The organism is Thiothrix caldifontis (assembly GCF_900107695.1).
Taxonomy (GTDB): domain Bacteria; phylum Pseudomonadota; class Gammaproteobacteria; order Thiotrichales; family Thiotrichaceae; genus Thiothrix; species Thiothrix caldifontis.
Genome location: NZ_FNQP01000024.1, coordinates 1 through 47,170, shown reverse-complemented (window position 1 = coordinate 47,170; position 47,170 = coordinate 1). Strand labels below are relative to the sequence as shown.

At 52.2% G+C, this 47,170-nt stretch carries 36 protein-coding genes and 1 pseudogene; 15 read left to right on the top strand and 22 right to left on the bottom strand.

Features of this window, described 5'->3' with window-relative positions; translation table 11 throughout:
• From BLV87_RS15540 to BLV87_RS15530, 3 genes are all read left to right on the top strand, one after another.
• Nucleotides 1-314: transposase (locus tag BLV87_RS15540; RefSeq protein ID WP_217630012.1), on the top strand; the 314-nt coding region annotated here is incomplete at its 5' end.
• A gap of 8 nt (nt 315-322) precedes the next feature.
• Nucleotides 323-511, top strand: a complete 189-nt coding sequence (locus BLV87_RS15535) for a hypothetical protein (protein WP_139282202.1) — start codon at nt 323-325, stop codon at nt 509-511.
• Nucleotides 512-527: 16 nt separating this feature from the next.
• Nucleotides 528-1,355 carry a hypothetical protein gene (locus tag BLV87_RS15530; RefSeq protein WP_093070128.1) on the top strand — a complete coding sequence of 276 codons (828 nt, stop codon included), beginning with the start codon at nt 528-530 and terminating at the stop codon, nt 1,353-1,355.
• A gap of 275 nt (nt 1,356-1,630) precedes the next feature.
• On the opposite strand, the gene BLV87_RS15525 is transcribed toward BLV87_RS15530, so the two are convergent.
• Entirely contained in the window at nt 1,631-2,041 is a 411-nt protein-coding gene (locus tag BLV87_RS15525) for a type II toxin-antitoxin system VapC family toxin (RefSeq protein ID WP_093070126.1), read from the bottom strand.
• A 3-nt stretch (nt 2,042-2,044) separates the two neighbouring features.
• Nucleotides 2,045-2,302, bottom strand: coding sequence for a type II toxin-antitoxin system Phd/YefM family antitoxin (locus BLV87_RS15520; RefSeq protein WP_093070125.1), 258 nt, complete (start codon nt 2,300-2,302; stop codon nt 2,045-2,047).
• A 172-nt stretch (nt 2,303-2,474) separates the two neighbouring features.
• On the opposite strand from BLV87_RS15520, the gene BLV87_RS15515 reads away from it, so the two are divergent.
• Complete coding sequence (locus BLV87_RS15515; RefSeq protein ID WP_093070123.1) at nt 2,475-3,563, top strand: 6-carboxytetrahydropterin synthase; 1,089 nt, start codon at nt 2,475-2,477, stop codon at nt 3,561-3,563.
• Entirely contained in the window at nt 3,560-4,201 is a 642-nt protein-coding gene (gene queE / locus BLV87_RS15510) for a 7-carboxy-7-deazaguanine synthase (RefSeq protein WP_093070122.1), read from the top strand. Before BLV87_RS15515 ends, queE begins: the two co-directional genes overlap by 4 nt.
• Nucleotides 4,202-4,318: 117 nt before the next feature.
• Here the strand turns inward: queE and fghA are convergent, their stop codons facing one another.
• Nucleotides 4,319-5,155, bottom strand: a complete 837-nt coding sequence (gene fghA / locus BLV87_RS15505; protein ID WP_093070120.1) for an S-formylglutathione hydrolase — start codon at nt 5,153-5,155, stop codon at nt 4,319-4,321.
• A gap of 9 nt (nt 5,156-5,164) precedes the next feature.
• A complete protein-coding gene (locus BLV87_RS15500; protein WP_093070119.1) occupies nt 5,165-6,274 on the bottom strand; it encodes an S-(hydroxymethyl)glutathione dehydrogenase/class III alcohol dehydrogenase in 1,110 nt (369 codons plus the stop codon).
• A 128-nt stretch (nt 6,275-6,402) separates the two neighbouring features.
• On the opposite strand from BLV87_RS15500, the gene uvrB reads away from it, so the two are divergent.
• Nucleotides 6,403-8,424: an excinuclease ABC subunit UvrB gene (gene uvrB / locus BLV87_RS15495; RefSeq protein WP_093070117.1), complete on the top strand. Its 2,022-nt coding sequence runs from the start codon at nt 6,403-6,405 to the stop codon at nt 8,422-8,424.
• A 21-nt stretch (nt 8,425-8,445) separates the two neighbouring features.
• On the opposite strand, the gene BLV87_RS15490 is transcribed toward uvrB, so the two are convergent.
• From BLV87_RS15490 to serS, 7 genes are all read right to left on the bottom strand, one after another.
• Entirely contained in the window at nt 8,446-8,838 is a 393-nt protein-coding gene (locus BLV87_RS15490; RefSeq protein WP_093070116.1) for a hypothetical protein, read from the bottom strand.
• 64 nt (nt 8,839-8,902) lie between these two features.
• Nucleotides 8,903-9,811 (bottom strand): selenium metabolism-associated LysR family transcriptional regulator, encoded by a 909-nt coding sequence (locus tag BLV87_RS15485; RefSeq protein ID WP_093070114.1) that lies wholly within the window; start codon nt 9,809-9,811, stop codon nt 8,903-8,905.
• 280 nt (nt 9,812-10,091) lie between these two features.
• A complete protein-coding gene (gene ccoS / locus BLV87_RS15480; protein WP_093070113.1) occupies nt 10,092-10,304 on the bottom strand; it encodes a cbb3-type cytochrome oxidase assembly protein CcoS in 213 nt (70 codons plus the stop codon).
• Nucleotides 10,305-10,344: 40 nt separating this feature from the next.
• Nucleotides 10,345-12,777, bottom strand: a complete 2,433-nt coding sequence (locus BLV87_RS15475; RefSeq protein WP_175517966.1) for a heavy metal translocating P-type ATPase — start codon at nt 12,775-12,777, stop codon at nt 10,345-10,347.
• 6 nt (nt 12,778-12,783) lie between these two features.
• Nucleotides 12,784-13,605 (bottom strand): FixH family protein, encoded by an 822-nt coding sequence (locus BLV87_RS15470; protein WP_093070111.1) that lies wholly within the window; start codon nt 13,603-13,605, stop codon nt 12,784-12,786.
• Nucleotides 13,606-13,611: 6 nt separating this feature from the next.
• A complete protein-coding gene (ccoG, locus tag BLV87_RS15465; RefSeq protein WP_093070110.1) occupies nt 13,612-15,012 on the bottom strand; it encodes a cytochrome c oxidase accessory protein CcoG in 1,401 nt (466 codons plus the stop codon).
• Nucleotides 15,013-15,126: 114 nt separating this feature from the next.
• The gene (gene serS, locus BLV87_RS15460; RefSeq protein ID WP_093070108.1) at nt 15,127-16,398 is read right to left on the bottom strand and encodes a serine--tRNA ligase; all 1,272 of its coding nucleotides are present in this window, start codon (nt 16,396-16,398) and stop codon (nt 15,127-15,129) included.
• A gap of 189 nt (nt 16,399-16,587) precedes the next feature.
• On the opposite strand from serS, the gene BLV87_RS15455 reads away from it, so the two are divergent.
• Nucleotides 16,588-16,845 (top strand): hypothetical protein, encoded by a 258-nt coding sequence (locus BLV87_RS15455; protein ID WP_175517965.1) that lies wholly within the window; start codon nt 16,588-16,590, stop codon nt 16,843-16,845.
• Between the two features lie 74 nt (nt 16,846-16,919).
• Here the strand turns inward: BLV87_RS15455 and BLV87_RS15450 are convergent, their stop codons facing one another.
• Nucleotides 16,920-18,173, bottom strand: coding sequence for an MFS transporter (locus BLV87_RS15450; protein ID WP_093070106.1), 1,254 nt, complete (start codon nt 18,171-18,173; stop codon nt 16,920-16,922).
• A gap of 80 nt (nt 18,174-18,253) precedes the next feature.
• Between BLV87_RS15450 and BLV87_RS15445 the strand changes: the two genes are divergently transcribed.
• Complete coding sequence (locus BLV87_RS15445; protein ID WP_093070105.1) at nt 18,254-18,664, top strand: hypothetical protein; 411 nt, start codon at nt 18,254-18,256, stop codon at nt 18,662-18,664.
• Here BLV87_RS15445 and BLV87_RS15440 read toward each other — a convergent pair.
• From BLV87_RS15440 to trxC, 4 genes are read right to left on the bottom strand one after another with little or no spacing between them, the layout of a single operon-like run.
• Nucleotides 18,661-18,999, bottom strand: coding sequence for a hypothetical protein (locus BLV87_RS15440; RefSeq protein WP_093070103.1), 339 nt, complete (start codon nt 18,997-18,999; stop codon nt 18,661-18,663). The genes BLV87_RS15445 and BLV87_RS15440 overlap by 4 nt on opposite strands.
• Before the next feature lie 7 nt (nt 19,000-19,006).
• Nucleotides 19,007-19,732, bottom strand: a complete 726-nt coding sequence (locus tag BLV87_RS15435; protein ID WP_217630011.1) for an LrgB family protein — start codon at nt 19,730-19,732, stop codon at nt 19,007-19,009.
• Nucleotides 19,722-20,096, bottom strand: coding sequence for a CidA/LrgA family protein (locus tag BLV87_RS15430; protein WP_093070102.1), 375 nt, complete (start codon nt 20,094-20,096; stop codon nt 19,722-19,724). The genes BLV87_RS15435 and BLV87_RS15430 overlap by 11 nt, the downstream gene beginning before the upstream one ends.
• Nucleotides 20,097-20,143: 47 nt before the next feature.
• Nucleotides 20,144-20,578, bottom strand: a complete 435-nt coding sequence (gene trxC / locus BLV87_RS15425) for a thioredoxin TrxC (RefSeq protein WP_093070100.1) — start codon at nt 20,576-20,578, stop codon at nt 20,144-20,146.
• Nucleotides 20,579-21,022: 444 nt separating this feature from the next.
• Here trxC and BLV87_RS15415 point away from each other — a divergent pair, with 444 nt between their 5' ends.
• The 4 genes from BLV87_RS15415 (at nt 21,023) to BLV87_RS15400 (ending at nt 36,412) form a co-directional block, all read left to right on the top strand.
• On the top strand, nt 21,023-22,606 hold the full coding sequence (locus tag BLV87_RS15415) for a tetratricopeptide repeat protein (protein ID WP_139282201.1): 1,584 nt from the start codon (nt 21,023-21,025) through the stop codon (nt 22,604-22,606).
• Nucleotides 22,607-22,806: 200 nt separating this feature from the next.
• Nucleotides 22,807-24,225 (top strand): tetratricopeptide repeat protein, encoded by a 1,419-nt coding sequence (locus BLV87_RS15410; protein WP_093070095.1) that lies wholly within the window; start codon nt 22,807-22,809, stop codon nt 24,223-24,225.
• A 150-nt stretch (nt 24,226-24,375) separates the two neighbouring features.
• Nucleotides 24,376-34,545, top strand: a complete 10,170-nt coding sequence (locus BLV87_RS15405) for a DUF8202 domain-containing protein (protein ID WP_093070093.1) — start codon at nt 24,376-24,378, stop codon at nt 34,543-34,545.
• Nucleotides 34,546-34,849: 304 nt separating this feature from the next.
• Entirely contained in the window at nt 34,850-36,412 is a 1,563-nt protein-coding gene (locus BLV87_RS15400) for a tetratricopeptide repeat protein (RefSeq protein WP_093070091.1), read from the top strand.
• 155 nt (nt 36,413-36,567) lie between these two features.
• Here the strand turns inward: BLV87_RS15400 and BLV87_RS15395 are convergent, their stop codons facing one another.
• From BLV87_RS15395 to BLV87_RS15370, 6 genes and pseudogenes are all read right to left on the bottom strand, one after another.
• Complete coding sequence (locus BLV87_RS15395) at nt 36,568-38,160, bottom strand: peptide chain release factor 3 (RefSeq protein WP_093070131.1); 1,593 nt, start codon at nt 38,158-38,160, stop codon at nt 36,568-36,570.
• An 83-nt stretch (nt 38,161-38,243) separates the two neighbouring features.
• The gene (locus tag BLV87_RS15390) at nt 38,244-38,660 is read right to left on the bottom strand and encodes a type II toxin-antitoxin system VapC family toxin (RefSeq protein WP_093070090.1); all 417 of its coding nucleotides are present in this window, start codon (nt 38,658-38,660) and stop codon (nt 38,244-38,246) included.
• Nucleotides 38,657-38,914: a FitA-like ribbon-helix-helix domain-containing protein gene (locus BLV87_RS15385; protein ID WP_093070088.1), complete on the bottom strand. Its 258-nt coding sequence runs from the start codon at nt 38,912-38,914 to the stop codon at nt 38,657-38,659. The genes BLV87_RS15390 and BLV87_RS15385 overlap by 4 nt, the downstream gene beginning before the upstream one ends.
• Nucleotides 38,915-38,924: 10 nt before the next feature.
• Complete coding sequence (locus BLV87_RS15380) at nt 38,925-41,210, bottom strand: acyl-CoA dehydrogenase (protein ID WP_093070086.1); 2,286 nt, start codon at nt 41,208-41,210, stop codon at nt 38,925-38,927.
• A 349-nt stretch (nt 41,211-41,559) separates the two neighbouring features.
• Nucleotides 41,560-42,000 (bottom strand): annotated as a pseudogene (locus tag BLV87_RS19880) (YiiX/YebB-like N1pC/P60 family cysteine hydrolase); the annotation flags it as partial.
• Between the two features lie 142 nt (nt 42,001-42,142).
• Entirely contained in the window at nt 42,143-42,487 is a 345-nt protein-coding gene (locus BLV87_RS15370) for a YkgJ family cysteine cluster protein (protein WP_093070084.1), read from the bottom strand.
• A gap of 101 nt (nt 42,488-42,588) precedes the next feature.
• Here BLV87_RS15370 and BLV87_RS15365 point away from each other — a divergent pair, with 101 nt between their 5' ends.
• The 3 genes from BLV87_RS15365 (at nt 42,589) to BLV87_RS19485 (ending at nt 47,091) form a co-directional block, all read left to right on the top strand.
• Nucleotides 42,589-43,710: an efflux RND transporter periplasmic adaptor subunit gene (locus BLV87_RS15365; RefSeq protein ID WP_093070082.1), complete on the top strand. Its 1,122-nt coding sequence runs from the start codon at nt 42,589-42,591 to the stop codon at nt 43,708-43,710.
• Complete coding sequence (locus tag BLV87_RS15360) at nt 43,707-46,787, top strand: efflux RND transporter permease subunit (protein WP_093070081.1); 3,081 nt, start codon at nt 43,707-43,709, stop codon at nt 46,785-46,787. Before BLV87_RS15365 ends, BLV87_RS15360 begins: the two co-directional genes overlap by 4 nt.
• Nucleotides 46,788-46,917: 130 nt before the next feature.
• Entirely contained in the window at nt 46,918-47,091 is a 174-nt protein-coding gene (locus BLV87_RS19485) for a hypothetical protein (RefSeq protein WP_175517799.1), read from the top strand.
• The last annotated feature ends 79 nt before the right edge of the window (nt 47,092-47,170 follow it).

Below are 47,170 nucleotides of genomic sequence, written 5' to 3'. Positions count from 1 at the left end.
CCTGTACACAGCGTCCCCAATGCCTGAAAGACCCGGCAAAAACCCGCGCCCGGCAAGTGACGTTCCTGCAAGGCAAACGCGATGACACCCCCAGCCACACCGATTTGATGAAGCCAAAAATCGACTCTGACCTCGGCAAACGCATGATCACCCAACGCTTCGCCACCGTCGAACCGGTGTTTGGGAACTTGCGCGGCAACAAACGCCTGCACCGCTTCACCTTGCGCAGCAAAGCCAAAGTGGACGGGCAATGGAAGCTGTTTTGCCTGATGCACAACCTCGAAAAGCTGGCTCATTACGGGTATGCCGCATGAAGGGGGAAATGATGCAGCCAAACACGCAAAAATGCACCGTATTGCCCGTCTCAGACGGTATTCAGGGCGTTACGGGGAAGCCGGAGTCCGGCAATGGTGAGAGTGCCTCCCAGCCGTTCGGGGTGTTCAAAAAAATGACTGACCGGTCTGGATGGGATGATCAGATTCGGGTTTTTCTACACCCTCGTTATAAATAAAAACCAGGAAAATATAATGACTCCAGAAGAAAAAGCTCGAATAGAGGCAGAAACTGAGAAACTTATAGCTGAAACCTCCTCAATTAAAAAAGGAGGTTGGGGAAAACCATCAGCATGGATTCCCATGTTAGCAGCAATTACTGCCATAGCCACATCTATCGGTCAGTTTCAATATTCTTCATTAAAGGAAAGAGAAGATGCTTTGGAAGCACGAGAGAAAGTTTTTGAAGCCAAAGTTGAAGAGGGTCGTTTAATTGAAAAAAATAATAAATTAGAAGTAAAATCTCAAGAACTTATTCAAGATATTCAAAAATCAACATCTGAAATACTCTTGTTAAAAGAAGAAATAACGAAAGCAAATGAACAACTCTTAAAAATAGCAAAAGAAAAGGATACTGATGGAACTCTTGTGGCAAGTGTAGAAAAAGAAATATCAAAGCGCACAGAGCAAGTAACAAATATTGTTACATCGGCAGAAAGCCGCAATTTAGAAGTACAAATTCAAAATTTAGTTTGGAAAATGAATAGTGATGTTAAAGAAAAAAGATTGGCTGCTGTTGCTGAATTAATTGAGGATCATAAAGAAAATCAGATAGCTATATCCTCTGCAATAAGTTTGATTACAATGCCTCAACTTGAAACCCTTTCTTCAAGTGGACGTATAAATGTTTTTGTTTATTTAAGAAATACAGAACAATCATCTTGGAATGAAGATTTAAGAAAAAGAGCACAAGATGCCATTCATACAATTAAAAAAATGACGAATGAAAGAAAATTAAATATTGGCCCTCAAATGGAGGGGGAAATACATAAATTAGAAGAAATATTGAAGAAAAACTCATAGGTATTAATTGATTTTGTTATAACGATAATATCGACGACGGACGCGGTGACAATGCCCATTCGACTCCCCGCCGCGCCCGTCATGTTGGACGTTAAGGCTGTAGAAAAACCTCCAAACCACTTTTTCGATTTTTAAAAAATTGAACAAAAAACAAACAAATGTGCAATTTTACGTAAATCTTTGAGGAGTTTTTAGTGAAAAATGTTCAAATATTTACGTACATCACGCCACTTTTGAGATTTTGTGAGAGAGACTTAGGTTTTCCTACAGCCTCGTTAGATCTTATACTCAAATGGATTCAACAACTTCACATCAAAAGATTCAAAATCAGTGACATTCCTAGTGACGACAATCAGCTTATTTACTTGAGCGATGGCGGCGATCATTCCGTCTTCGTATAAGGTGTCAGATTTTTTATGCATTAGCTTTGCCCAAGCACGAAAAGCATTACTGTCCAAATCCAATATGTTATAGGTGGCTGCTACTTCATCAAGCCATGCTTCCAGTTCGGCTACACGTTCGGTATCTTGATCCCGTGTTATTTCTATACCAGCTTGAATTTCAGCTAATGTTACCGAAGAAAGATATAAATCCTTGTCATCGACTGACTGAACCCATGCGACAACCGCTCCATGAGGTTTCTTCCGTCTCAATTCAGAGACGACATTAGTATCCAATAAATACATGATTTATATAACCTCTTGTACACGCCTTCTCCGGGCTTGCCCACGCTCCGGCAACACAAGATCACCACGTCCAGAATCAGACAACAATAAATCTTTCAGGGATGGTTTTGCCGCTGCTTGGAGCCTCTTCCAAACATCAACAGGAACCAGCACTGCTGCTTCAGCACCACGCCGGGTGACTACTTGCGGCCCGTTTGCCAGACAAGCATCCAAAAATTCACTAAACCGAGACTTAGCGTCTTGAACAGCCCAGGTTTGCATAAAAACACTTCCTACATGACTAGTTAGATAACCAGTCTATTGCTTCTGTTTTCAAAGAACAAGAAAAATAAAATAGCAGTGCGTCAAAGGCTAATGCCCTCCGAAAACATAGCGCAACGCCCCCGCCTACGCCATAATTCCCGCTTGATTCCCAGCAAGCCCGCGCTATCCCATGAACGAAACCCTGTTTTACGTCGCCGCAGCCCCCTTTGAAGCCGCCTGCCGCGTCGAAAATGCCCTAGGGCAATCACCACTTTCCGCCGCACACCCCGCCCGTCGCCTGCACGGACACAGCTTCCTCGCCAAAGTCCGCGCCATCGGTGCAAGCTCCGTCGAAGCCCTGCGCCAACAACTCGCCCACAGCGTTGCGCCGCTAGACTACAACGACCTCAACCAATTCCTGCCGATGCCCACGGATGAAAACCTCGCCCGTTGGATACGCGCCCGCCTCGCCCTGCCCAGCGTCGCCTCGGTCGGCGTACAAAGCACCCAGCACCAGGGCGCAGACCTCGACCTTGCCGACAACGCCCACATCTGGCGACGTTTCCGCTTTGAAGCCGCGCACCGCCTGCCCAACGTCGCCCCCGGACACCAATGCGGACGGATGCACGGCCACGGTTTCGAGGTCATCCTACACGCCAACCAAAACCTGCAAGCGCAAGACATGGGCGTAGACTTCGACCGCCTCGCCGCCGTCTGGCAACCGCTGCACGACCAATTACACCACCACTGCCTTAACGACATCCAAGGCTTAGACAACCCCACCAGCGAAACCCTCGCCGCATGGCTGTGGGAACGCCTCAAGCCCGAACTCGACGCGCTCTCATGGGTCAGCGTCTACGAAACCGTCACCGCAGGCTGCCACTACGACGGGCAACATTACCGCATCTGGAAAGACCAACGCTTTGAAAGCGCCCTAACCCTCAGCCGTGCCGACCCCGCCGACAGCGTGCGCCGCCTGCACGGACACAGCTACTTGCTACGCCTGCACCTCACCGCCCCGCTCGATACCGTAATGGGCTGGACAGTCGATTACGGCGACGTAAAAGCCCAATTCAAACCGATCTACCAACAGCTCGACCACCACAACCTCAACGACTTAACCGGGCTAGACGAACCCGACCCCGCCAGCGTGGCGCGTTGGATACGCACCCAAGCCACCGCAGGCTTGCCACAACTCGACCGCATCGACCTCTACGAAACACCGGGCTGCGGCGTAGTACTCTCATGGGGTGAACACGAACCGGGGTTACCTGTATGACCTATTCCGTCAAAGAAATTTTCTACACCCTGCAAGGCGAAGGCTTCCACGCCGGACGCCCCGCGATCTTTTGCCGCTTTGCTGGCTGCAATCTGTGGTCAGGGCTAGAAGCCGACCGCGCCCAAGCCGTCTGCAACTTCTGCGACACCGACTTTGTAGGCGTGGATGGGGTCAACGGCGGCAAATTCCGCGATGCCAAGGCACTGGTCGCGGCGATCATTCAAGAATGGTGGATCGGCGTAAAACAAGACATGAACCGCTTCATCGTCTTCACCGGCGGCGAACCGCTGTTGCAATTGGATAAAGCCCTCATCGACGCTTTACACCGAGAAAACTTCGAGATTGCCGTAGAAACCAACGGCACAAAGCCCGCCCCCGCAGGTATCGACTGGCTCTGCGTCAGCCCCAAAGCCGACAGCAAGATTGTGCTAACGGCGGGTAATGAATTGAAATTGGTGTACCCGCAACCGCTTGCCATGCCGGAACGCTTTGCAGGGCTGGACTTCCAACATTTCTACCTGCAAGCAATGGATGGGGCGGCACAAGCGCAAAACACCAAAGCGGCGATTGCGTATTGTATGCAACACCCGCAGTGGAAACTGAGTGTGCAAACGCATAAGTTGTTGGGAATTCCGTAAGACCCTCACCCCAACCCCTCTCCCAGAGGTAGAGGGGCTAAGAGAAGAGCACCATTTTTATCTTGTCTTGCTCCCCCTCTACCTCTGGGAGAGGGGGCTGGGGGGGTGAGGGTCTTTCTACCCTAACGCCCTAGCGTGCCAAGCCATATGCTCACCAATAAACGTAGCAATGAAATGGTAGCTATGGTCATACCCCTCCTGCATCCGCAATGACAACGGCTGCTCAGCCTGCAAACAAGCCGCTTGGAACACCTCCGGCAGCAATTGTCCCTCGCTAAGAAACTCATCCGCCGTGCCTTGATCAATCAAGATCTCCGGCACACGCGCCCCCGCCTGCACTAAACACGTCGCATCATACGCTTCCCACAACGTGGTATTCTCACCCAAATACGCCGCGAAACAGCCCTTGCCCCACGCCCCATTCACCGGATGGCAAATCGGCGCAAAGGCAGACACCGAACGGTAAACACCCGGATTTTTCAGCGCGGCAATCAATGCTCCATGCCCACCCATTGAATGCCCGCTGATGGATTTCACCCCCGCAATCAGCGGCAAATTTGCCTCCACCAAATGCGGCAATTCCTCCACCACATAATCATACATGCGGAAATGCTTATCCCACGGCGGCTGAACCGCGTTAACGTAGAATCCCGCACCCTGCCCCAAATCATAACGTTCCGGCACATCCGGCACGTCATCACCACGCGGACTGGTGTCGGGAATGATCAACGCAATGCCCTGCTCGGCAGCGTAACGTTGCGCACCCGCCTTCACCCGAAAATTATCATCGGTACAGGTCAACCCCGACAGCCAATACAGCGCAGGCACATTGCCGTGCGCAGCCTGTGGCGGTAAGTACACCGAAAACGTCATTTCACAATGGCACGCCACCGAATAATGGGTGTAACGGTTGAGGTATCCGCCAAATTCTTTAACACTTTCAATCAGCTTCATAGGCATTCCTTAGAAAATAATCACGGAACGGATGCTTTCGCCGCTGTGCATCAAATCAAACGCACGGTTGATGTCGTCCAGCGGCATGGTGTGCGTGACCATGCTATCCAGCACGATTTCGCCGCTCAGGTAACGCTCCACGTAACCCGGCAATTCAGTGCGCCCTTTCACGCCACCAAAGGCTGAGCCTTTCCAAGTACGCCCGACCACGAGGTTGAACGGACGGGTGGAAATCTCCTGCCCAGCCCCCGCCACCCCGATCACCGTAGAAACGCCCCAACCCATGTGGGTGCATTCCAACGCATCGCGCATCACGTGGACATTGCCAATGCACTCGAAGGAATAATCCACGCCACCGTTGGTGATTTCCTTGATGTATTCGCTGATCGAACCGTTCACGTCTTTGGGGTTAACAAAATCGGTAGCACCCAGTGCTTGCGCCATTGCCCACTTGCCGGAGTTAATGTCGATGGCAATAATGCGCCCCGCTTTCGCCATCACCGCACCTTGAATACACGACAAACCAATCCCACCCAAGCCAAACACCGCCACGGTAGAACCCGGCTCAACTTTCGCCGTATTCAGCACCGCACCAATCCCCGTGGTCACGCCACAGCCCAGCAAGCACACTTTATCCAATGGTGCGGCAGGGTTGATTTTCGCCAACGCAATTTCCGGCACAACGGTATATTCCGAGAACGTGGAACAGCCCATGTAGTGATAAATAGGCTGCCCTTTGCAGGTAAAGCGGCGCGTATGGTCTGGCATATAGCCCGTCCACACCGTCGAAGCGATGGATTGGCACAAGTTGGATTTGGTGGAATGGCAATATTCGCATTCACCGCATTCAGGGATGTACAGCGGGATAACATGATCGCCCGGTTTGAGGTTTTTCACGCTGGGGCCACATTCCTCCACAATACAGCCACCTTCGTGACCGAGGATACATGGAAACGCGCCTTCGGGGTCATCACCCGACAACGTGAACGCATCCGTATGGCACACGCCCGAAGCCACCACCCGTAACAGGACTTCGCCTTCACGTGGCTTTTCAACTTCAATCTCTTCAATCACCAGTGGTTTTTTTGGCTCCCACGCGACGGCTGCACGGCATTTCATACGCTCTACTCCTCATTATTTTGCTTAGAGTCACTCGAAAGTAGAGGGTATTGGTATAGGTGTCAATTGCCATTTCTCAATGTATTGACTAGGCTTGATGATCAGTCACGATTGTGCAGGCATCCTCCATGACGGAACAAACCTTTCAACTCCATACCAGCTACCAACCCGCTGGCGACCAGCCGGAAGCGATTCGCTCGCTGGTCAACGGCTTAAACGACGGCTTGCTGCACCAAACCTTGCTGGGTGTGACGGGTTCGGGCAAAACCTTCACGATGGCGAACATCATCCAGCAAACCCAGCGCCCCGCCATTATTCTGGTACACAATAAAACGCTGGCGGCCCAACTGTACGGCGAAATGAAGGAATTCTTCCCCAACAATGCGGTGGAATATTTCGTTTCGTACTTCGACTATTACCAGCCAGAAGCCTATGTGCCGTCCAAAGATGTGTACATAGAGAAAGATTCCGCCATCAATGACCACATCGAACAAATGCGCCTCTCCGCCACCCGCAACCTGTTCGAGCGCAAAGATGTCATTATTATCGCCACCGTTTCGTCGATTTACGGCTTGGGCGACCCCGAATCGTATTTGAAAATGCTGCTGATTTTGGTACGCGGCGACCGCATCGACCAACGTACTATCCTGCGTCGCCTTGCGGAAATGCAATACACCCGCAACGATCTCGACCTGCAACGCGGCACGTTTCGGGTACGCGGCGAAGTCATCGACGTGCACCCTGCCGAATCCGACAAAGAAGCGATTCGCATCGAACTCTTCGACGATGAAATCGAGAATTTAAGCTATTTCGACCCGCTGACTGGCGAAGTGCTACGCCGTGTGCCACGCCTCACGGTTTACCCGAAAACGCACTACGTCACCCCACGCGAAGTGTTGCTGGCAGCCATCGACTACATCAAAGCCGAACTCAAAGAGCGCCTCAAAGTCTTGCGCGAAAACGACCGCTTAGTCGAAGCGCAACGCCTCGAACAACGCACCCAATACGACATCGAAATGATCGTCGAAACCGGCTACTGCTCCGGCATCGAAAACTATTCGCGCTACCTCTCGAAACGCCCTGCGGGTGAGCCGCCGCCGTGCCTATTCGATTACTTGCCACGCAATGCCATCGTATTCATCGACGAAGCCCACGTCACCATCCCGCAATTCGGCGGCATGTACAAAGGTGATTATTCGCGCAAAAGCACACTGGTCGATTACGGCTTTCGCCTGCCCTCGGCACTCGACAACCGCCCACTGCGCTTTGATGAATTCGAGAAACTGATTCCGCAAGCCATCCACGTTTCCGCCACCCCCGGCACGTATGAGCTGGAACATTCCGACAATATAGCCGAACAAGTGGTACGCCCCACCGGACTCGTCGATCCCGAAGTGGAAGTTCGCCCGATCCTCTCGCAAGTCGATAACGTCATGTCCGAAATCAGCGAACACGCCCTCCGCAACGAGCGCGTACTGGTCACGACCCTGACCAAGCGCATGGCGGAAGACTTCACCGATTACCTGATGGAACACAATATCAAGGTGCGTTACCTGCACTCCGACATCGACACAGTGGAGCGCGTCGAAATCATCCGCGACTTGCGCAAGGGCGAATTCGATGCATTAGTGGGGATTAACTTGCTGCGGGAAGGTTTGGATATACCGGAAGTATCACTGGTGGCGATTTTGGATGCGGATAAGGAGGGCTTCCTGCGTTCCGAACGCTCTCTCATTCAAACCATCGGACGCGCCGCTCGCAATGCCGAAGGCAAAGCCATTCTCTACGCCGACAAAATCACCGATTCGATGCGCAAAGCGATGGACGAAACCAGCCGCCGCCGCGCCAAACAACTCGCCCACAATGAAAAACTTGGTATTACCCCACAAACCATCCGCAAGCGCATTGCGGATGTGATGGAAGGCGCTTACGCCAATGCCACCAAGGGCAAAGGCAAAACACGCGGAGAAAAGAAAGTCGCCGAAGACATGGCTGAATACCGTAGCCTAACGCCTGATCAGGCACTCAAGCAGATCAAAAAGCTGGAAGAAAAAATGTTTCAGCACGCCAAGAATCTGGAATTCGAGCAAGCTGCCTCAGTCCGCGATCAGATTGGACATATCAGAGCGCGAGTGTTCGGGCTGGAGTAGGTCGGACAGCTCAAACCCGACCTATGCATTTTGATCGAATTCAGTTTTCAACGTGATGTAATGTTGTTCAAACATCACTTCCAATTCGTCAATAACGACCGTCGCTGATTTGCCGTGGATAACATGTGCGGTCATAAGGCTGGAGGTTTCATTCAATAAACGCTCACGCGGAACCATCGGGTAAGTAGCCGTCAGGCGCTTAATTGCCTTGACCACGCTTTCTTGTTCGGGGCGTGGAATGTTTTCGGGGGTAGGGAATTCGGTCATGGGTTCAGCGTCAGGCGCAGGTGAACCTGCAAGAAACTCGGCAAACCGCAGCAGGGTTGCCTGATCTTGTGAACTCATGTCACGGTACAGCTTGCGAAGACGCTTTTCTTCGGCAGAGCCGGTTGATTGTGGCATACCGGGTAACATGGGATTTCCTGTGTAATGCTGAGAATCCGGGGTACAGCGTATCTTGCTGTACCCACCACGGATTTTATTTCTGCTTTTTGAGGTTTTCGCAATAACCGCGTGCAAATTCCAGCAACTCTTCCATTGCACGGACTTTGAACTTTTGACGCTGGCGTACAAACGAGAAGTCACGAGTCAATGGCGGATCAAGCGGAATAGCAACCAGTGAACCAAGGCGCAATTCTTTACCGATGCTAGCACTAGAGACGATGGAAACACCCATACCGGCTTCCACTGCACCTTTCACGGCTTCTGGGCTACCCAGTTCCAAACAAGCGTTCATTGCGTGTTTATCCATGCCTAGCGCATACAGGTAGTCGAGCACCACTTCACGTGTGCCTGAGCCTTCTTCACGGCAAATAAACGGGTATTCCAGCACATCTTTCAGTTTCACGGCAGTTTTGCTCGCCAAGGCGTGAGTCGGCGGAACGATCAATACCAAATCATCTTGACGGCAGACTTCTACCAGCAAGTTTTTGTTATTGACCACACCTTCCACAACACCGAGATCAATCACATTGTTTTCCACCATTGACACAATGCCTTCGGTGTTAGAAACACGCAAACGCAATCTGACATCAGGATTCTTAGAATTGAACTCACCCAATAACGATGGCAACATATATTCAGAAATGGTGGTGCTCGCCCCAATGGTCAACGAACCACTAATGTCATTCGTCATTTCACGAATAGCATTTTCCATCTCGCTGTATTGCTCGAAAATACGCTCAGAGTACTCAAACACTATCTTGCCAGCTTCTGTGAGGGATACACGGTTATGTGTTCGGTCAAACAGACGGGTATCAAACTGATCTTCCAACTGACGAATCTGAAACGTTACCGCCGGTTGGGTCATGTGCAACACTTCTGCTGCCTTAGTAAAACTCAACAACCGCGCTACTGCATGAAAGACCTGTAATCTTCTATCAGCCATATGATTACCTATTCTCCTATTACCAGTCCTAGCAAACCCCTCAGGGAATTCATCCTTACTATCCCTGTCCGGTCTTCCTTTTCCGGATATTTACTACTGATCACTGTTTAAAAAAATCTATCGAAAAAACCTGCCAGTTGCTACCAGAGGATTTTGTTATAGATAGCATAGAACAATTTTCGCATTATGGTTAATGATATGTTCAGCTTTATGAATAAAATGATGTAGAGGTGATAAGTGGCGACAAGCGGCGCACCTATATTTCTTGTACTCAAAAGCCCTAAGGATTTTTTTCCTTGATCTTATCGTCAGCCTTCACTGGGGTAGCAGACTGATTACCCGGAATCCGGGGGTCATCATCATCCATTAAAATACGATGCGCAGGCCCTTCAAGATCGTCATACTGCCCACTTTTAACGGTGTAAATGAAGGCGACAACGACTACAACCATTACGCCGAGTGCAATCGGAATCAGTAGGTATAAAGCTTCCATCGTATTGCATCCTAACCAAACATGACATTATAGACTGAAATTACTCATTTTTCAGGCGTAATGAATTAAGCACCACCACTAAAGAACTCGCTGACATGCCAATTGCTGCCATCCATGGCGCGATCATACCGGTCGCCGCCAAGGGAATCGCCACCAGATTATAGGCAATCGTCCATAAAAAGTTCTGTTTTATGATGGTTTGCATCCGCCGCGCAGTACGCACCGCAAACGGTAGCTGCCGCAAATTTTCTGACAATAACACCATATCCGCACTGGCTTGCGCCAATTGTGAGCCGCTACCCATCGCAATCGACACGGGTGCACCCGCCAACACAGGGGCATCATTCACCCCATCGCCGACCATTGCCACTACCGCGCCTTGAGCTTGCAAATCACGCAAATACGCTAACTTGGCATCTGGCAATTGACCACCGTGTGCATGAGCAATACCCAATTGCTGCGCAACCGCTGCCACAACGTTCGGCGAATCACCACTGAGTAAGGTCACTGTGACCCCCATGGCTTGCAACTCTGCCACCATTTGTGCCGCTTCAGCGCGTAACTGATCCGCAAGGCTAAACACCGCTAACCAGCCATCCGCTGAGCCGAGGAAAACTTGTGAGCGCTCACCAACGGCTGACACCTTCTCAGGCAACTCACAGCCCGTCAATTCTTCGACAAATGCGTGCGTACCAATGCGGTAATGCTTGCCTGCATACACGCCTTTCACGCCTCGTCCAGATTCTGCTGTCAGATCAACGACAGTGGCGGGGCTATCACTCAGGCGTACAATCGCGTGAGCAACCGGGTGTTCCGAAGCCATTTCTAGCCCCGCAGCAATTTGCTGACAAACCGATGCAGAATCAGTACCCAAGGTTTGCACTTCAACCACTTCCAAATGCCCGTGGGAAAGCGTGCCGGTTTTATCAAAAATAATGTGATTGATCCGCGCTAAGGTTTCCAAAGCATGACCACGGGTCGTCAACACCCCCTTAGAAGTGAGCAAACCCGTGGCAGCGGTCAATGCTGCTGGAGTCGCCAACGAGAAAGCACACGGGCAAGTAATCACCAAAACGGACAGCGCAATCCAGAACGCCTCCGAAGGCTGGTGTTGATACCACCAAGCAAACACTGCCACCGCCGTCACTAAAATCAGCGGCACAAAACGTGATGCCACTTTTTCTGCTAAACGTGCCAATTCCGGTTTTTCGGCTTGCGCCCGCTCCAGTAAACGGATGATAGCCGCCAGCACGGTGCTGTCACCGACTTTATCGACGCGCATTGTCAATGGACTTTCCATATTCACCGTGCCGCCGACCAACGCATCGCCACATTGTTTGTGGCAAGGCAAACTTTCACCCGTCAGTAACGATTCATTGGTGCTACTCGTACCATCGGTAACGACACCATCCGCTGGTACGACCTCGCCCGGTTTGATCAACACCTGATCACCCAGTTCAAGCTGACTGACCGGAATCACTTCCTGTTCGCCATCGCGCAAACGCGTTGCCGTGGCAGGCATTAAGCGTACCAATTCCTCCGCCACCTGACCGGATTTATGCCGTGCCGCCATTTCCAAATAGCGACCGGTTAGCAGAAAAAACGTGAACATCGTCACCGAGTCAAAATAGACCTCGCCGCCCCCCGTGAATGTTGCCCAAACACTGGCAGTAAACGCAATCGCGATTGCCAATGATACTGGCACATCCATGCCAAAACGCCCGCGCCGCAAATCACGCCAAGCCGAGCTGAAAAACACTCTCGCAGAATAAAACACCACAGGTGTGGTCATCACCAAACTAATCCAGCGCAAAAAATCGCGCATTCCAGTATCCATATCCGATACCGCACCGATATACATGGCCACCGCAATCATCATCACCTGCATCATGCCCAAACCCGCAATCGCAATGCGGCGCAACGCAGCGGATTTTTCCTTTTTTTGCAGGGATTCAAGCCGACCGGGATCAAAGGGGTGTGCGTGATAACCGATTTCAGAAATAGCTTGCAACACTTGGCTCAAATGCAAGCGTTCATTATCCCATTTCAAGGTAGCGCGGTGGGTGGAATAATTGATGCGGAAATCCAGCACCCCATCGAGTTGCTTGACGTGATGCTCATTGAGCCAAACACAAGCAGCACAGACAATGCCTTCCAGAATTAGCGAGGCTTCGCGGATATTTGTACCCGTCTCACGCACAAAGGATTTCTGCAATTCAGGGGCATCGTACACTTGTAACTGACGCAGCGCTTCTGGCACTAAATCATCAGGTCTATCGCTGATTTCGGTACGAAAACGGTAATAATCAGTGAGGTTATTTTCGACAATTGCCGTCGCCACCGCCTGACAGCCTGTGCAGCACATCTCGTGCGGCTGGTTATCAATGCGGACAAAATAATGCGATCCGGGGGGAATCGGCTGCCCACAATGGAAACAATCACCAGGTGCGACCTGCAAGGCTGTTTCAGTCATACAGACTCACGGTTGGTCGCCGACCCACGTTTCACCTTTAACCTCATGGACTTCATCGCCACGTCTGATGGTCATGACCATATTCCAAGCCCCCGGTGCAGGCAAAGCAATGGGTTGACCATAGAAACCGGGAGCTGCTTCCGGCAAGTCCAACGTTATATCCATCGCTTTATTGGAAGGTCGTAGAAATGACACTTGTACATTTCCACTGGTAACCGCTTGCCCTGCCTTATCGGTCACATGGATGCGGAACATGCTGACCTTGTTCGGTTGCGGCTTTTCCAACCAACCATCAGCAACCTGCCAACCGCGTTCCTGCTGCGTTTTCAACTGACCAATGTAGTTGTTATACAAGTCATATTTTTTCTGGTAGTCGTTGGATACAGTACCAGGAAAAGCAGAAGTGACGTTTTGTGCACTTTTCCTGCGTGGTTCTGGCAAAAACTTGCGGATAAAGTCAGCACTCGCACCGCTATTTGCTAGGGTAATAATCGTCGAATCCACAATCACGAGGATCATGAAAAAGCCAATGATGATCCCCGGCCCCCAATGCAACCTGCCACCATCGGTATCTGAGCCACGCCGATTACCAACAATAATACCCGGCAATACCGCTGCCATGGTGAAAAAGGCAAAGTGAATGGCGAACACATCCAAGCTTGCCCAATACAACACTGCCAATGGTACGTAAACCGCCAATACCACCAAAAAGGTCAGTAACGAAGCCAGCTTACCGGGGCGTTTCAAGACTTTATAAAACAACACAAATAGGGCAAGCGAAGCCAGTACGCCTACCCCTAATGTGAATGCTATGTTTTGATTTTCCATGCAACCTTACGGAGTCATAAAGTGTGAAGGGATGATGACCGGCTCTACCACCTTACCTTCCAAAGGCGTGAGCCTGAACTGGAAGTCGTGATTTTTGCCTGCCTCACCGGGCTGCATAGTATAGCGGACTTTTGCCAAGACGCGCAGCGTTGAATCCGGTTTCACGCTCAAATCATTGATCTGTAATTCCATTTCAGCATTAGGCAGCCCCTCGATTGCCAAGGTATAACGTGCCGCCTCCATGGTTTTGTTATTGATTTTGACTTCGTAGCTGTTTTGAATACGCCCATCAGATAGTGTAACGTACAAGGGGCTACGAATCTGTACAGCGGTCACTTCCAGTTGTTTGCTGCTGGCAATGCTCCACACCAGATAAATCGTTGCCAGCAACGTCGCCAAACCGTAACCCACTGTGCGTAACTTGAGAATTTTAGTCTTTTTGCCTTCCAAACCGTGTTCAGAGGTGTAACGGATCAAGCCTCGCTTCCAACCCTGCTTATCCATAATGCCATCACAAGCATCAATACACAGCGCACAGTGAATACAACCGATTTGCAAACCGTTACGAATGTCGATACCTGTAGGGCAAACTTGCACACACAAGCCACAATCCACGCAATCGCCGTGACCTTTCTCCTGACGGAATGCCTGGTCACGCAACTCTTTCACCGGCTTAGCACGCCCAGTAGTACCTTCACCCCGATTCATATCATACGACACAATCATGGTATCTTGGTCAAACATAACACTTTGGAAACGTGAGTAAGGGCACATGTGCAAGCACACGTATTCCTTCGCCCAACCCGCCGTCAAGTAAGTTGTCGTCATTAGGATCATGACCGTACCGTATAAAGCTGTTGGAGCAGTACCCGTAAAAAATCCTGCCGTCAATTCAAACGCATCTCCCCAGTACAGGCCAAAACTCAACCCTGTCCACATCGCCAACAACAGCCACAAGGCATGGGTCAGACCGACCTTGCGAATCTTTTCCGCATTCCACGGCTGCTTATCCAAACGCAACCGTGCTACACGATCGCCTTGCACCCAACGCTCAATCCAACGGAAAGCATCCGTCCACAAGGTTTGGAAACAGAAATAGCCGCAGAACACCCGCCCAAACAACGTGGTGACAAAGAACAACAATACCGCTGCAAGGAATAACAAGGCGGTGAGCCAAAAAATATCCTGCGCGTGCATTACCAAGTCGAACATGTAATAACGCCGCCCCGGAATATCAAACAAAATTGCCTGATCCGGGCCTACCGCGCGTTCCCAGCGGATCCACGGCAGTAAGAAAAACACCGCATAGCCCAGCAACAAAATGCCGGTTTTAATGTTACGAAAACGCCCTTCTACCGAACGCGGTTGAAGAGAGGCTTTAGGCTGGATGGCTTGTTCAATACTCATGTTGCAATATCCAATCGTTGGCTTTGCCGGACGGGGTGAAAAGCCTGCATCATACCCGACCCTGCGCGGTTTACATTGCGCAGAATCAAGTTAGCACACTATTTCACTGATTTATCAGAGGTACTCAGCGTTACCCATGTAAGGACGTAGGACGGCAGGGATACGGATACTGCCATCGGCTTGCTGATAATTCTCCAACACAGCAACCAAGGTGCGCCCTACGGCAAGCCCTGAACCGTTCAACGTATGCAGCAATTCAGGTTTGCCGGTTTCAGGGTTACGGTAACGCGCCATCATACGCCGCGCTTGAAAATCCCCAAAGGTGGAACACGATGAAATCTCACGGTATTTTTGTTGCCCCGGCAACCACACTTCAAGATCATAGGTTTTCATTGAGGAAAAGCCGGTATCACCTGCACACAATACAATCACTCGGTAAGGCAGTCCCAACTTTTGCAGAATCGCCTCAGCATTACCCGTCAGGCTTTCCAAAGCTTGCATGGAATCTTCTGGGCGCACCAATTGCACCATTTCCACTTTCTCAAACTGATGCTGGCGAATCAAACCACGGGTATCCTTGCCATAAGACCCCGCCTCAGAACGGAAGCACGGCGTATGGCAAGCGTATTTCACCGGCAATTCAGACGCATCAATAATGGTATCCCGTGCCAGATTGGTTACAGGCACTTCAGCCGTCGGAATTAGGTAATAACCTTGGTCACCCTCCAACTTGAATAAGTCTTCAGCAAATTTAGGTAGCTGCCCCGTGCCGTACAAACTGTCAGCATTCACCATATACGGCACATACGCCTCGGTGTAACCGTGCTCTTGGGTATGCGTATCCAGCATGAATTGGATCAATGCCCGATGCATTCGCGCCATTGCACCACGCATCACCACAAAGCGGGAGCCGGTGAGTTTTGCACCTGCGTCAAAATCCATCCAACCATTGGGCAGACCGAGATCAACGTGATCTTTAGGTTCAAAATCAAAAGCCGTCGGCTCACCCCAGCGACGGATTTCAACGTTAGCATTTTCATCCTTACCATCTGGCACAGACGCATCCAACACATTGGGAATGCCAGTCACGATTGCATCCAATTCGGTTTGCAAACAGGCGAGCTGCTGCTCTTTTTCTTTCAGGGTATCCCCCATATCCGCCACTTCTGCCAACAACGGCTGAATGTCTTCGCCCTTGGCTTTGGCCTGACCGATGGCTTTAGAACGAGAATTGCGTGCATTTTGTAAGTTTTGGGTTTCGACCTGTAAGGCTTTACGACGCTCCTCAACAGCACGGATCGTATCAACATCCAGCTTGAAACCGCGCCGTGCTAATTGTGCGGCGATGTCATCCAGTTCGGTTCTTAAACGTTTTGGGTCCAGCATAACTCTTGTTCCATGAGGGCATTACATAAAGGCACTATCTTACCACTGGTTATTGCTGCTAACACAAGGGGCAACCCTACGTTCGTCTATTTTCACCTTAAAGAGCACACTGGTATGATAAACTTTCAAAGCTAAGCCGCAGCGCAATAAATAATATAAAAACATTACCACTAGGAAGAGGAAACAGACATGAGTATCGGATATGCCGTGCAAAAAGGCACCTTGATCTACATTTATGACCATAATGGCAAACAAATTACTTCCGTTTCAGCACCGGGACGTTGGCCTGAAGATGGCCTCAAAGGCTTCAGCCCCAACGCCATCAATGTCCAAAAAGGCACTCTCATTTACCATTATGATGAAACAGGCCACATGATTGGCAGACCACTCCCTGCGCAACAACCGACTCATGCCAATCATCAAACGAAGCACTTGCTATCTGCCTGAAAATATTGAGCTGAATCAAGCGTTGCTGCCATGATTTATCGGGGGAAAATCCCCCGACTTCTGGTTGTTTACGATTAACGACGTGGCACTTTCCATAATAACCAAGCCCCCAGACCAAACAACAGCAACACCGCAAGTAAGCCTGAACGGGGTGAGTTCGTCAAAGCGCCGACCCATGCGACCAATAATGGCCCTATAATGGCCGCAAATTTCCCCAGCATATTATAAAAACCAAAAAACTCTGCTGCTTGTTCAACAGGAATCAAACTCGCATACAACGAGCGACTCAATGCCTGCACTCCACCTTGTACCAAGCCCACTGCGCCTGCCAGCCAATAAAACTCATGGGCATTCGTCATTTGTGATGCCATCACGGTAATCACCACATAGCCTGCTAGCCCCAACAAAATCCCACGCTTAGCACCTATTCTGTTGCCCACCCAACCAAAGGCTAAGGCCGCAGGAAACGCGATAAATTGCGTAATCAACAAAGCCGTAATCAAACCATCATCTGCAAAACCAATCGCTTTGCCATAATCCACCGACATCAGAATCACGGTATCCACGCCGTCGATGTAAAACCAATACGCCAACAAAAATAGCCAAACCACACGCAACTGACGAATATGCCGAAAGGTTGCCACTAACTGTCGCACCGATTGACGCAACAAGGTTAACAAGTGCGGACGCACAGCTTGCACAGGCACACGTTCCCGTACCCACCACCAGAGAGGAACCGAAAATACTGCCCACCACAATGCCGTCACCCCAAAGGCCCAACGCACAGCAGCTACTTTATCTTCCAACCCGAACCACTCCGGCTTTAAGGTCAGCAAAACACATAAAGCAAACAACAACCCTCCGCCCAAATACCCCAAACCGTAACCCAGTGCAGATACCCGGTTAAAATCCTTTTCCTCAGCCACGTCCACGAGCAATGAATCGTAAAAAATATTCGCCCCTAAAAATCCCACCACGGCTAATACAAAGGCAAACATCGCCCATTGCCACTGGCTTTCACCTACCAGCGTCAACCCCAACGTCGCGCATACCCCCAAGGTAACGAACCCTGCCATCATGGGCTTTTTGATCCCCCCCTGATCCGCAACTGTCCCCAGAAATGGCGCCAGCAACATAATGGAAAGACTAGCCATGGCGTTCGCCGTGCCTAAATGCAAGGTAATATCTTCTGACGGTAGCCCCTTCGCCCAATACTGACGAAAGAAAATCGGGAAGAACGCCACCATTACCGTGGTAATAAAAGCCGAGTTAGCCCAATCATAAAATGCCCAAGCCCAACGTTGGCGAGTGGTTACGCTCAAATTCATGGTTCCCTGTTTCCCTTTATCGGTATAAATCAACTAAAATAGTTTTAAACGAATAATACCCAAATCGCTAGGAGAACATCATGAAAAAGGAACAACGGTTCAAAACCGTCGTGCGTGTTTGTAGTTATTTACTGACAACCACAATACTCAGCAGTACCGCTTTTGCCGAAGAAACAGCGGCCTATGACGGTGAATGGAGCACCCTATCGCCGAATCTCTCCCTGAAAATCACCCCACAAGCCGCCAGTTTCACCCTTGAAGGCAAAACATACACGGCAACCAGCCCAAGCTATCTCAACGGGCAACTTAATACGTCCCCCTTTCTGTACTTAGCGGATGCGCAACAACAACACCGCTTCTACCTCATGATCAGTGAAGCGGGGGGCAATACAGCAAAACTTAACGGCTATTATGACAATGCGGAACAATCCTTGCCGATCCAATTAACCAAAATGGACGCCGCACCGCAAGTCAGTGCCACCACGCCCTAACCCACTAGGGTAACTGTTGCCCCAGCACCTGACTTCTCAATCTCAATGCGCAGTTCGCAATATTCGGGCTGCTCACACAAAGGGCTGGGGTCATCCGCACAACAACTGCCGACAATCACTCCGGCATAAAAAATACCAGTGCGAACTTGAAGCTGTGTGGGTGTTTCTGTCGCATCCAATACCATGATGGTTATTTTATCACCAACAACTTGACTGCTATGCGCTAATCCGGCTTGCAAGGGTAAGGCTTCCGCCCCCAATGCTTGCACTTCCGCTTTAAAAACCGCCTGAAACGCAGGTGTTCCCCACGCCGCCAAGGCTTTATTCAAAACCATCACTGCCTTACCTCATCCACCCTAACAACCACGGCAAAATGACTGACGCCAGCAATGCGGACAATGCCATTGCCAACCCCGCAAAAGCGCCCATTTCCGTACTCACTTGAAACGCACGTGCCGTACCAATACCGTGTGCCGCTACGCCCATCGCAATCCCACGCGCACTGCAATCCCGAATACGTAACACATCGAACAATTTCGTCCCCAACACCGCGCCAATAACCCCCGTCATCACAACCAACACCGCAGTGAGTGACGGAATACCGCCGATGCGCTCCGCAATCCCCATAGCCACAGGCGCAGTGACTGACTTAGGAGCAAGCGATAGTAAAATTGGCGTATCTGCCCCTAATAACCATGCGATCCCCACAGCACTAACACCGCCCACCGTCACCCCAACCAACAAAGCCACTAACACCGGCAACCACAGCATTTTCAACTTACCCAATTGCCGATACAGCGGAATAGCCAATGCCACTGTCGCAGGCCCTAGTAAAAAATGCACAAATTGCCCGCCTTCGAAATAATCCTGATACGGCGTATCCGTCAGTACTAACAAGGCAATGAGTAAAATCACCGCCGTTACCACCGGATTCAGCAAGGGATTCGCTTTACTCCATACATACACCCGGTAAGCAATGCCGTAGGCAATTAAGGTCATGGTCAAACCAAATAACGGCGAGGCAGACAGGTAAACCCAAACTTGTTCCAGATTTGAATCAGGCAGCATGTGTAGACCTCCTCCCCAACAAGCGTTGCATTCCCACCATCACCCAAGCCGTCACTGCCATTGTGATGAGTGTACCGAAAATCAATGCCATACTGATCGGCAACCATGCCGAGCCGATACGCCCAACATGCACCATCACCCCTACACCAGCAGGCACAAACAGCAACGACAAATGGCTCAGCAAGGCACTGGAGGCAGGCTCCACTACAGACTCCAAGCCATCGCTCAGCAATAAAGTGATGAATAATAACAGCATACCCAATACTGGCCCTGGTACAGGCCAATTCAGCAAGCGCGTGCTGACTTCGCCCACTAATTGATAAACCAACAACAACGTGATGCCGTTAAGAAAATTCGGGGACATAAGAAAACCTCTGTAGCCATAATGAATAACCACAGAGTATACGCGGCTTAAAGTTGGCTACGCACCCAGCGCACAATATCCGCAGCTCCCAATGCACCGGACTGACGCGCAATTTCCTGCCCGCCTCGGAACAACACCATCGTGGGAATGCTACGAATATTGTAGTGCGCTCCCACCATCTGATGATCTTCGGTATTCAATTTGGTGAAACGCACTTGAGGCTCTAGTTGCCCAGCCGCTTGTTCAAAAGCTGGAGCCATCATCCGGCATGGCCCACACCAGGGTGCCCAAAAGTCTACCAACACCGGAACATCATTACGGCTGATGTGCTTGGCGAAATTGGCGGCGGTTAGCTCAGTCGGGTGTCCGTTAAACAAAGCGCTGCCACACTTACCACATTTAGCGTGTTCGCCAAGGCGCTCTGCTGGAATGCGATTGGTGACACTGCACGCAGGGCATACTAAATTCAATAGGTTACTCATGTTTTATCCTCAAACGCAATGATTTCAATAGAGCCAATATGGGTTGCATTCCCCCACTTTAAAGCATCACCACTGAACATTGTTTGTAACAACTATCTGTTACTATTGCCTCACTAATTGAGCTGTTAGTATACACACACTCTCTAAATTTCAAGTCTTTGTCCTTAAGTTTAAATTAAGTGGCTATCCAGAAAACATTGCTGGATGGCTTTTTTTTTGAAAAAGATGAATACAGAGTTAAGAAAAAAATAATCATACTGATGAGTAAATTTACCCACCATGACAGGAACTAACCTCTCCACCTGCCCTAAATGTGGCTCACCTGCCCGCCGCATACGCCCCAACTGGTGGCAACGCCTGTTTTCCCAAAAAATCCGGTATCGCTGCCAGTGCTGCGGTAAACGTTTCTGGAGAGGCGGTTGATATGCCAGTAGAATGGCTCTCATGCAGAGAGATAACACCGCCATCCGTGCTGAATTAGGGCGCATACTTGAGAGTCGCGGCTTCCGTTCGTATAGGATGCTGCAAAAATTCTTGTCGTATATCGTTGAAAGAGCGTTAGGGGAAAGCCAAGCCAACATTGATCAATATGCTATTGCGGTAGAGGGTTTGGGTAAACCCGCCGATTTTGATGCTGGCATTGATCCATTGATACGAATGCAGGCAGGACGCTTACGTAAACAATTAGAAAACTATTACGCCACTGAAGGCCGTTTTAATCCGTTGCGTATTGTCTTACCTACCGGCACTTACCAGCCAATATTTACTCAACACGCCAGCCCCACCGCCACGAACACCGTCATTGCAGAAGAATCACCGTCAAATCAATCCCAAGGCCCCGGCATTGTTTGTATCCCGCGTCATTTTTTAATGGATACCGGTAAGGGATGGTCTTTTATTGCTCGCTTGACTCAGGATTATGTCAAAGCTGCTTCCGCGTTCAACTTTTGTCAGATCATGCTTGCCGATGAGACACCAGAGCAAAATACACACTGGCCGGAAGCCGCATGGCATAAATACGGCGCAGATTTCGCGTTATTTTTTGACCTATACCCTGAACCACAAGGGTATAGCCTGAAAAGTAGCTTAGTACACAGCCTGACCCGACAGATAGTGTGGGCGCAAACATTTCCGCTGAGCGACAGCTACCCTGCTCCAGCCATGCTTACCCCCATATTCCGGCGCATTACCAATGACACTCTCAACTACGAACGTGGCTTGGCACAGGATTTCTGGGCACGTCAACTATTAGCCAGTGGTAAACCGATCCCTTCCCATTATCAGGTCGTATTAGCGCTGCGTCAGCATCAGTGGGTGCTGGCAGCGCCGCAATTCTGCCAAGTTCTACGCACCTGCGAGCAACGGTTGGAAGCGTTTCCCGACGATGTGCAAGCCATGCTGGTTTATGCCGACATGTACCGCAACGAATACTTGCAAAAATTTAATGAAATGTCGCTCCCCATTAGTTTTCTAGCTGAGTTTATTCAGACACTGATGCAATTGGCTCCCGACAATGCTTACTCCCATATGTTTCTAGCGACTTTTTACCTGTTAGTCGGCGAACGTGATTTATGCTTACAAGCCATTGCCAAAGCTCAAGCCATCAACCCGCTAGACACCCACCTAAATGTTACAACGGGTTTAATTTACATGGGGTTAGGTGATTGGCAAACAGGCGCAAACTGTATTCAGGATTGCATTGATCTAAGCCCGATTTATGCCGACTGGTATCACATCCCACTGTGCGTACACCATTATCGGGCCGGTCATTATGCCGCTGCGCTGAAAGAAGCCCGTAAAATTCGCTTGAAAAATATCTGGGGGCCACTCTTGCGTAGCGCACTCTACCAACGTAATCAGCAATGGGGCAAAGCCGAGAAAGAGCTGGTGACACTGGCACAAGATTACCCTGATCTGATCCAGCAAGGTCAACAGTTATCCTATGGTTTCACCCAAACGACTAACCTTGTCGTCAAACAGCTTGTGCAAGAAGTTGTTGCCCCCACGCCCAATCAAAAACCGCAATAAACAAAGCGTGTCGGTGACGCCATGATTGGCCTAAGCTTTAGTAACAATTTGCGGTTACTTATATAGCCCCATCTGTTTTGTAACTATTACCGCATTGGCGCTTGGCTGTTTCTATACCAAGATAAATTAAAAACAGTATTAATCATGACGCATCATTGGGTGTGTCAGCGTTTAATTTAATTAAAAGTCTTGAAACTTAAATGAGTATTAATAAAGCATTAGTGTTATCAGAATTAGACAGCATTTTAAAAAGCCGTCATTTTCGCTCGCGGCGCGTATTACGATTTTTTCTACACTATGTCGTCACCCAAACACTCGCCGATAATGCCGCAAAAATCACTCAATACACCATTGCTGTAGAAGGTTTGGGGAAATCGGCTGATTTTAATAGTGCGGCTGATCCTCTAATTCGCATACAAGCGGGGCGCTTACGTAAGCTACTGGAGGAATATTATACGACTGAAGGGCGTTTTAATCCCATCCGTATTGAGCTGGCAACAAGGGGCTACCATGCCACCTTTACCCACCAAACGACTCAGGCAGTGTATCAGCCGATAACACTAGAAGATATCCCGTCTAGCTTATCTCAAGGCCCCAGCATCGTTTGTATTCCGCGTACTTTTGTAATGGATGACGCCAGTAGCTGGCCATTTATCACACGATTAACCCGCGATTATGTGAATATCCTCACGCACTTCAATGGTTGCCAAGTGGTATTTGCGGACGAAATGCGTTGGCAGGCGAATACAACGGTACAGCAATACAACACGGATTTTGCTTTATTTTTGGATTTACACGCCGCACCAGCAAAACACTACAGCCTAAAATGTAGCTTAATACACACCCCGACTGAACAGGTGGTATGGGCGCAGAGTTTCTCTCTGAATCAGCATGACACCTCTCAAGCATCACTTCAGCCTATTTTCAAACGTATCGCTCACGATACCTTAGGCTATGAGCAAGGCGTGGCACATCATGTTTGGGCGCGTCATCTTTTGGATTCAGGTAAACCGATAGCAGCACAACATCAAGTGATGCTGTCCTTACGCCAACAATTATGGGAACGATCACCACAAGCGTTCCTCACCAGTTTGCAAATCTGCGAAAAACGTTTGGCACAAGCACCCAATGACGTACAGGCAATGATTGTGTATGCCGACTACTGCCGTACCGACTACTTATTGAAATACCAGCAAATTGAAACTCTGGAAGAACGTCTTGCCTATGTAACGGATGCATTGCTACAACTGGCACCGGGCAATGCCTACTCGCATTTATACTATGCGCTGTCTTGCCTGTTGTTAGAAGAACACGATATGTGTCTGGAAGCAGTGCAGCAAGCACAAGCCATTAACCCTTTGGATGTACACCTTAATGTACTGGCGGGCATCATCCACTTAGGCTTAGGCCAAGAACAAATAGGGCTACCACTTATTCAACAAAGCATAGCAATCAGCCCTTTTTACCCGGACTGGTATCATATTCCGTTGAGCCAGCTTCACTATCGTCAAGGCCGTTATCTGGAAGCACGACAAGAAGCCCAGAAAATCAAGCTCAAACACGTGTGGGATACCGCCTTGCACAACATGTTGTTATCCCCTGCCAAACAAACACTTTAGATGGTCGTTGTTAGTAACAAATAATCGTTACTTATTTATAAAACTAATTCACTGATAAGATTAAAGGCATAGGTGATTCAGCATCACGGACGTTAAAAAACCTAAAAATACTGATAACCCTTAATATAAAAATACTGGGGACATAACAACATGAGACACTCGCGTGATTATTCGGCGGCGGCTTCGCCTTTGTCTGGGTGGCAACGCTATCTGCTTACACTCACCCTCCTCTTCTTCTGCTTGCCGCTAATGGCATTGGCAGAAGCGCCTAACCTGCTAATCGCGCCTGATCCGGTCAATTTTGGTTCTATACCCAAGGGTGGCAACAGCACGTCATCAACGTTAGTGCTCAACTACAATCCGCCACCCGCCATGATTACCACTGCTTACAGCCACTCCTGCGCTGTCACCAGCACCGGGGGCGTGAAATGCTGGGGCTTCGATGACCAAGGGCAGTTGGGGAATGGTGCGACTACTGGCTACCAATATACCCCCACCGATGTGGTTGGCATCACCAATGCCGTTGCCGTTTCAGCCTCTTATTACCACACTTGCGCCCTGCTCAGTACAGGTAGCGTCAAATGCTGGGGGATGGATAACGTCGGGCAACTGGGGAATGGCGCTACCGCTGGAACACAAGATGCCCCCACGGATGTCGTCGGTCTGACCGATGCCGTCGCCATTACTGCTGCCCATGGTCATAGCTGCGCTGTCACCCGTAGTGGCAGCGTCAAATGCTGGGGGTATGATGCAGAAGGACAACTGGGGAACGGTTCTGAAACCACTACCTTTCAGGAATCACCTGTCAGCGTCACTGGTATTACCGATGCGGTTGACATTGCGGCGGCTCAATACCAAACCTGCGCAGTCACCCGTAGCGGCAAAGTCAAATGCTGGGGCGGCGATAGCCAAGGGCAATTAGGGAATGGCAACACCACCACGACCACCCAATATTCACCCGTCGAAGTGACTGGTGTAACGGACGCCATTGCAGTCACGGCAGGCTTTTACAATACCTGTATTATTACCCGGACGGGCGGCGTTAAATGCTGGGGGCTGGATGATCAGGGACAAATCGGCAATGGCGCTACCACTACAGGCTATCAATATGCACCCGTTGATGTTCCGGGCGTCACCGATGTGGTGGACATTACTTCCGCCCTATACCATACCTGTGCGATCACCCGTAGCGGCGCTACCAAATGCTGGGGGTTGGATGACCAAGGGCAATTAGGCAACGGCTCGACTACCACGGCCTATCAGTTTTCCCCTGTCGATGTCCCCGGTGCTTCGGATGCGGTTGCCATCAGTGCAGCCCAATACAACACCTGTGTCGTTACCAACAGCGGCGGCGTCAAATGCTGGGGATTGGATAACGTCGGGCAACTGGGTAACGGCACAACCACCGCTGATACCCGCTATGACCCTGTGGCTACCACCATCAGCAGTGTGGTGCAACCATCTGTGGTAGACCCGCTGATCCTTGACAGTTCCCCCCTCTCCATCACGGGAACCAATGCTGCTTCCTTCAGTATCACCAACACCACCTGTACCAACGCGCTCACCCTGAATGCCAATGAGTTCTGTACGGTAGACATGAAATTCACTGACACGGTATTCGGTGTCCGTTCTGCCAATCTGGAAGTTACCAGCAATGACCCTGACAACAACCCCGCCAGCGCAGCACTGATCGGCGAAGTCAGCACCGCACCGGGGCGTGTCACCACCGGCCTTAATCTGTGGTTGAAAGCTGATGCAGGCACCAGCTCCACCACTGATGGTGAAAAACTAACCGAGTGGAAGGACACTTCCAGCAACCACCGCGACCATACCCAAACCAATACGACTTACCAGCCTGTTTTCAAAGCGGACGGCGGTTTCAACTACAACCCGGCTGTCACTTTTGACGGGGCTGACGTGATGATCACCGATGCGTTTGCCTCCGGCAAAGAAGCGGTGCATGTGTTCACCATGTCCAAGGCTGCTGATAACGGCTGGCGTTCCATTTATGGTTTTGGTCGTGATGCAACCCACGTGCAATGGCTCAACAACCTGCCATCTGCCTACCTGTGGGGTAACAGGGACTATAACGGCATCGCCCAGACACCGGGGCAAGGGATTATTTCCTTCCTGTTGCCCAGAGATGCTTCCCAGCAAGCCTTTATCTGGAACGGCATCAGCTCCAATACCACGGCTCCGGCTGGCACAAAAAACTATCCCTACAACGCAGGCAAAATGGGGGTGGGTTCTGACGTATCCACCGACGGCTTGTCCTTGAGCGAGAACTACTTCGGCGACATCCAAGAAGTGATTGTTTACAAAACCGGCACGCCTACCACTGACGGTGGCACAATGGCGGCAAGCGATGTACAGCAAATCGAGAGCTACCTCGCCATCAAATACGGCGTCACCCTAGCACACAACTATCTGGATGGCACGGGTTCAACCGTCTATGACATTGCCACCTATCCCAACAATATCGCCGGTATTGCGCGTGACGATGCCCAAGGCTTGAACCAGAAGCAGTCCAAATCCGCCAGTAGTGGCTTCCAGCCTGCCATCGGTCTGGGTGAAATCGCCGCCAGCAACGCCGCCAACACCAACACCTTCGCCAATGACGAAAGCTACCTGATCTGGGGCAGTGACAATGGCTCAACGGGTTACGGCACAGAATACACGCCCAACAGCTACACCCCGACCACCGGCTATTACCGCATGAACCGCGTGTGGAAAGTTCAAGAAACCGGCGTGCTTGGGGAAGTCAAAGTGCTGGCAACGGGCGCACAACACCTGCTGGTCAGCAACGACCCGACATTTGTGACTGGCGTGACTGAAATTGCCACCAGCAACGGTGTTGCCACAGTAGACTTTACTGACGGTCAATATTTCACGTTTGGTAGCGAACTGACCGCACCGGGCGGCGTTGCTGACGGCCTGGGCCTGTGGCTGAAAGCCGATGCAGGCACATCCACCACTACCGATAATGCCGATGTCAGTAGCTGGGCAGACAGCAGCCCGGTCAAGAACGACGTGGGCCAAGCAACCGTTACCCGCCAGCCAAACTACATTGCTAACAGCACGAACTTCAACCCCGCAATAGACTTTGCCGGGGCGCAAGTATTGTTCAACAACAGCGGTAACAACAGCATCCCCAACCAGACTGATCCGGTCACGATGCTGTCAGTTGCCACCAATAAAAACAGTGGCGACTGGCGCACCCTGATTACCTTCGGTTCTGGAGGACTCGACTACCCGTTCATGGGGTGGTTTTACAACCAGCCGAACCTGTACGTCGACGGTACTGGCGCTGTGCATAACCTGTTCGGTACGGATGTGGATGCAACCACCATCCCGATTGCCATGCACGCCCGTACCAATAATGCCAACCCACAAAACACCCGCTTGGGCTATAACGGCTTGGCTAACCAAAAGAGCTTCACCAGCGCAGATGGCCAGTTCCCTGCCGCCAGTGGCAACCAGTTAGCCATCGGTGCAGAAACCGACGCTGCCAACTACCCACTGAATGGCCTGATGAGCGAAAGCATCGTCTATAACCGCGATCTGAGCGACACGGAAATGATGCAGGTAAACACTTACCTGGCCATCAAATACGGCATCACCATGAGTGAAGACTACCTCGCCGCCGACGGCACGACCAAGGTGTGGGACAAGACCGCCAGTGCTGCCTACCACAACAACGTGGCGGGTATTGCCCGCGATGACGCTTCCGCCCTCAACCAGAAGCAGTCCAAATCTGTCAATGCTGGCAGGCAGTTGACCGTTGGCCTGGGCAGCATTGCCGCCACCAACGCTGACAATGCCAACAGCTTCGCCAACAACGCCAGTTATCTGGTGTGGGGCGACAACGGCCTCGATGACAGCGTGCTGGTGGACATGAACGTTGCCCAGTGTGCGCCTCCCGGTGTCACCGAGAAACGTGTCCAGCGCATCTGGAAAGTGCAGGAAACCCGCGATGTTGGCAGCGTCCAACTGCAACTGGATTCCCTGCCATTCAACACCAGCGCCCAGATTTTCATGCTGGTGTCTGACGACGCCGACTTCACCACTTACGAATCCGTGCCGGTCACGGCGACCGTGGATGGCAAGTTCCTGACCAGCTACAACTTCCCGGCCAACAGCGCGAAGTACATCACCTTTGCGGGCAATACTTCCCTGCCTGCCAATATCTGTACCGGCGGCAACAAGAGCATCGACTGGTTTACGGAAGGCTGGGACTGGGGTACGAACAGCAAGACCATCACCAAAGGCGACCAGACCTTTACCTTTACCATTGATGCAGCAGGCAATGACATCTGGTACGGCAAGGCGGGCAACCTCGGCCTGCAACAGGTGGACTACTACCCTGTCCAATACTGGAAGAGCATCTGGATTCCACGCTGGTCAACGTCTGCGCAAGGTGCACAACCCATCACTTTCAAGATGGCGATGGACAAGCCAGCGATGGGTGTCAGCATGGAAGTGTGCGACGTGGACTACTACGTCAATCAAGACCACCTGAAAATCACCGGCAAGCTGGGCGGCACTACCGTCACACCAAAACTGTCACTGGCGAAAACCCCCTACTACACCCAGTGGGCGGCAACCTTGCCAGCCATTGACGAAGCCAAAGGTGGCACACTGCACTGGGATTGCCTGAATCCTGGGCGCGTGTTCATCAACTTTGACCGCCCGGTAGACACCGTGCAGATCGACTACACCCTCATCAACACCTACAACATTTCCCACATGTTCAACGACATTCAGGTGAAAGGTATTGATGTGCAATGTCAGACCGCACCACCGCCGCCAACCCCGGACAATGTTTACATCCGTAAACTGGTATCCGGCGGCAGCAACTTCGTGGGCGATGATGTCACCTTCAAGTTTGAGCTGGAAAACCTGAGTTGCGGCGCAAAAACCGTCAACTTCAGCGACACCCTGCCCGCAGGCTTGAAATGGGCGGATGATTCACTGGCGACTGCCTTGACCCTTGCGGATACCAACGAGTACAAGGACAGCCAGAACTTCAGCACCACGGTAACATTGCCACCCGGCAAGTCCTACCTGATGCTGGATGCCACCGCCGCAGCGGAAGGCACCTTCCAGAATCAGGCGGGCTTCACGGTCAATGGCAACAACTACCTGTCCGATGACCCGGCGCAAGCAGGCGCGGCTGACCCGACCCCAGTGGTGATCAGTCCACAACCTTACCCGACTGCCAACGTCGCCGTCTCCATGACAGCGGACAAGGCCAGCGTGCCACAAAACGGCATCTTCACTTACACCGTCACTTTCAACAATACTGAAAGCAACCCGGTCAAGGTGAACTTCCGTACTGCACCGTGGGCAGGCTCCAGCTTCGTTGCCAACACCCTGACCAACAGCAATGGCGGTACTGTGGTGGGCGATTACGCAGCCGAAAGCAACCTGCAAATCATCGGCATGACCGTGCCAGTGGGGACATCCACCCTGACCATCCAGGCCAACAGCAACACCCTTGCTACTGGCACGCAGATGGTGACAGCAGCGGAAATTACCCCGGAAGACAGTCCGGCGGCCTTCATGCCAAAACCCATGAAGTCCAACACCACGCAGGTGACAGTCGCAGCAGTAGTCGATGGCGACACCGACTCTGACGGTCTGACCGACTCGCAGGAAGCCACCCTCGGCACTGACCCCAACAATGCGGACAGTGACGGTGACGGCGAAAACGACGCGACTGAAATCGGCGATGTCGCCTCACCCACCGATACTGACGGTGATGGTAAAAACGACGCCAAGGAATCCAGCACCGCTGACGCTGACAACGACGGGGTGAAGGACGAATTCGATGCCGATGATGCTTCTGCTGACAACGATTCCGACAACGACGGCCTCACCAACGCACAGGAAAAAACCCTCGGCACTGACCCACTGAAGGATGACACTGACAACGACGGTGAAAAAGACGGTGTGGAAATCGGCACGGATGTGAATGCCCCGCAAAACACTGACGGCACGGGTGGCAATGATGCCCTCGAATCCGACGACCTCGACAGCGACCTGGACGGCGTGGTGGATGAACTGGATGCAGACGATACTTCTGCTGACAACGACTCTGACAACGACGGCCTCACCAATGCCCAGGAAAAAATCCTCGGCACTGACCCGCTGCAAGATGACACCGACAACGACGGTGAAAAAGACGGTGTGGAAGTGGGCGCAACCCCAGCCAACCCGCTCAACACCGATGGCACGGGTGGCATTGACGCACTCGAATCCAGCATCCTCGACGCTGACAGCGATGGGGTAGCGGACGAATTCGACGCCGATGATGCTTCGGCTGACAACGACTCCGACAACGACGGCCTCACCAATGCTCAGGAAAAAATCCTTGGCACTGACCCGTTGCAAGACGATACCGACAACGACGGTGAAAACGACATGGCAGAGATCAGCAACGTCGCTTCCCCGCTCGACAATGACGCTGACAGCAAGAAGGATGCGGTTGAATCCAGCATTCTGGACGCTGACAGCGACGGTGTAGCCGACGAGTTCGATGCTGACGACACCAACCCCAACAACGACACCGACGGTGACGGCTTGACCAATGCACAGGAAAAAAGCCTAGGCACTGACCCACGCAAAACCGACACTGACGCTGACGGCGAAGCGGACATGGCAGAAATTGAAAACCTGGCAACCCCTCTCGACAACGACAATGACGGCAAAAACGATGCAGTCGAATCCAGCATCCTTGACGCTGACAGCGACGGGGTAGCCGACGAGTCCGACGCTGACGATGTTGACCCCAACAACGACTCTGACGGGGACGGTAGTGGCAACGCTGCGGAAAAACTGGCAGGCACTGACCCGCTTGACCCCAACAGCAAACCGCCTGCCACCGATACCGACAGTGACGGCCTGACCGACGCAGAAGAAGCCTCCCTTGGCACTGACCCGGCTCTGGCAGACAGCGACGGCGATGGTGAAAACGACAAGGCCGAAGTGGGCACAAACGTCAGCACTCCGCTGGATACGGACAAGGACGGCAAAATCGACGCGAAAGAATCCAGCATCCTCGACGCTGACAATGACGGGGTAGCGGACGAGTTCGACGCTGATGATGCCAGCCCTGACAACGACTCCGACACCGACGGTCTCACCAACGCACAGGAAAAAACCCTCGGCACTGACCCGCTGAAGGTCGACACCGACAACGATGGTGAAAACGACGGTGCAGAAGTTGGCGCAAACGTTGCCAGCCCGCTCAACAACGACGGTACAGGAGCCATCGACGCACTCGAATCCAGCAAAACCGACGCTGACAACGACGGCGTAGCCGATGAATTCGATGCCGATGACACCACCGGCGCGAATGACTCCGACAACGACGGCCTGACCAATGCCGAGGAACAAACCCTTGGCACTGACCCGCTGAAAACCGACACCGACAATGACGGTGAAAACGACAAAGCGGAAATCGGCACCGATGTCAACAACCCGACCAACACCGACGGCACTGGCGGCAATGACGCGCTCGAATCCGACGACACCGACGCTGACAGCGACGGCGTGAAAGACGAATTCGACGCTGATGACACCACTGGCAGCAACGACTCCGACAACGACGGCCTCACCAACGCCCAGGAAAAACTGCTCGGCACCAACCCGCTGAGTGATGACACCGACGGCGACGGCAAGCTGGACGCGGCAGAAGTCGGGGCTGACCTTGCTCACCCGACCGACACCGACCACGACGGCAAGATCGACGCGGTAGAATCCGCCACCCTCGACACCGACAGTGATGGTGTGAAGGACGAACTCGACGCTGACATCCCCGACACCGACGGCGACGGTCTGGATGATGCTGAAGAAGCCGCCCTCGGCACTGACCCGACCAAAGCTGACACCGACAACGACGGTGAAAACGACAAGGCTGAAGTCGGCGCAAACCTCAATGCCCCGACCAACACCGACGGCGACGCGATCATTGACGCACTCGAATCCATCCTCACCGACACCGACAGCGATGGCGAGGTTGATGAACTGGACGAAGACAACGCCAATGACAACGACAACGACGGTGACGGCATCAACAACAGCGTGGAAACCGCCGCAGGCAGCAACCCGCTCGACCCGACCAGCAAGCCGGTGGACACCGACGCTGACGGCACACCTGACGTGACCGACACCGACGACGACAACGACGGCCTGCCCGACAGCGACGAAGCCACTGCGGGAACCAACCCGCTACTGGCTGACACCGACGGCGACGGCAAGGACGACAAAACCGAAGTTGGCGCAGATGTGAACGCCCCAGTGGACTCCGACGGTGACGGCAAAGCCGACGCCATCGAATCCAGCAAGGCAGACAGCGACAACGACGGCGTGGTGGACGAGCAGGACAAGGACAACCTCGACCCCACCAACGACAACGACGGTGACGGCCTCGGCAACATCAGTGAAAAGACCCTCGGCACTGACCCGCTGCTGGCTGACACTGATGCTGACGGCAAGGACGACAAGGCTGAAATCGGTGCCAATCTGAACACTCCGGTCGATACCGACAGCGACAACAAGATTGACGCTATCGAATCTGCCTTGGTAGACAGCGACGACGACGGCGTGGTCGATGAACTGGATGCTGAAGACAGCAACCCGGACAACGACTCCGACGGTGACGGTTACGGCAACCTTGCGGAAAAAACCGCTGGCACTGACCCGCTGGATCCTGCCAGCAAACCGAACGTTGCCCCGCAGATCACCTCCGGCAACAGCGTGCTCTTTTCTGAAAACGGTACTGGCACTGTCATTGACGTAGAAGCCACTGACGATGATCCGCTGACTTACACATTGGATGACAGCGCGGTGACAGACAATGCCCTGTTCAACCTTGACCCAGCGACCGGGGTACTGACCTTCAAGGCAGCACCGGACTACGAGTCACCCAAGGACACCAACAAGGACAACGCTTACATCGTGATGCTAAAAGTATGCGACAGCAGCAATGTTTGCACCCCGCACGTGCTGGTCATTGCCGTTAGCAGTACCGCTGAGCCTGTGCTGGAATACAGCGTGCGCCGTGATGCCGGTTCCAACCGCTACCGTGTGTATATGCGCCCGCAGGCAACACCGACCAACAACGTGAGCATGACCGGGCAAATCACCCTGAAAGTGCCACACGGTATCGGTACAAGCCAGTTCATTGCCAACAACCTGAAGAGCACCATCACAGGTGTAACCTGGATGCAGGATTCACGCAGCAATGCACCAACTGAAACCACAGACTCTGATTACCTGTCCTTCACCTTCTCACCCACGGGCAGCAGTGCCTTCGGTTGGCAGGCAGGCAAGGAAATCGAAGTTTTCAACTTCAGCAACGACAACGACTGCGAAGGTAACGTTAGCGTGATGGAGAATACGGATGCGTTCAATACGTTGCCAAACTCCGCCAGTAGCAACCCCGGCAACCAGTTCAACAACCTCGGTTGGGGAACGGCGGGTGAAAACCACTACCTAGGCAACTACGGTACGCCGCAGGATTGCACCACCAGCAATAGTGTGAAACTGCAAGTCCGCACCTTCCTGCAAGGAGCCTATAGCAGCACCGATGGTATGATGCATGACAAGCTGCGCAGCAAAGGGCTGATCCCTGACAGCCAGCCGTATGCTGCGGCACCTTGGAATTATGCTGGCACTGAAGAGCTTGGAACCGCCGTCAAGGCCATGACCGGCAATGACGCCATGACCGACTGGGTACTGGTGGAACTGCGTGACCCGCTGCTGGCAACCAAGGTGATCGCTGCACAGGCGGCCGTGCTGCAACGTGACGGTGATGTGGTAGCAGCCGATACTGGCTCCAGCACCCTAGGCTTCAGTGGTATCAAGGCAGGTCTCTACCATGTCACGGTACGCCACCGTAACCACTTGGGAGTCAACACCAAGTTGCCACAGGTATTATCCAGTGATACGGCGAAGCTAGTAGACTTCACCTTACCAGCAACCACCACGTTTGGCCTTCATGACCGCATGGATGGCAAAACAGTGGCACTGATGTGGGCAGGTGATGCCAATACCAGCAGCAGCGTCATTGCTAACGGCATTGGCAATGACAGCAACCTGATCTTGGGGACTATCCTGACCCAGATAGGCAATGCAGACGCCAACGTCAACTACAGCTTGCAAGGGTACTATAATACCGACGTGAACTTGGACGGCCTGACCTTATACGCAGGCCCCAATAATGACATTAACCCACTGTTGGGCAACGTCTTATTACACCCTGGCAATGCCACTTTTGCTGCCAACTATGTCATTAATGGAGGGCTTCCCAAATAGTGGCAACTGAACAGTAATTACTAGGGGAGAATAGATCTCCCCTAGTCGTGAACATTTTGGGTAACATGTTTTGGTTACTATTGTTCACGGTTACACGATGTTACTGTTCACCTGTTGTTAAGATTTACACACTAACACTCTATTAGTAATTAATTTTAAAAAACACACTATCCCTCGCAAGCCCTGAAGGCTATCAGCCCCGACTGATAGCCTTTTTTTCGTCAATGCAATTTTTCCTGAATTTCAAGTCATTTTCCTAATAGTGTTATACTTATCGCCATGATTTATAGAGTAAGTAGTGCTGATGTTACCCCTACACACCATGAAGCCGGATCATAGCGCTGTACAATCAGAGTTAGAGCGCATCCTCACTAGCCGCTGTTTTCGCTCCAGCAAAGCCTTGCAAAAGTTTCTGCATTATATTGTGACGGAAACCCTTGCGGGTCACACCGATCATCTCACTCAGCATTTCATCGCCATCCAAGGGCTGGGTAAACCAGCGGATTTTGACGACATCGACAATCCGCTGGTACGCATACAAGCAGGTCGCTTACGCAAACAATTAGCAGACTATTACGCAACAGAGGGGCGTTTTAATGCAGTACGTATCACGCTTCCCACTGGCAGTTACCAGCCTGTTTTCACGCAACATTTACAGCAGCATAAGGTTATACGCGCCCCGATTGACGTTGACGATAGCACGACACAAGGCCCCAAGATTGTCTGCATCCCCCGCAGCTTCATGACAGAGGCAAGCAGTGAACCGTTCATCGTCCGTCTGGCTCATGATTATGTAGCAGCCTTGGAAAAATTCAGTTTTTGTCAGGTAACACTGGCAAACACATCGTGGCAGTCTGATGTCTGGCAACAATCCGGCGCAGATTTCATTCTATTTTTTGACATTTACCCCACTGAATCGGGCTATAGCCTCAAATGCAGCTTGGTGCAGCGCTTGAACCAGCAAATTATCTGGGGACACCATTTTCCATTGGAGAAAAGCTACCCAACACCGGCAATCATTAACCCGATATTCAAGCGAATCGCTCACGATACCATCAACTACGAAACAGGTGTGGCGCATCACTATTGGGTGCGCCAGCAGCTAGATTCAGGTAAACCCATCGCTGCCCAGCATCAGGTATTGGTTGCAGTACGCCAATACATATGGAATCCATCCCCCTCAACCTTCCGTCCCAGTTGGCAAGCCTGCACACAACGGCTTGAGCAAACCCCCAATGACATATCAGCCTTATTTATCTATATCAATCATTGCCTCACAGAATATGGCTTGAAATACCACATCATTGAATCCATTGAAACCAAAGTGGCTCATGCTGTGAATACCTTGCTGCAACTGGCTCCCGCTAATGCTTATTCACACGCATACCATGCAGCAGCCCACTTGTTTAACGGAGACCACGAACGCTGCCAGATAGCCGCAGAACAAGCACAGACGCTCAACACATTAGACAGTTACCTGCATATCCACCTTGGTTTAATTTACATCGGGTTAGGTAAATGGCAAATCGGGGCGCAGCTTATACAAGACAGCATTAACACCAGCCCAACCTACGCTAACTGGTATCACCTTCCCCTGTCCATTTGCCATTATCGGGAAGGACGTTATTTAAAAGCCATGCAGGAAATTAAGAAGGTCAGACTCAACCACCTTTGGACACCGCTACTACGCTCTGCACTTTATCAATGTAACCAACGGCTGGAAGAAGGGTTGAAGGAATACCAGCAGTTGCAGAATAAACACCCTAATTTTGCGCAGGCCAGCCGTAAACTGACACACGATTTCCCGCAACAAACGAACCGCATTATCCAGCAAATCTGGTCACACCTACCCCAGAACTTACGGTAACAGCCAGCCGTTACTTACGGGCGCTACACTATGCTGCTAGAATTTAAACCAGAGTCGTGCAGGACTCTGGTTTAAATTCGTCATAAAAACACAAAAATCCCTCGCAAGTTACAGCTACCGGTTCCCCTGTGTAGCTTTTTTTTTAGCTCAAAAGATCAGCCTGTTGCCACACCATGCTCGCGGGTGGAATGGAATTTGATGTCCGGCCATTTTTCCTGAGCCATTTGCAAGTTCACGCGGGTCGGTGCGATATACACCAATTCGCCCGCATGATCGTAAGCCAAATTCTGCGCCGCCTTGGCTTTGAATTCCTCAAACTTTTTCTCGTTGGTGGATGTCACCCAACGTGCCGTTTGCACGTTCACGCCTTCAAACATCGCATCGACTTTGTATTCGTCTTTGAGGCGTTGCGCCACCACATCGAACTGCAATACACCGACCGCGCCGAGGATCAGATCGTTGTTGTTGATCGGCTTAAAAAGCTGGGTTGCGCCCTCTTCGCACAACTGCTCCAAACCTTTCTGCAACTGCTTCATTTTCAGCGGATCGCGGAGTTGCGCACGGCGAAACAGTTCTGGCGCGAAGTTGGGGATGCCAGTGAATTGCAGGTTTTCGCCCATCGTGAAGGTATCACCAATGCGGATGCTGCCGTGGTTGTGCAAGCCGATAATGTCGCCGGGGTAAGCATCTTCGACGTGTTCGCGGTCGGATGCCATAAAGGTGAGCGCGTCGGGGATTTTTACATCCTTGCCGATACGCACGTGTTTGACCTTCATGCCCTTTTCAAACTTGCCGGAACAGATGCGCATGAATGCCATACGGTCGCGGTGTTGCGGATCCATATTCGCTTGGATTTTGAAGACGAAACCGGTGAATGGTTCTTCGGCTGCTTCGACTTTGCGGGTGGTGGTCGGGCGAGCTTGCGGCGCAGGGGCATTTTCCACGAAACCATCCAGCAGTTCGCGGATGCCAAAGCTGTTTAAGGCTGTACCGAAATACACTGGGGTCAACTTACCTTCAAGGTAGGCTTGCAGGTCAAATTCGTGGCTTGCGCCTTTTACCAGCTCGATTTCTTCGCGTAATTCGTCGGCTTGCGTGCCGAGCAGTTTGTCGAGTTCGGGGTTGTCTAGCCCTTGGATTTCGTCGTAATCCTGACGGCGTTCGGTACTGGGTTTGTAGAGGATTACTTTGTCTTCGTAGAGGTGGTAAATCCCTTTGAGGCGCTTGCCCATGCCAATAGGCCAAGTAATCGGGGCGCATTGGATATTGAGGACGGTTTCAACTTCATCCAGCAATTCAATCGGTTCTTTACCTTCGCGGTCGAGCTTGTTGATGAATGTCATGATCGGCGTGTCACGCAGGCGGCAGACTTCCATGAGTTTGATGGTGCGTTCTTCGACACCCTTAGCTACGTCGATGACCATGAGGGCGGAATCGACGGCGGTTAACACGCGGTAGGTGTCTTCCGAGAAGTCTTCATGCCCCGGTGTGTCGAGCAGGTTGACGATACGCCCGTTGTAGGGAAACTGCATCACGGATGAGGTGACGGAAATGCCGCGTTCTTTTTCCATCGTCATCCAGTCGGAGGTGGCGTGGCGACCGGCTTTGCGCCCTTTGATCGTGCCCGCAAGCTGAATTGCACCCCCGAAGAGCAGCACCTTTTCGGTCATGGTGGTTTTCCCAGCATCCGGGTGGGAAATAATGGCGAAGGTGCGGCGGCGGGCGGTTTCTTGAAGGCGATCGGTCATGGTGTCCACGGGGTTGGGCTGTTGGAAAGGGGGTGATTATAGCGGAAATTCCCTGCGTGCTACAGTGTTCAAAAATGCTGGCATCACCCCCACGGATTCACCAACACCAACCCCGGCAAAAAATCAAAATCGGTCACATTGCGCGTCGCTAGCATCGCATTATTCGCCTGTGCCACCGCTGCAATCAGCATATCCTCAATACTCATCGGGCGACCCACTTGCTTTGAATGCAGCGCAACTGCCACGTAAAACGGCGAAACATGGCAAGTATAATCCAGACAACGCCCCTCAAACATCGCAAACACTTCGACAGCCGCATCCGCCAAGTGCTGCTTGCGTTTGCCGTCTGCCAGCAATGCGATACCCCATTCCACCTCACCCTTGCTAATGGCGGAAAAATACAAATCCGTATCCAGTTGCTGATCTGCCCATGCCAAGACATTGGGTTCAGGCTTTGCCTTCATCAACTCGGAAATGACATTGGTATCCAGTAAGATCATGCCTGATCACCAGAAAAATCAGGGGCAGCACGTGGGCTAGAACGCACCGGCAACACTAAATCAACACCCCCCGTCAATGCCATCACACGCTGGTGTACACGTGTTCCAAAACCTTTTTGCGGAGTCTGTGGCGACAAAATTTGTTGCAGGATGCGGCGTACTTCCTCCTCCATAGACAAGCCATGTTGCGCGGCACGGATGCGCAATTGCGCCTTAAGATCATCATCCAAATTACGGATCGTTAGCATTGCCATAACAAATACCTCATACAGTGAGCGTGTTAAGCATTGTAGGCATCGCATTCATTGTATGCAATTTTTCCCGAAAATATTCCGCTGGAAAATCATCCACCCGCACCGCATTCGCCGTCGCCCGCCGCGCTGCCAGCAATTTTTCCACACTAAACTTATCCAGCAACCCTTTGCTCCCCGCCTCGACAATTGCCTCCGTCACGGTATGCGCCACTAACTGCCCCGATTTCATCAGCTTGCGTAACTGCTTTTCCAGCTCGGCGACTGCCAGTGTTTTATGCAAAGCATCCTCAATCCGCCCCATCCGATCTACCGGGTCGTTGGTAATGTAAATCCCCGCCGTCAAACGGTCGCGGGTTGCAGAAGGCTCCAGCGCTAACCGCGCCACTTGGTGAATCAAGGTATCATTCGGTGGGCTAAACGGCTTGCCATACGGGAACATCAAGGTACGCAACGTTTTCGCCAGCCAAGGATGCGGTAAATTATGAAAAGCCGCTAACATCGCCTGTTGCGCCCGGTGAATCGTCAGCTTGCAAGCGTATTCCATCAATGGCACATCGGCTTCCGGCTCCCCCTGCTCCTCAAAATGCTTGAGTACCGCCGAACACAGGTAGAGATTGGCAAGAATATCCGCCATACGCCCCGACACACGTTCGCGCCGTTTCAAATTCCCGCCCAATGATAGCGCTGCGTAATCGGCTAACAGCGCAAACTGGCTGCTCAAGCGGCTCAAATGCCGGTAATAATGGCGTGTCAGTGGCGAACCCGACACCACAAAACGCGCATTGCTCAACCCATACCACACACTACGCCCCAGATTACTGGCGAGGTGCTTGACATGCCCCATGAAAGCGCTATCAAACGCCGCCAAATCATCCGCCTTGGCTGCCTGTATTTCTTTCAGCAACCAAGGGTGGCAACGCATCGCCCCTTGCCCAAACACGATCAACGAACGGGTGAGGATATTCGCGCCTTCCACCGTAATCCCAATCGGAATCGACTGATACGCCCGCGCAAGGTAGTTGGAAGGTCCCATGCAAATCCCCGCCCCGCCAGAAATATCCATTGCATCATTGACCAGCCGCCGCATCCGTTCCGTCAACTGGTATTTCAACAGCGCGGTAATCACTGCCGGGCGTTGCCCTTGATCAATCGCCGTGGCAGTGAGAATGCGCCCCGCATCCATAATGTAAGTATTGCCGAGAATTCGCGCCAAGGGTTCTTCCACACCTTCAAAATAGCCAATCGGCATTCCGAATTGCTGGCGCACCCGTGCATACGCGCCGGTATAACGCGCCGCCACTTTCGCCGCCCCCGTCGACAACGCAGGCAGGGAAATACCGCGCCCTTCGCCCAAACATTCCACCAACATCCGCCAACCTTTGCCAGCCTGTGCTTGCCCACCAATCAGCCAGTCGATGGGAATGAACACATCGCGCCCGTAATTCGGGCCATTTTGGAACGGAATATTCAGCGGAAAATGCCGTGTACCGATTTCCACACCGGGGTGATTCGTCGGAATCAGCGCCACACTAATGCCCAGCTCCTCCTTATCCCCCAGCAAATGTTCCGGGTCATAAAGCTGGAACGCCAGCCCTAGCAAGGTTGCAATCGGCGCTAAGGTGATGTAACGCTTTTCCCAATTCAGGCGAATCCCCAACACTGCCGTTTCCCCGTTGAAATCCTGACGGCATACCACGCCGCTATCGGGAATCGAACTCGCATCGCTGCCCGCTTCGGGGCCGGTCAGGGCAAAGCACGGAATCTCGCGCCCATCCACCAAGCGTGGCAGGTAATAATCCTTTTGCGCGGTTGTGCCGTATTTCAGCAACAATTCGCCGGGCCCAAGCGAATTCGGTACCATGACTGTAACCGCTGCTGTCACGCTGCGGCTGGAAATTTTCATCACCACTTGCGAATGCGCCAAGGCAGAAAACCCTAAACCGCCGTATTCCTTGGGGATAATCATGCCGAAAAAGCGTTGTTGTTTGAGAAAATCCCAGATGTCAGGCGGCAGGTCGTGGAGTTCGTGGGTAATCTGCCAATCATCCAAGCGGCGGCAGAGTGCATCCACCGGACCATCGAGAAACGCCCGCTCTTCCGCCGTCAGCTTGCTAATGGAGAGATCGTGCAAACGACACCAATCCGGCTTGCCGGAAAAGAGTTCGGAGTCCCACCAGACGTTGCCGCTGTCCAGTGCGTCCTGTTCCGTCTGCGAGATGGGCGGTAATTGCTGTTTCATCAGGCGCATAACCGGACGGCTCAGGTATTGCTGCCGGTATTTTGTTAACCAACTCATGGAAATCCTCCTTATCTTGGTGCCACGGCAAAGTACGGTACGCGGGTTCGCGTCCGGTATTCCATGCCGGGTATTTAATGACCGAAAAGTAGGGTGAGTAGTCAAAATCGCTGGGGGTAATCAGGCGAAAATTTCGCTCGTAAAAGCGCACCTCATCCTGTTGCGCGTTGTGGACAATCGGCAAAATAGGGTAATGCACTTGCTGAAAACACCGTGCAATCATGCTGGAACACACGATATGGGTCGGTTGCCCCGCATTGTGTTGAAACAAGCTTGAACGCCAGCAACGCGGCAAAATCGCATAGGGGAAAATAAAGCGTGCCAAATCCAATAATTGGCGCACGTCATACCCCATGCCGAGGTGTTCGATCCCGAAATTCACCACCTTATCAGCATCCTGCCATGTCAAACTCGCGGGGCGGCAAATGCGTAAATGCTCGTTGCGATAATGACGTAACGGCGTAACCACTGTGCCTTTACCAAGCAGCGATTCGATCACCAAGGGTTCACTCGCATCACCGTCGTAATAAGCAGCAAGACGCGAACGCGCTTTTGGATCACGAATGTCATTCAGTCGCCCGATGTATAAAGCCGCGTGAGTCCAAGGCGATAACACCACCGTTTGGATAACTTTGCTGACGCGCGATTGTCCCGCAAACAACAGTACATCAGCCGGGCGGATTTCACGCTCCAAGAATTCAAAATTACACAGGGCGCTAAAATCTTCGGGGCGGGGGGTGGTGTTGAGCCAGTCAATACCCTGTTGCCATAACCAGTCAGTGAAACGCATATCTCACTCCTACGGTGTTCCGCAGGCACAGGCTGTACAGTCGCGCCTGCTGGAATACTCTGTTATTGATGTATCCTACAATTCCATGATTCTAAATACTATTGACCCATCAATTCGTGATTTAATTCCGTTGCCGATGCATTCAAACACCAGAAGGCGGCAAGGGTGGCAAACCGTATTTGGCACGGGCACGATCACACACCGGATTATGCTCGCCGTGCTCCCAAGAAGCGGTGAATTCGCGGCAAGTGGAAGAACGTAGTGCGTAAATAGTACAACTCACTGGTTGTCCCACCGTCCCCTGTAAGGCGATGCAATGCGGTTGTGCTTGGTCAGTTCCCAGCATTGCAACATGGTGAGGCGCGATAGGTTGGGTCAGGCGTGCGGGTACAAGGCCACCGGGAGCAGCATCCGTTTCCCCCCAGTAAAATGAGACACGGAAACTGGCGCAACACGCGCCGCACTCGATACAAGGATTAGGCTTCATGTATATATTTTAGCACAGCAGCGCATGTAACGCGAAACACTCGACAACTGACTGTTGGTCATTTAAGATTCGCCCTAATCAATTGACCGGCAGTCATTAACATGAACAACACTTCTGTGCTAACACCCCGTTTATTCCTCATGCTGTTGTTAGCCACCAGCCTCTCAGGTTTACCCTTGCTCACGGCACAGGCAGAAGACGCAGCCCCCGCTCCCGCAGCGAACCCGGCTCTTGCAGTCAGCGTTGCCCTCCCAACAATGCAAGACTGGAACACCACCATCACTGCCAGCGGCGCACTCATCCCTTGGCAGGAAGCCATTATCGCCTCCGAGATCAGTGGCCTGAAAATCACCGACGTGCTGGTGGATGTCGGCGATGACATCCGCAAGGGTCAGGAACTCGCCAAACTGTCGCAAGCTGCCGTCAAAGCCGATGTAGCGCAAGCCCAAGCCAAACTGGAAGAAGCCCGTGCCAACGCCAACCGCGCCCGCAGCCTCAAATCCAGCGGCGCATTACCTACCCAACAAATCGACCAGTACTTAACAGCGGAAGCCGTTGCCAAAGCCGCGCTTGAAGCCCAGCAAATCCGCCTTGCCCAAACCCGTATCCTCGCCCCCGATGACGGCGTAATCGCCACCCGCACTGCCACTCTCGGTGCTGTCGTGCAAACCGGCACGGAGCTATTCCGCATGGTGCGTCAGCACAAGCTCGAATGGCGGGCAGAAGTTTCCGGGCGTGACACCTCCCGCATCCAGCCGGGGCAACAGGCACACCTAACCCTACCCGGTGGTGAAAGTGTCACTGGCGAAATACGCATGGTTTCCCCCACGCTCGACCCCAACACCCGCAATGCACTGGTCTACATCAGCCTACCCAGCGACAGCCCTGCCAAAGCAGGCATGTTTGCGGAAGGCGAAATTCTCACCGGCTCGGCACCAGCCATGGCGTTGCCACAATCCGCTGTGATCCTGCGCGATGGCAATTACTACGTGTTTGAGGTAGGTGCAGAAAACAAAGTCACCCAGCGCCCGGTCAAAGTCGGCAGAACCACACAAGGTCAAACCGAAATCATCGACGGCGTTACGGCGACTGCCCGCGTGGTCGTGACGGGTGGTGGTTTTCTCAACGATGGTGATACTGTACAAATTACCCCCCTCCCTAACCCTCCCCCGCAAGGGGTGAGGGAACAAGAAGGGTCGAGAATGGGGGGCAGCAAACCATGAACGTTTCCGCTTGGTCGATCCGCAACCCGGTTCCGGCGATTCTGCTATTCGCGCTACTCAGCTTTCTGGGCGTCAAAGGTTTCAAGGCACTCGGCATCCAGAACTTTCCCGACATTGACCTGCCTACCATCATCGTCAATGCTTCGCTGGAAGGCGCTGACCCGGAACAGTTGGAAAGCGAAGTTGCCCGCAAGATCGAAAACCAGCTTGCCACCATCACTGGCGTCAAGCACATCCGCACCACGCTGACCGACAGTTCGGCAAGCATTGCCACCGAATTTGACATCGCCAAAGATACCGAAGTTGCCCTCAACGAAGTGCGCAACGCGGTGGACACCATTCGCGCCAATCTGCCCCAGCAGATGAACGACCCGATTGTATCGAAAGTCACCACGGCAGGTAGCCCGTTGATCACGTTCACGGTCGCTTCCGCCAATATGGACGAAGAAGCCCTGTCATGGTTCGTGGACAACGACATTACCCGTACCTTGATGTCCGTCAAAGGTGTAGGCAACGTCGCACGGGTGGGCGGCGTCAACCGCGAAGTCCGCATTGATCTTGACCCGGCACTCATGGCAGGGCTAGGTGTTACTGCCGCCGACGTATCCAACCGTTTGGGGCAAATGCAGCAAGATGCACCGGGTGGGCGCGGCGACATTGGCGGCGGCATTCAGTCCGTGCGCACGTTAGGCCGCGTCGGCACCGCCGCAGAACTTGGCGCTATTGACATTCCCCTCAGCAACGGACGTCATGTCAGACTTGATCAAATAGCCACCATCCGCGACACCATCGCTGAACGTGCCACCCATGCCCTGCTGGATGGCAAATCCGTGGTCGGCTTTCAGATCACGCGGGTACGCGGTGCCAGTGAAATTGATGTGGTGGAAGGTGTGCGGGCGGCACTTGCCACCTTCTCCACTGCCCATCCACAGGTTCAGATTGCGGAAGCCTACGACACCATCGAACGCATCCAAGCCAACTACGAAGGCTCCATGCACTTGTTGTACGAAGGTGCTGCGCTGGCAATTCTGGTGGTATTCCTATTCTTAGGCAACTGGCGGGCAACACTGGTATCGGCGGCGGCCTTACCCTTGGCGATTATCCCCACCTTCATGGCGATGCAATATTTCGGCTTCTCGCTGAATATTCTCACCCTACTGGCACTGGCGTTAGTCGTGGGGGTCTTGGTCGATGATGCCATCGTGGAAGTTGAAAATATCGAACGCCACTTGCGCATGGGCAAAACCCCCAAACAAGCCGCTATCGAAGCTGCTGATGAAATCGGTCTGGCGGTGATTGCCACCACGTTCACCCTAGTTGCTGTCTTTTTGCCAACGGCGTTCATGGGCGGCGTACCGGGTAAATTCTTTAAATCGTTTGGGATTACCGCCGCCGTTGCCGTGTTTTTCTCGCTCGCCGTCGCCCGCTTACTCACGCCAATGATGGCGGCTTATCTGCTTAAACCTCACCCAGAGAAGCCGCTCAAAGACGGCTGGTTCATGCGTACTTACATGCAAGCAGCGGGATGGTGTTTAAAACACCGCATCATCACCTTGGTAGCAGCTATTGTGATTTTTGTGGCCTCGCTGCAAATTGTACCGTTATTGCCAAAAGGGTTTGTACCACCGGCGGATACCGCGCTCACCTCAGTTGCACTGGAATTGCAACCGGGTAGTACACTGGCAGAAACCTATGCGACTGCTGAACAAGCCCGCCACTTGCTAGAACCACTTGCCGATGTCAAGCAAGTCTTTACCTTGGTGGGTGCATCCAGTGGTGTTAGTAGCGGCCCGATTAGTGAAGGCGGTGGTGCAGACGTGCGCAAAGCGACCTTAACACTCACCCTAACCACGCGCGAAGAACGTTCACGCAAACAAACAGAAGTGGAAGCTGAGATCCGCCAAGCCCTGAAACCGTTACCAGGAGTACGTTTCACCGTCGGTTCGGGTGGCGCTGGTGATAAGATGCAAGTGGTACTCGCCAGCGACGATGGCAACACACTGCTTACCGCCGCACGAGCTGCCGAGCGCGATTTACGCACCTTACAGGGCATCGGCAACGTCGTATCAGGAGCCAGCCTGCAACGCCCAGAAATCCACATCAAGCCCGATTACGCCCGTGCTGCCGAATTGGGAGTCAGCACGGAAGCCTTGGGCAGTGTGGTACGGGTGGCAACCAGCGGCGACTTTTCGACCCGTTTGCCAAAACTGAACTTGCCACAGCGCCAAATTCCGATCCGGGTGCAATTTGACAAAACAGTACGTGCAGATCTCGACACCATCCGCCAGTTGCGGATTCCGGGGCGCAACGGTTCCGTGCCGTTGGCAGCCGTCGCCGATATAAAGCTAGGCAGTGGCCCGGCACGGCTTGACCGCTTCGACAGGATGCGCAATGTGAGTATTGATGTGGAACTGAACGGCTTGCCAGTCGGACAAGTTACCGCAATGGTCGATAAACTGCCCAGTCTGCAAACCTTGCCCCCCGGCGTGCACCGCCAGAGTTCCGGAGATGCCGAACGGATGGCGGAACTGTTCGGCGGTTTCGGTGGGGCAATGCTGATCGGGGTCATGCTGATTTACATCGTGCTGGTGCTGTTGTTCCACGACTTTTTGCAGCCGATCACGATTCTGGCGGCATTGCCTTTGTCGGTGGGTGGGGCATTCGTGGCGTTGCTGATAACAGGCATGAGTTTCTCGATGCCTGCGGTCATTGGCTTGCTGATGTTGATGGGAATCGTGACCAAGAACTCGATCTTGTTGGTGGATTATGCCGTCATGGCGCGGGAACGTGACCAAAAAGGGCGTGTCGATGCGCTACTGGATGCTTGCCACAAGCGGGCAAGGCCGATTGTGATGACCACGATTGCGATGGGTGCGGGGATGATGCCGACGGCGCTAGGGTTGGCGGCAGACCCTAGCTTCCGCCAACCGATGGCCATTGTGGTGATTGGCGGATTACTGGCATCCACCTTCCTCAGTTTGCTGGTGATTCCGGTGGTGTTTACGTTTATTGATGACATTTTGGTGGGTTTCCGCAAAGTACTAGGCAAACTACACCATGTGCACCAAACCACGTGAACGATAGGGTGGGTATCGCGTTCCGCTCCACCTATACGCATCAACTTTAACCCGCGAAAGCGGTCTCCCTCTCTGGTAGGCTATTAGTTTTGCACACCGAATAGATCGACTTCGACAAGGAGACCGCGCATTGATACTGACAAAAGTAGCCACCGCATTGCAAGCCATCTTGTATGAAAAAGCGGACGCGTTAGCAAAAAAAGCGGCTTCATTCAACGCCAGCGCAAACTCAGCGGCTCGAACTTCATCCGCAGCTTGGTGTTTGGCTGGATGGGCAATCCTGCCAGCACATTGGATGGATTAAGTCGGACAGCCGCCTTCCAACAGCTCCCCATTAGTCCACAGGGACTGGACAAACGTTTTACCCAAACAGCGAGTGAGTT

What these genes read in the sequence shown, in the direction of transcription:
- queE (WP_093070122.1), top strand. Translation starts at nt 3,560, where the DNA reads ATGACCTATTCCGTCAAAGAAATTTTCTACACCCTGCAAGGCGAAGGC.
- BLV87_RS15430 (WP_093070102.1), bottom strand. Translation starts at nt 20,096, where the DNA reads ATGTCCCCGAATTTTCTTAACGGCATCACGTTGTTGTTGGTTTATCAA.
- BLV87_RS15520 (WP_093070125.1), bottom strand. Translation starts at nt 2,302, where the DNA reads ATGCAAACCTGGGCTGTTCAAGACGCTAAGTCTCGGTTTAGTGAATTT.
- uvrB (WP_093070117.1), top strand. Translation starts at nt 6,403, where the DNA reads ATGACGGAACAAACCTTTCAACTCCATACCAGCTACCAACCCGCTGGC.
- BLV87_RS15475 (WP_175517966.1), bottom strand. Translation starts at nt 12,777, where the DNA reads ATGACTGAAACAGCCTTGCAGGTCGCACCTGGTGATTGTTTCCATTGT.
- BLV87_RS15450 (WP_093070106.1), bottom strand. Translation starts at nt 18,173, where the DNA reads ATGAATTTGAGCGTAACCACTCGCCAACGTTGGGCTTGGGCATTTTAT.
- ccoS (WP_093070113.1), bottom strand. Translation starts at nt 10,304, where the DNA reads ATGGAAGCTTTATACCTACTGATTCCGATTGCACTCGGCGTAATGGTT.
- BLV87_RS15500 (WP_093070119.1), bottom strand. Translation starts at nt 6,274, where the DNA reads ATGAAATGCCGTGCAGCCGTCGCGTGGGAGCCAAAAAAACCACTGGTG.
- BLV87_RS15435 (WP_217630011.1), bottom strand. Translation starts at nt 19,732, where the DNA reads ATGCTGCCTGATTCAAATCTGGAACAAGTTTGGGTTTACCTGTCTGCC.
- BLV87_RS15395 (WP_093070131.1), bottom strand. Translation starts at nt 38,160, where the DNA reads ATGACCGATCGCCTTCAAGAAACCGCCCGCCGCCGCACCTTCGCCATT.
- BLV87_RS15405 (WP_093070093.1), top strand. Translation starts at nt 24,376, where the DNA reads ATGAGACACTCGCGTGATTATTCGGCGGCGGCTTCGCCTTTGTCTGGG.
- BLV87_RS15440 (WP_093070103.1), bottom strand. Translation starts at nt 18,999, where the DNA reads ATGGTTTTGAATAAAGCCTTGGCGGCGTGGGGAACACCTGCGTTTCAG.
- BLV87_RS15365 (WP_093070082.1), top strand. Translation starts at nt 42,589, where the DNA reads ATGAACAACACTTCTGTGCTAACACCCCGTTTATTCCTCATGCTGTTG.
- trxC (WP_093070100.1), bottom strand. Translation starts at nt 20,578, where the DNA reads ATGAGTAACCTATTGAATTTAGTATGCCCTGCGTGCAGTGTCACCAAT.
- BLV87_RS15370 (WP_093070084.1), bottom strand. Translation starts at nt 42,487, where the DNA reads ATGAAGCCTAATCCTTGTATCGAGTGCGGCGCGTGTTGCGCCAGTTTC.
- BLV87_RS15410 (WP_093070095.1), top strand. Translation starts at nt 22,807, where the DNA reads ATGAGTATTAATAAAGCATTAGTGTTATCAGAATTAGACAGCATTTTA.
- BLV87_RS15525 (WP_093070126.1), bottom strand. Translation starts at nt 2,041, where the DNA reads ATGTATTTATTGGATACTAATGTCGTCTCTGAATTGAGACGGAAGAAA.
- BLV87_RS15470 (WP_093070111.1), bottom strand. Translation starts at nt 13,605, where the DNA reads ATGGAAAATCAAAACATAGCATTCACATTAGGGGTAGGCGTACTGGCT.
- BLV87_RS15445 (WP_093070105.1), top strand. Translation starts at nt 18,254, where the DNA reads ATGAAAAAGGAACAACGGTTCAAAACCGTCGTGCGTGTTTGTAGTTAT.
- serS (WP_093070108.1), bottom strand. Translation starts at nt 16,398, where the DNA reads ATGCTGGACCCAAAACGTTTAAGAACCGAACTGGATGACATCGCCGCA.
- BLV87_RS15380 (WP_093070086.1), bottom strand. Translation starts at nt 41,210, where the DNA reads ATGAGTTGGTTAACAAAATACCGGCAGCAATACCTGAGCCGTCCGGTT.
- BLV87_RS15515 (WP_093070123.1), top strand. Translation starts at nt 2,475, where the DNA reads ATGAACGAAACCCTGTTTTACGTCGCCGCAGCCCCCTTTGAAGCCGCC.
- fghA (WP_093070120.1), bottom strand. Translation starts at nt 5,155, where the DNA reads ATGAAGCTGATTGAAAGTGTTAAAGAATTTGGCGGATACCTCAACCGT.
- BLV87_RS15535 (WP_139282202.1), top strand. Translation starts at nt 323, where the DNA reads ATGATGCAGCCAAACACGCAAAAATGCACCGTATTGCCCGTCTCAGAC.
- BLV87_RS15385 (WP_093070088.1), bottom strand. Translation starts at nt 38,914, where the DNA reads ATGGCAATGCTAACGATCCGTAATTTGGATGATGATCTTAAGGCGCAA.
- ccoG (WP_093070110.1), bottom strand. Translation starts at nt 15,012, where the DNA reads ATGAGTATTGAACAAGCCATCCAGCCTAAAGCCTCTCTTCAACCGCGT.
- BLV87_RS15455 (WP_175517965.1), top strand. Translation starts at nt 16,588, where the DNA reads ATGAGTATCGGATATGCCGTGCAAAAAGGCACCTTGATCTACATTTAT.
- BLV87_RS15360 (WP_093070081.1), top strand. Translation starts at nt 43,707, where the DNA reads ATGAACGTTTCCGCTTGGTCGATCCGCAACCCGGTTCCGGCGATTCTG.
- BLV87_RS15485 (WP_093070114.1), bottom strand. Translation starts at nt 9,811, where the DNA reads ATGGCTGATAGAAGATTACAGGTCTTTCATGCAGTAGCGCGGTTGTTG.
- BLV87_RS15390 (WP_093070090.1), bottom strand. Translation starts at nt 38,660, where the DNA reads ATGATCTTACTGGATACCAATGTCATTTCCGAGTTGATGAAGGCAAAG.
- BLV87_RS15400 (WP_093070091.1), top strand. Translation starts at nt 34,850, where the DNA reads ATGTTACCCCTACACACCATGAAGCCGGATCATAGCGCTGTACAATCA.
- BLV87_RS15415 (WP_139282201.1), top strand. Translation starts at nt 21,023, where the DNA reads ATGCAGAGAGATAACACCGCCATCCGTGCTGAATTAGGGCGCATACTT.
- BLV87_RS15490 (WP_093070116.1), bottom strand. Translation starts at nt 8,838, where the DNA reads ATGTTACCCGGTATGCCACAATCAACCGGCTCTGCCGAAGAAAAGCGT.
- BLV87_RS15530 (WP_093070128.1), top strand. Translation starts at nt 528, where the DNA reads ATGACTCCAGAAGAAAAAGCTCGAATAGAGGCAGAAACTGAGAAACTT.